Annotated in this window: 49 protein-coding genes and 1 pseudogene (1 of these 50 cut by a window edge); 21 read left to right on the forward strand and 29 right to left on the reverse strand. The window is 72.2% G+C overall.

What is annotated here, in order from left to right; translation table 11 throughout:
- On the reverse strand, window positions 1-180 hold a 180-nt coding region (locus tag ABZ953_RS24560), incomplete at its 3' end, for a hypothetical protein (protein ID WP_361727383.1).
- Between ABZ953_RS24560 and ABZ953_RS24565 the strand changes: the two genes are divergently transcribed.
- From ABZ953_RS24565 to ABZ953_RS24575, 3 genes are all read left to right on the forward strand, one after another.
- On the forward strand, window positions 179-2083 hold the full coding sequence (locus ABZ953_RS24565; protein ID WP_361727385.1) for a GAF domain-containing protein: 1905 nt from the start codon (window positions 179-181) through the stop codon (window positions 2081-2083). The genes ABZ953_RS24560 and ABZ953_RS24565 overlap by 2 nt on opposite strands.
- 88 nt (window positions 2084-2171) lie before the next feature.
- Window positions 2172-3818 carry a cytochrome bc complex cytochrome b subunit gene (locus ABZ953_RS24570; protein ID WP_361727387.1) on the forward strand — a complete coding sequence of 549 codons (1647 nt, stop codon included), beginning with the start codon at window positions 2172-2174 and terminating at the stop codon, window positions 3816-3818.
- 29 nt (window positions 3819-3847) lie between these two features.
- On the forward strand, window positions 3848-4699 hold the full coding sequence (locus tag ABZ953_RS24575; protein WP_361727733.1) for a metallophosphoesterase: 852 nt from the start codon (window positions 3848-3850) through the stop codon (window positions 4697-4699).
- Between the two features lie 10 nt (window positions 4700-4709).
- On the opposite strand, the gene ABZ953_RS24580 is transcribed toward ABZ953_RS24575, so the two are convergent.
- Window positions 4710-6608, reverse strand: a complete 1899-nt coding sequence (locus tag ABZ953_RS24580) for an NAD-binding protein (RefSeq protein ID WP_361727734.1) — start codon at window positions 6606-6608, stop codon at window positions 4710-4712.
- Window positions 6609-6915: 307 nt separating this feature from the next.
- Here ABZ953_RS24580 and ABZ953_RS24585 point away from each other — a divergent pair, with 307 nt between their 5' ends.
- The 4 genes from ABZ953_RS24585 (at window position 6916) to ABZ953_RS24600 (ending at window position 10319) form a co-directional block, all read left to right on the forward strand.
- Complete coding sequence (locus ABZ953_RS24585; RefSeq protein WP_361727389.1) at window positions 6916-7779, forward strand: TetR/AcrR family transcriptional regulator; 864 nt, start codon at window positions 6916-6918, stop codon at window positions 7777-7779.
- A gap of 92 nt (window positions 7780-7871) precedes the next feature.
- Window positions 7872-8765, forward strand: coding sequence for a 3-keto-5-aminohexanoate cleavage protein (locus tag ABZ953_RS24590; protein WP_361727391.1), 894 nt, complete (start codon window positions 7872-7874; stop codon window positions 8763-8765).
- 79 nt (window positions 8766-8844) lie between these two features.
- The gene (locus tag ABZ953_RS24595) at window positions 8845-9801 is read left to right on the forward strand and encodes a 3-hydroxyacyl-CoA dehydrogenase NAD-binding domain-containing protein (protein ID WP_361727393.1); all 957 of its coding nucleotides are present in this window, start codon (window positions 8845-8847) and stop codon (window positions 9799-9801) included.
- Window positions 9798-10319 (forward strand): thioesterase family protein, encoded by a 522-nt coding sequence (locus ABZ953_RS24600; protein ID WP_361727395.1) that lies wholly within the window; start codon window positions 9798-9800, stop codon window positions 10317-10319. Before ABZ953_RS24595 ends, ABZ953_RS24600 begins: the two co-directional genes overlap by 4 nt.
- Here ABZ953_RS24600 and ABZ953_RS24605 read toward each other — a convergent pair.
- Both ABZ953_RS24605 and ABZ953_RS24610 read right to left on the reverse strand, forming a co-directional pair.
- On the reverse strand, window positions 10308-11606 hold the full coding sequence (locus tag ABZ953_RS24605; protein ID WP_361727397.1) for an MFS transporter: 1299 nt from the start codon (window positions 11604-11606) through the stop codon (window positions 10308-10310). The two genes, ABZ953_RS24600 and ABZ953_RS24605, sit on opposite strands and share 12 nt — an antisense overlap.
- A gap of 67 nt (window positions 11607-11673) precedes the next feature.
- Window positions 11674-12480 carry a hypothetical protein gene (locus ABZ953_RS24610; protein WP_361727736.1) on the reverse strand — a complete coding sequence of 269 codons (807 nt, stop codon included), beginning with the start codon at window positions 12478-12480 and terminating at the stop codon, window positions 11674-11676.
- A gap of 195 nt (window positions 12481-12675) precedes the next feature.
- Here ABZ953_RS24610 and ABZ953_RS24615 point away from each other — a divergent pair, with 195 nt between their 5' ends.
- On the forward strand, window positions 12676-14016 hold the full coding sequence (locus tag ABZ953_RS24615; RefSeq protein ID WP_361727399.1) for a 6-phospho-beta-glucosidase: 1341 nt from the start codon (window positions 12676-12678) through the stop codon (window positions 14014-14016).
- A gap of 59 nt (window positions 14017-14075) precedes the next feature.
- A complete protein-coding gene (locus ABZ953_RS24620) occupies window positions 14076-14465 on the forward strand; it encodes a (2Fe-2S) ferredoxin domain-containing protein (RefSeq protein WP_361727401.1) in 390 nt (129 codons plus the stop codon).
- A 30-nt stretch (window positions 14466-14495) separates the two neighbouring features.
- Here the strand turns inward: ABZ953_RS24620 and ABZ953_RS24625 are convergent, their stop codons facing one another.
- Window positions 14496-14996: an FBP domain-containing protein gene (locus tag ABZ953_RS24625; RefSeq protein WP_361727402.1), complete on the reverse strand. Its 501-nt coding sequence runs from the start codon at window positions 14994-14996 to the stop codon at window positions 14496-14498.
- Window positions 14997-15090: 94 nt separating this feature from the next.
- Window positions 15091-16014 carry an NADP-dependent oxidoreductase gene (locus tag ABZ953_RS24630; RefSeq protein WP_361727404.1) on the reverse strand — a complete coding sequence of 308 codons (924 nt, stop codon included), beginning with the start codon at window positions 16012-16014 and terminating at the stop codon, window positions 15091-15093.
- 259 nt (window positions 16015-16273) lie between these two features.
- Between ABZ953_RS24630 and ppk2 the strand changes: the two genes are divergently transcribed.
- Window positions 16274-17203 carry a polyphosphate kinase 2 gene (gene ppk2, locus ABZ953_RS24635; RefSeq protein ID WP_361727738.1) on the forward strand — a complete coding sequence of 310 codons (930 nt, stop codon included), beginning with the start codon at window positions 16274-16276 and terminating at the stop codon, window positions 17201-17203.
- 29 nt (window positions 17204-17232) lie between these two features.
- On the opposite strand, the gene ABZ953_RS24640 is transcribed toward ppk2, so the two are convergent.
- From ABZ953_RS24640 to ABZ953_RS24650, 3 genes and pseudogenes are all read right to left on the reverse strand, one after another.
- Window positions 17233-18477, reverse strand: a complete 1245-nt coding sequence (locus ABZ953_RS24640) for a serine hydrolase domain-containing protein (RefSeq protein ID WP_361727406.1) — start codon at window positions 18475-18477, stop codon at window positions 17233-17235.
- Between the two features lie 121 nt (window positions 18478-18598).
- On the reverse strand, window positions 18599-20059 hold the full coding sequence (gene mgtA / locus ABZ953_RS24645) for a magnesium-translocating P-type ATPase (protein ID WP_361727407.1): 1461 nt from the start codon (window positions 20057-20059) through the stop codon (window positions 18599-18601).
- Window positions 20060-20216: 157 nt separating this feature from the next.
- Window positions 20217-21539: pseudogene (locus ABZ953_RS24650) on the reverse strand (HAD-IC family P-type ATPase); the annotation flags it as partial.
- A 391-nt stretch (window positions 21540-21930) separates the two neighbouring features.
- Here ABZ953_RS24650 and ABZ953_RS24655 point away from each other — a divergent pair.
- From ABZ953_RS24655 to ABZ953_RS24665, 3 genes are all read left to right on the forward strand, one after another.
- Window positions 21931-23988, forward strand: coding sequence for a phosphocholine-specific phospholipase C (locus tag ABZ953_RS24655; protein WP_361727409.1), 2058 nt, complete (start codon window positions 21931-21933; stop codon window positions 23986-23988).
- 69 nt (window positions 23989-24057) lie between these two features.
- The gene (gene valS, locus ABZ953_RS24660; protein WP_361727411.1) at window positions 24058-26613 is read left to right on the forward strand and encodes a valine--tRNA ligase; all 2556 of its coding nucleotides are present in this window, start codon (window positions 24058-24060) and stop codon (window positions 26611-26613) included.
- An 89-nt stretch (window positions 26614-26702) separates the two neighbouring features.
- Entirely contained in the window at window positions 26703-27743 is a 1041-nt protein-coding gene (locus ABZ953_RS24665; RefSeq protein ID WP_361727412.1) for a phospholipid scramblase-related protein, read from the forward strand.
- Window positions 27744-27874: 131 nt separating this feature from the next.
- Here ABZ953_RS24665 and ABZ953_RS24670 read toward each other — a convergent pair whose 3' ends face one another.
- Both ABZ953_RS24670 and ABZ953_RS24675 read right to left on the reverse strand, forming a co-directional pair.
- Window positions 27875-28813: a DMT family transporter gene (locus ABZ953_RS24670; protein ID WP_361727414.1), complete on the reverse strand. Its 939-nt coding sequence runs from the start codon at window positions 28811-28813 to the stop codon at window positions 27875-27877.
- On the reverse strand, window positions 28810-29706 hold the full coding sequence (locus tag ABZ953_RS24675) for a phosphatase PAP2 family protein (RefSeq protein WP_361727416.1): 897 nt from the start codon (window positions 29704-29706) through the stop codon (window positions 28810-28812). Before ABZ953_RS24675 ends, ABZ953_RS24670 begins: the two co-directional genes overlap by 4 nt.
- A gap of 159 nt (window positions 29707-29865) precedes the next feature.
- Here ABZ953_RS24675 and ABZ953_RS24680 point away from each other — a divergent pair, with 159 nt between their 5' ends.
- Window positions 29866-30450: a TetR/AcrR family transcriptional regulator gene (locus tag ABZ953_RS24680; protein WP_361727417.1), complete on the forward strand. Its 585-nt coding sequence runs from the start codon at window positions 29866-29868 to the stop codon at window positions 30448-30450.
- 162 nt (window positions 30451-30612) lie between these two features.
- Here the strand turns inward: ABZ953_RS24680 and ABZ953_RS24685 are convergent, their stop codons facing one another.
- From ABZ953_RS24685 to ABZ953_RS24700, 4 genes are all read right to left on the reverse strand, one after another.
- Entirely contained in the window at window positions 30613-31578 is a 966-nt protein-coding gene (locus tag ABZ953_RS24685) for a DUF2510 domain-containing protein (RefSeq protein ID WP_361727419.1), read from the reverse strand.
- A 65-nt stretch (window positions 31579-31643) separates the two neighbouring features.
- Window positions 31644-32828 (reverse strand): anhydro-N-acetylmuramic acid kinase, encoded by a 1185-nt coding sequence (locus ABZ953_RS24690; RefSeq protein WP_361727421.1) that lies wholly within the window; start codon window positions 32826-32828, stop codon window positions 31644-31646.
- A 139-nt stretch (window positions 32829-32967) separates the two neighbouring features.
- Complete coding sequence (locus ABZ953_RS24695; protein ID WP_361727423.1) at window positions 32968-33975, reverse strand: acyl-CoA dehydrogenase family protein; 1008 nt, start codon at window positions 33973-33975, stop codon at window positions 32968-32970.
- Window positions 33975-35156 carry an acyl-CoA dehydrogenase family protein gene (locus ABZ953_RS24700; protein WP_361727425.1) on the reverse strand — a complete coding sequence of 394 codons (1182 nt, stop codon included), beginning with the start codon at window positions 35154-35156 and terminating at the stop codon, window positions 33975-33977. The genes ABZ953_RS24695 and ABZ953_RS24700 overlap by 1 nt, the downstream gene beginning before the upstream one ends.
- Before the next feature lie 103 nt (window positions 35157-35259).
- Between ABZ953_RS24700 and ABZ953_RS24705 the strand changes: the two genes are divergently transcribed.
- The 4 genes from ABZ953_RS24705 to ABZ953_RS24720 all read left to right on the forward strand — a co-directional run bounded on the left by ABZ953_RS24705 (window position 35260) and on the right by ABZ953_RS24720 (window position 40729).
- Window positions 35260-36042, forward strand: coding sequence for an SDR family oxidoreductase (locus tag ABZ953_RS24705; RefSeq protein ID WP_361727427.1), 783 nt, complete (start codon window positions 35260-35262; stop codon window positions 36040-36042).
- Window positions 36043-36058: 16 nt separating this feature from the next.
- Window positions 36059-36703: a TetR/AcrR family transcriptional regulator gene (locus ABZ953_RS24710; RefSeq protein WP_361727428.1), complete on the forward strand. Its 645-nt coding sequence runs from the start codon at window positions 36059-36061 to the stop codon at window positions 36701-36703.
- Between the two features lie 46 nt (window positions 36704-36749).
- The gene (locus ABZ953_RS24715) at window positions 36750-37907 is read left to right on the forward strand and encodes an acetyl-CoA C-acetyltransferase (protein ID WP_361727430.1); all 1158 of its coding nucleotides are present in this window, start codon (window positions 36750-36752) and stop codon (window positions 37905-37907) included.
- Window positions 37908-38080: 173 nt separating this feature from the next.
- The gene (locus tag ABZ953_RS24720; RefSeq protein ID WP_361727432.1) at window positions 38081-40729 is read left to right on the forward strand and encodes an AAA family ATPase; all 2649 of its coding nucleotides are present in this window, start codon (window positions 38081-38083) and stop codon (window positions 40727-40729) included.
- Between the two features lie 29 nt (window positions 40730-40758).
- Here the strand turns inward: ABZ953_RS24720 and ABZ953_RS24725 are convergent, their stop codons facing one another.
- From ABZ953_RS24725 to ABZ953_RS24740, 4 genes are all read right to left on the reverse strand, one after another.
- Window positions 40759-41805 carry a nitronate monooxygenase gene (locus ABZ953_RS24725; protein WP_361727740.1) on the reverse strand — a complete coding sequence of 349 codons (1047 nt, stop codon included), beginning with the start codon at window positions 41803-41805 and terminating at the stop codon, window positions 40759-40761.
- A gap of 26 nt (window positions 41806-41831) precedes the next feature.
- Entirely contained in the window at window positions 41832-42614 is a 783-nt protein-coding gene (locus ABZ953_RS24730) for a CoA-transferase (protein WP_361727434.1), read from the reverse strand.
- Window positions 42611-43459 carry a CoA-transferase gene (locus ABZ953_RS24735; RefSeq protein ID WP_361727742.1) on the reverse strand — a complete coding sequence of 283 codons (849 nt, stop codon included), beginning with the start codon at window positions 43457-43459 and terminating at the stop codon, window positions 42611-42613. Before ABZ953_RS24735 ends, ABZ953_RS24730 begins: the two co-directional genes overlap by 4 nt.
- 80 nt (window positions 43460-43539) lie before the next feature.
- On the reverse strand, window positions 43540-44331 hold the full coding sequence (locus tag ABZ953_RS24740) for an enoyl-CoA hydratase family protein (protein ID WP_361727436.1): 792 nt from the start codon (window positions 44329-44331) through the stop codon (window positions 43540-43542).
- 68 nt (window positions 44332-44399) lie between these two features.
- On the opposite strand from ABZ953_RS24740, the gene ABZ953_RS24745 reads away from it, so the two are divergent.
- A complete protein-coding gene (locus tag ABZ953_RS24745; protein WP_361727438.1) occupies window positions 44400-45164 on the forward strand; it encodes an SDR family oxidoreductase in 765 nt (254 codons plus the stop codon).
- 21 nt (window positions 45165-45185) lie between these two features.
- Entirely contained in the window at window positions 45186-46112 is a 927-nt protein-coding gene (locus ABZ953_RS24750; RefSeq protein WP_361727440.1) for an SDR family oxidoreductase, read from the forward strand.
- Window positions 46113-46153: 41 nt separating this feature from the next.
- Here ABZ953_RS24750 and ABZ953_RS24755 read toward each other — a convergent pair whose 3' ends face one another.
- The 7 genes from ABZ953_RS24755 to ABZ953_RS24785 form a co-directional block, all read right to left on the reverse strand.
- Window positions 46154-47248, reverse strand: a complete 1095-nt coding sequence (locus ABZ953_RS24755; RefSeq protein ID WP_361727442.1) for a hypothetical protein — start codon at window positions 47246-47248, stop codon at window positions 46154-46156.
- Window positions 47249-47857: 609 nt separating this feature from the next.
- Complete coding sequence (gene pcaD / locus ABZ953_RS24760) at window positions 47858-48994, reverse strand: 3-oxoadipate enol-lactonase (protein WP_361727444.1); 1137 nt, start codon at window positions 48992-48994, stop codon at window positions 47858-47860.
- The gene (gene pcaB / locus ABZ953_RS24765; RefSeq protein WP_361727743.1) at window positions 48991-50349 is read right to left on the reverse strand and encodes a 3-carboxy-cis,cis-muconate cycloisomerase; all 1359 of its coding nucleotides are present in this window, start codon (window positions 50347-50349) and stop codon (window positions 48991-48993) included. Before pcaB ends, pcaD begins: the two co-directional genes overlap by 4 nt.
- Window positions 50328-50942, reverse strand: coding sequence for a protocatechuate 3,4-dioxygenase subunit alpha (gene pcaG / locus ABZ953_RS24770; RefSeq protein ID WP_361727446.1), 615 nt, complete (start codon window positions 50940-50942; stop codon window positions 50328-50330). Before pcaG ends, pcaB begins: the two co-directional genes overlap by 22 nt.
- Window positions 50939-51667: a protocatechuate 3,4-dioxygenase subunit beta gene (gene pcaH / locus ABZ953_RS24775; RefSeq protein WP_361727745.1), complete on the reverse strand. Its 729-nt coding sequence runs from the start codon at window positions 51665-51667 to the stop codon at window positions 50939-50941. Before pcaH ends, pcaG begins: the two co-directional genes overlap by 4 nt.
- A gap of 140 nt (window positions 51668-51807) precedes the next feature.
- Complete coding sequence (locus tag ABZ953_RS24780) at window positions 51808-52455, reverse strand: CoA transferase subunit B (protein WP_361727448.1); 648 nt, start codon at window positions 52453-52455, stop codon at window positions 51808-51810.
- Window positions 52455-53237 carry a CoA transferase subunit A gene (locus ABZ953_RS24785; protein ID WP_361727449.1) on the reverse strand — a complete coding sequence of 261 codons (783 nt, stop codon included), beginning with the start codon at window positions 53235-53237 and terminating at the stop codon, window positions 52455-52457. Before ABZ953_RS24785 ends, ABZ953_RS24780 begins: the two co-directional genes overlap by 1 nt.
- A gap of 187 nt (window positions 53238-53424) precedes the next feature.
- Between ABZ953_RS24785 and ABZ953_RS24790 the strand changes: the two genes are divergently transcribed.
- Window positions 53425-53907, forward strand: coding sequence for a MarR family transcriptional regulator (locus tag ABZ953_RS24790; protein ID WP_361727451.1), 483 nt, complete (start codon window positions 53425-53427; stop codon window positions 53905-53907).
- Between the two features lie 6 nt (window positions 53908-53913).
- Here ABZ953_RS24790 and ABZ953_RS24795 read toward each other — a convergent pair whose 3' ends face one another.
- The 3 genes from ABZ953_RS24795 to ABZ953_RS24805 all read right to left on the reverse strand — a co-directional run.
- Window positions 53914-54861, reverse strand: a complete 948-nt coding sequence (locus tag ABZ953_RS24795) for a DUF3048 domain-containing protein (RefSeq protein WP_361727453.1) — start codon at window positions 54859-54861, stop codon at window positions 53914-53916.
- Between the two features lie 42 nt (window positions 54862-54903).
- Window positions 54904-56694 carry an FAD-dependent oxidoreductase gene (locus ABZ953_RS24800; RefSeq protein ID WP_361727455.1) on the reverse strand — a complete coding sequence of 597 codons (1791 nt, stop codon included), beginning with the start codon at window positions 56692-56694 and terminating at the stop codon, window positions 54904-54906.
- A 145-nt stretch (window positions 56695-56839) separates the two neighbouring features.
- On the reverse strand, window positions 56840-56944 hold the end of the coding sequence (locus ABZ953_RS24805) for an ATP-dependent DNA ligase (RefSeq protein WP_361727457.1). It continues 966 nt past the right edge of the window; only the last 105 of its 1071 coding nucleotides appear in the window; its start codon lies beyond the right edge, outside the window; it ends in the stop codon at window positions 56840-56842.

A 56944-nucleotide genomic window follows, 5' to 3' on the forward strand; every position in this document is an offset into this window, starting at 1 on the left:
GATCTGCTGTCGCAGACCGGCCCCGACGCATACGAGGACGAGCACTTCGCCGCCCGCTTCGCCTTCTTCGGGCAGCGGAGGCGGGCACCGCCGTGTCCGTCCGCCGCCCGCGACGGCGACGCGGTGGATCCGCGACAGGCCATCGACCGCACCCACCCCGCCGGGGGACCATCGCCCCATGCTTCCCACCACCACGGGCGCGGACCCCGCCGAACCCCGGGCGGCCCTGCGCAGTCTGCTCGACCTGCTGGACCGGGGCGCGCCCGCCGAGGAGTTCGCGCGCCCCGCCGCCCGCGCCCGCGAGGCCGGTGCCACCGCCCAGGACCTCGCCGCCCTCGACGACGCCACCGACGTGGCGCTGCGCGTCCACCGCACCCTGGGCACGCACCGCCGCCGCGAGGCCGAACTCACCGCACTGTTCGACACCGCGAGCGACCTCGCGGCGCTGCGCGACGCGGACGCGGTGCTGCGCGCCATCGTGCGCCGCGCCAAACTCCTCCTCGGCACGGACGTCACCTACCTCTCCCTCAACGACGAGGCGGCGGGCGACACCTACATGCGAGTGACCGACGGCAGTGTCGCCGCCGCCTTCCAGCAGCTGCGGCTCGGCATGGGCGAGGGGCTCGGCGGGCTCGTCGCCCAGACAGCCCGCCCCTACGTCACCGGCGACTACCAGCAGGACCCCCGCTTCCACCACACCGACGCCATCGACAGCGCCGTCCTCCAGGAAGGGCTGCGGGCCATCCTCGGGGTGCCGCTGCGCCTCGGCTCGCGCGTCATCGGCGTGCTGTACGCGGCCGACCGCGCGGCCCGCGACTTCGCGACCGAGGAGATCGTGCTGCTCTCCTCCCTCGCCGACCACGCCGCCATCGCCATCGACGGGGCCCGCCTCCTGGAGGAGACCCGCGCCGCGCTCGTCGACCTGGGCGCCGCCACCGAGACCATCCGCGCGCACAGTCGGGCCATGCGCCGCGCCGAGCAGGCCCACGACCAGCTCACCGATCTCGTCCTGCGGGGCGGCGGCGCGGGCGACGTGGCCGACGGCATCGCCACCCTCCTCGACGGCGGGGCCCTCATCCACGACGCGGACGGTGTCGAACTGGCCCGCACCGGCACCGGACCGCTGCCACCGCCCGCGCCCGCCGTCGCCGCCTCGCGCGCCAGCGGCCGCGCCGTCCCGCAGGACGGCACTTGGGTGTGCGCGGTCCTCGCGGGGCCCGAACTGCTCGGCAGCATCGCCCTGACCGGCCGGGCCGAACTCGCCGACGCCGACCGGCGGTTGTTCGAGCGGGCGGGCGTCGTCACCGCGCTGCTCCTGCTCCTTCGCCGGTCGGTCGCCGAGACCGAGGACCGGGTACGCGGCGAGCTCCTCGGCGACCTGCTCGGAGCCAACGGCGACCCGGCAGGACTGGTGAGCCGCGCCCGCCGCCTCGGCGTCCGCCTCGACCGGCCGCACGCGGTGTTCGTCGCCCACGGCGAGAGCGCGCCCCGGCCGCGGCTGCTCGCCGCGGCGCACCGTGCCGCCCGCGCCCACAGCGGCCTTGCCGGACTCCACCACGACGACGTGGTGATCGTGACCCCCGCCATCACGCCAGGCACCGACGCCCAGGCACTCGCCGCCGCGCTGGGACAGGCCGTGGGCGCCCCGGTCACCGTGGGCGCGGCGGGCCCTGCGGCCGGTCCCACCGGACTGCCCGGCGCGCACGCCGAGGCCCTGCGCTGCCTCTCCGCGCTGCGAGCCCTTGGCCACACCGGCCACGGCGCGACCCTCGCGGACCTCGGCTTCGTCGGGCTGCTCATCGGCGAACAGGCCGATCTGGGCGGCTACATCAGGGCCACCCTCGGCCCCGTCCTGGACTACGACACCGACCGCGGTACTGAGTTGGTGCGCACCCTGGAGGCGTACTTCGGCCAGGACCGCAGCCTCACCAGGGCCAAGACGCTGCTGCATGTGCACGTGAACACCGTGGTGCAGCGGCTGGAACGCGTGGCGCGGCTCCTCGGCGACGACTGGAACACGCCTGCCCGCAGCCTGGAGATCCAACTCGCCCTGCGCCTCCACCGGTTGACGCCACTGGCCTGAGCCCCACCCCTCGGCGAGTCGACACATCCGCGGCTGTTGGATCCGGCACCCGGGCGACCTACCCTGGAACCGCCTGAAAGGGAGTCGCATGAGCGGACGCACTGAGCGCACCGGGACGAATGCACGACCTGTACGGCTCGGCAAAGGGGAGCGGATCGCCGACTGGGCGGACGGGCGGCTCGGCACCAACTCCCTGGCCAAGAGCCAGATGCGCAAGATCTTTCCCGACCACTGGTCGTTCATGTTCGGGGAGATCTGCCTCTACAGCTTCATCATCCTCATCCTGACCGGGACCTACCTCACCCTGTTCTTCGACCCGAGCATGGCCGAAGTCGCGTACGACGGACGGTACGTGCCGCTCAAGGGCGTCCTGGTCTCCCGGGCGTACGAATCCACCGTGGACATCAGCATGGAGGTGCGCGGCGGCCTGCTCATCCGGCAGATCCACCACTGGGCCGCGCTCGTCTTCGTCGCCGGGATGCTCGTGCACATGATGCGGGTGTTCTTCACCGGGGCGTTCCGCAAGCCGCGCGAGCTCAACTGGCTGTTCGGCTGGACCCTGTTGTTCCTCGCCATCCTCACCGGCCTCACCGGCTACTCGCTCCCCGACGACATGCTCTCCGGCACCGGCATCCGCTTCGCGCAGGGCGCCATCCTGGCCACCCCCGTCGTGGGGACGTACCTCTCCTTCTTCCTGTTCGGCGGGGAATTCCCGGGGGAGGACATCATCCCGCGGCTCTACCCGATCCATGTGCTGCTGCTCCCCGGCATCATGCTGGGGCTCGTGGTCGCCCATCTGATCCTGGTCTTCTACCACAAGCACACCCAGTTCGCGGGGCCCGGCAGAACCGAGAAGAACGTGGTCGGGGCGCCGCTCCTGCCCGTCTACATCGCCAAGGCCGGTGGCTTCTTCTTCCTCGTCTTCGGCGTGCTCGCGATCATGGGCGCGGTCGCCTCCATCAACCCGGTCTTCGCGATCGGCCCCTACCGGCCCGACATGGTCTCCACGGGCGCTCAACCCGACTGGTACCTGGGCTTCTCCGAGGGGCTGATCCGGGTGATGCCCAGCTGGGAGATCAACGCCTGGGGGCACACGCTCGAACTGGGCGTCTTCATCCCCTTCTCGCTCTTCCCGCTGATCCTGCTGGCCATCGGCGTCTATCCGTTCATCGAATCCTGGGTCAAGGGGGACAAGAGGGAGCACCACATCGCGGACCGGCCGCGCAACGCACCCGTGCGCACCGGGCTCGGCGTCGCCTGGCTCGCCCTGTTCGGCGTGCTGATGGTCGGCGGCGGCAACGACCTGTGGGCCACCCACTTCCACCTCTCCATCAACGCGATCACGTGGTTCGTGCGGATCAGCTTCTTCGTGATGCCGGTCCTCGCCTTCTTCGTCACCCACCGGATCTGCCTCGGTCTGCAGCGCAGGGACCAGGAGAAGGTGCTGCACGGACGGGAGACGGGCACCGTCAAACGCCTTCCGCACGGCGAGTACGTGGAGATCCACGAACGCCTTCCGCAGTCCGAGCTGTACCGCCTGACCGCGCACGAACAGCCCCGGCCCTACGAGGTCGGCCCCCTCGTCGACGCCAACGGCGTGACCCGCAAGGTCCCCGCGTCCCAACGTCTGCGCGCCCGCCTCGCCCGCGCCATGTACGGCCCCAAGGCGCAGGTGCCCAAGCCGACGAAGGAGGAGTACCTGGCGGTCCAGCGAGGTGAGGGCGACCACCACTGACCGTGCGGCTCGGTTAGCCTCGCAGCGTGATGGCATCCGAGAAGACCCCGAAACTGCTGGCGATCAGCGACCTGCACGTGGCGTACGCGGAGAACAGGAAGTACACCGAGACCATCCGGCCCCAGTCGGACGGGGACTGGCTGATAGTCGCCGGCGACGTCGCCGAGCGCATGGCCGACATCGAGTGGACGCTGCGCACGCTCGCCGGGCGCTTCGCCAAGGTGGTGTGGTCGCCGGGCAACCACGAGCTGTGGACGCCCAAGGACGACCCGGTCCAGCTGCGCGGTGAGGAGCGGTACCGGCACATCGTCGAACTCTGCCGCGAGTTGGGCGTGGCGACGCCCGAGGACCCCTACCCCGTGTGGCGCGGCGCGGGCGGCCCGGTCACGGTCGCCCCGCTCTTCCTCCTCTACGACTACACCTTCCGCCCCGAGGGCACGCACACGAAGGAGCAGGCCCTTGAGGTCGCCCACGAGGCGGGCGTGGTCTGCACGGACGAGTACTTCCTGCACCCCGACCCGTACGCGACCCGCGACGACTGGTCCCGCGCCCGGGTCAAGTACACCGAGGAGCGGCTCGCCGAGCGGCCCGCGGGGCTGCCGACCGTCCTGATCAACCACTGGCCGCTGCTGCGCGAACCCACCCGCATCCTGCGCTACCCCGAGTTCGCCCTGTGGTGCGGCACCGAGCGCTCCGCCGACTGGCACGTGAAGTACGAGGCGGCCGCCGTCGTCTACGGCCACCTGCACATCCCACGCACCACCGTGCACGACGGAGTGCCCCACATCGAGGCGTCCGTCGGCTATCCGCGCGAGTGGCGCAGGGACTTCCACCCCGATCCCCATCTGCGGCAGGTCCTGCCGGTGCCCGAGGAGGGCTGACCCGGGCCGGTCAGGGCCGCGCGGGAAGCGGCCTGCGGGCGAGGAGTTCGGCCAGACCTTGGCGGGTCGCGGCAAGGACGACGCGGTCCTCGGGGCGCAGTTCGTACTCCGGGTCGAGCTCCCACTGCAGGCCGGAGGGGAGATCGGGGCCTTGGTCGGACGAGCGCTCCAGCGCGACGACGCGCCACGCCCCCGGTCGGAAGACGTCGGCGATCCTGCGGCCCGTCAGCTGTGGCTGCAACGAGACGTCCAGCGCGGCGAAGAGCAGCACGGAACGCTCCACGGGAAGCGCGCCCAGGATCTGCCGGCCCATCATCGCCCCGGCGAACGCGGGCGCGGCCAGCGCGGAGACGCTGCGGCTGCGGGTGAGGGCGTTCGGGTGGGCGGCGCGCAGGGTGCGGTAGACGGCGGTCGCGAACTCGTCGTCGTAGAGCCGCAGCGCCACCCGCAGATCGGGCTTCACCGACCGTGCGTACAGGGCCGCTTCGAGATTTATGGTGTCCGCGCTGGTCAGCGCGAGCAGCGCGTGCGCGCGGTGCACCTTGGCCGCCTCCAGGACGCCCTCCTCCGTCACGTCACCGATCACGGTGGGTACGCGCAGCCGCCGCGCCAGGGAGATGCCGCGCGCCTCGGGGTCGGCCTCCACGCACACCACGGGGATGTCCAGCTCGCGCAGCCGGGCGAGCACGCGGGTGCCGATCTTGCCGAGGCCGAGCAGGACGACGTGGCCCGAGAGGCCGCGGGGCGGCCGGCGCAGGGAGGAGGCGGTGCGGAAGGTGCCGAGGGCCTCAAGGACGGCGGCGAAGAGGATCGGCAGGAGCAGCAGCCCGACAAGACCGGCGAGGAGCTGGAGGACCTGGCGGCTCATCGGCCCGTCCGTGGCCGGGTCGTTGATGGAGAACAGGTCGAGGAGCGTCAGATAGGTGGCGTGCAGCGGGGTGGTGTCCTCGGTCGTGACGATCGACGCGATGGCCATGCCGACGACGGCCGCCGCGAACCCGGCCACCGACCAGCGCAGCCGCCGCGAGAACAGCTGGCGCAGCGGCACGCCCCGCCCCGCGAGGAACCCGGGCGGCGGGATGCTCCCCGAGTACGAGACGGCCTCCAGGACGAGTGCGCCACGGCCCGGGGCGGCGGCCACGGCCTCGTCGTCGGGCAGCAGCCGGGGCCCCGCGCCGACGTCCGCGTCGTCGGAACCCTCCGCTCCCGCCGGGTCGTTGGCGGTGGACGAGAGCAGCGCGAGGGTGGCGAGGCCACGCGGCGCCACCTCACCCGGCGCCGGGGGCGTGCGCTCCACCGCGCGCAGGAGCAGCCCATAGGCGTGTACGACCTTGCTGGTCCCGGCGACCGCGGTGGCCGCGAGCGCCGGGGCGGCGGTGTCCGCGTCGGACAGCACGGTGACGGTGGCATCGGTGGTGGCGAGGCCCGCCACGGCGGCGGCCTGGTCGAGCAACTGCTCCAGGTGCTGGCCCAGCTTGCGGTTGTAGAGCCGGATCACGAGCCGCAGCCGGGGATTGAGCCGTCGCGCGGCAAGCGCGGTGCGGATGTTGGTCTCGTCGTCGTCGTGCATGAGGGCGAGGGCGGCGGCCTGCGGGACGCCCGCGTCGGCGAGGACGTCATCGCTGAGCTCGGCGGCCTCCAGGGTCCGCGGCAGGTCGGCCGCGCCGCCGCCCTCACCCTGCCCGGACCCGCTTCCGTTGCCGTTCGCGGACCCGCTCCCGTTGCCGGTGGTGCGTGACACCGCGGCCGTGATACGTCCGATCAGTGCGGTCGTCCGGGCTCTCCCCGTCAGCCGGCTCGGCTCACCGCCCCCGGGCGGCAGGACGAGGACGACCTGTTCGCCGTAGACACCGCGGAGTTCGGCGGCGAGCCGGTGGGCCAGGACGTTGTCACCGCCGCACACGACCATGTGGCCGGATGCGGGCAGCGGCGGGCGCTGTGGGGGGAGCGAAGATGCGTGCGACACAGAAGGAAGAGTGCCTCATGGGGCCGGACGGTTCCCCGAGTCGAGCCGCACGGCGAGTTCGGCGCACGGCCGCGCCCACTGCTTCGGGGAGCCCATGTCGACAGGGCATGATGCCTCTGACTGAGCCATCAGTCAGAATCGCAATGCCTGTCCAGTGCCCATGTAGTCGCTGGTATAGGTGGCGGTAAAGAGGGAGATGTGCTCGTCTCTGCGTTGCGTTTGTCGCAACGCGCGGGTAGGGTCGACGACCATGCAGTACGACCCCGAGGTAGCGGACCGCGTCCGCAAGGTGATCGCCGACGCCGGTGTGACCCAGCGCGAGTTCGCGCGCCGCATCGTCATGGACCCCTCCAAGCTCTCCCGCTCGCTGGGCGGCACCCGGCGCTTCACGGCGGCGGAGCTCGCCCGCATCGCGGACACGGGCGGGGTCGACGCGGGCTGGCTGCTCGGCGCCGCCGCCCGCGCCCAGGAACCGGCCGCGCGGCGCGAGCGCGCCGTGACCCCCGAGGGCGGCCGTCCCCTGCAGATCGTCCGCGAGACCGTGCGCCTCATCGCGGAGCGCGGCTTCCACGCCGTCCGCGTCCAGGACATCGCCGCGGCCTGCAGCACGAGCACCGCCGCCATCCACTACCACTTCCCGGGCCGCGACGACCTGCTCGAAGCCGCCGTGCGCTGGTGCATGGACGAGGACACGGCGCGCCGTGCGGCCCGGATCGCGGACGCCGCCGACACCGCCGACGAACTGCGGCAGCTCATCGAACTGCAGATCCCCCGCACCCCGCAGCAGCGCTGGCAGTGGAGCGTCTGGCTCGACCTGTGGGCGGAGGCCGCCCGCTCCACCGCCGTGGGAAGGCTGCACGCCGACTACTACCGGCAGTGGCGCACCACCGTCGCCGACGTCATCCGCCGCGGCATCGACGGGGGCGTCTTCCGCCCCGCGGAGCCCGAGTCCGCCGCGCTGCGCCTGACCGCGCTCATCGACGGGCTCGCCACCCAGGTGCTCGCCTCGGCCCCCGACGGCCCCGGCACAAGCCCCGACGACATGCACGAGGCCCTCACCGCTTACGTGGACGCGACGCTGACCGCACTGACTTCTCGTACGAACCTTTCGTAGGAACCTCGCGTACGAACCTCTCGTAGGAACTCCTCGTACGAAAGCAGCCCGCGCACCCAACACAACATCCCACCCCCGAGGGAGAGTTCCGCATGCCCGTGAACGACAACGTCATCATTACCTGCGCCCTGACCGGCGCGGGCGACACCGTGCGCAAGAGCCCGCACGTGCCCGTGACGCCCGAGCAGATAGCCGCCTCGGCGGTCGAGGCCGCCGAGGCGGGCGCCGCCGTCGTGCACATCCACGTCCGCGACCCCGAGACCGGCGACCCCTCCCGCGACCCGCGGCTCTACCGCGAGGTCGTCGAACGCATCAAGGAGACCGGCACCGACGTCGTCATCAACCTGACGGCGGGCATGGGCGGCGACCTCGTCATCGACCCGGACGAGCCGCTCAAGCACCTCCCCGGCACCGACCTCGTCAGCGGCCTCGACCGGCTCCCGCACGTCGAGGACCTGCTCCCCGACATCTGCACCCTGGACTGCGGCTCCCTCAACTTCGGCGACGGCAGCAACCTCTACATCTCCACCCCCGACATGCTCCGGCAGGGCGCGAAGCGCATCCAGGAGCTCGGTGTCCGCCCCGAGCTGGAGATCTTCGACACCGGCCAGCTCTGGTTCGCCAAGCAGCTCCTCGCCGAGGGGCTGCTCGACGACCCGACCGTCTTCCAGCTCTGCATGGGCGTGCCGTGGGGCGCCCCCGCCGACCCGGGCGTCCTGCAGTCCATGGTCAACATGCTTCCCGAGGGCGCCCAGTGGGCCAGCTTCGCGCTCGGCCGCATGCAGATGCCGTGGGTCGCGCAGTCCATCCTGCTCGGCGGCCAGGTCCGCGTCGGCCTCGAGGACAACCTCTACCTCGGCAAGGGCAACAAGGCGACGAACGGGCAGCTCGTCGAGCGTGCCGTCCAGATCACCGAGAACCTCGGCTCGCGCGTCGCCACGCCGGACGAGGCCCGCCAGAAGCTGGGCCTGAAGCCCCGGCCCTGAAGCCCCACGACTGCCCGCCCCACGACTGCCCGCCCTACAACTGCCCCCCCATGCCTGCCCCCCCACAGAGGACATCACCATGAGCAACACCACCCCTGAGGACGTCCGCCGCGTCGCCTGCATAGGCGCCGGTGTCATCGGCGGCGGCTGGGTCGCCCACTTCCTGGCGCGCGGCTACGACGTCACCGCGTGGGACCCGGCACCCGGCGCCGAGCAGAAGCTGCGGCGGCTCGTCGACGCCGCCTGGCCCGCCCTCACCCAGCTCGGCCTCGCCGACGGCGCGTCGCAGGACCGTCTCACCGTCACCGCGACCCTCGAAGAGGCCGTCGCCGACGCGCAGTTCGTGCAGGAGAGCGCCCCCGAGAAGCTGGAACTCAAGCGCGACCTGCTCGCGAAGCTGGACGCCGCCGCGCCCGCCGGTGTCGTCATCGCCTCCTCCACCTCCGGCTACCCGATGACCGACATGCAGACCGAGGCCGCCACCCCGGGCCGCCTCGTCGTCGGGCACCCCTTCAACCCGCCGTACCTGATCCCCCTCGTCGAGGTCGTCGGCGGCGAACTGACCGCCGCCGACGCGGTGACCTGGGCGTCCCGCTTCTACGAGGTCGCGGGCAAGTCCGTGATCACGATGAAGAGCGAAGTCCCCGGCTTCATCGCCAACCGCCTGCAGGAGGCCCTGTGGCGCGAGGCCCTGCACATGGTCGCCAACGGCGAGGCCACGGTCCAGGAGATCGACGACTCCATCACCGAGGGCCCCGGACTGCGCTGGGCGTTCATGGGCCCCATGCTCACCTTCGCGCTCGCGGGCGGCGAGGGCGGCATGGCCCACATGCTCGACCACTTCGGCCCGTCCCTGAAGTCGCCGTGGACGCGCCTCGAAGCGCCCGAACTCGACAAGAAGCTGTACGACGCCGTCGTCGCTGGGTGCGACGAGGAGGCGGACGGCCGCACCATCGCGGACCTCGTCGCCGAGCGCGACCAGGGCGTCATCGACGTCCTGCGCGCCACGGGCCGCCTGAACGGAGGCACGAAGTGAGCGAGCCCCTGCCCGTGTCCCTGCCCCTGCTGCACCGGACCGTCAGGCCCGAGTGGATCGACTACAACGGCCATATGAGCGAGGCCTTCTACGTCCTCGTCTTCGGCTACGCCACTGACGCCATGATGATCGAGACGGGCCTGCACGCCGGATACCGCGAGTCCACCGGCTGCTCCCTCTATACGGTCGAGGCGCATGTGCGGTACCTGAACGACGTCTCCGAAGGCGCCCGACTCGCCATCCGCACCCGCATGCTGGGCGCCGACGCCAAGAAGGCGCGCTTCACGCACGAGATGTACGTGGTCGAGTCCGAGGGCGACGAGTCGGCGCCGGACGCCGCCCCCGTGGCGACCACGGAGATCCTCGCCCTCCACGTCGACCAGAACGCGGGCCGCACGACCCCGTTCCCGGACGAGATCCGCGACCGCCTGACGGACTTGGTGGAGACGCCCCCGGAGTGGGCGGGGCGCTCGATCTCGGCGGTTGTGAAGGCTCCCTGGCGAGCCTCACCGCTCTAGTGGCCGATGCGCCGTCTCCGGCAGCCGCAGGTAGACGAGCGAGGACACGACACAGAGCACGGCCACGTACACGGGAAAGAGCCCAGGAGACCCGATCTCCTTGAACAGCGTTCCCATGTACGGGGCCGTGCCGCCGAACAGCGCCACGGTCAACGAGTACGGAAACCCGATCCCGGCCGCCCGGACCCTTGCCGGGAACACCTCCGCGTTCACCGCCGCCGAGATCGACGTGAACCCGGTGAGCAGCACCATCCCCGCACCCTGCACGAGCAGCAGCGAAGTGAACGACCCGGTGAGGGACTTGAGCAGCGGCACGCTCAGGACGGCGAAGCCGATGCCGAAGAAGAGCAGCAGCGGCCTGCGTCCCACGCGGTCCGAGAGCAGGCCGCCGACCGGCTGGAGCAGCGCGAAGAAGGCCAGCGAGAGGGTGCCCGCGAGGAGCGCCTGGCTCTTGCTGATGTCCGTGTTCAGCTCGGCGTACGTCGGCAGGTACGACGTCCAGGTGTAGTAGGCGAGGGTGCCGCCTGCCGTGATGCCGCAGATCAGCAGGGACTGGCGCGGGTGGTGGCGCAGCGCGTCGAACAGGCCGGGACGGTCGTCGTCGGTGGCGGGCGCCCGGTGGGTCTCGTGCGCGCCCTGCCTGATCCAGAACCCCACGAGGCTGAGCGCCGCACCGGCCAGGAAGGGCAGCCGCCAGCCCCAGCCGTCCATCTGCCCGTCGGAGAGCGTGGCGACGAGGAGCGCCGCGATGCCGGACGCCGCGAGCTGGCCCGCGCTCGTGGAGACGTACTGGAAACTGGAGAAGAGGCCGCGCCGCCCGGGACCCGCCGACTCGACGAGGAACGTCGTCGACGCGGCGAACTCACCGCCCACCGACAGACCCTGGAGCAGCCGGGCGAGCACCAGGAAGACCGGGGCGAACACGCCCGCGGCCGCGTATGTGGGGGTCAGTCCGACCAGCAGGCTGCTGCCGCCCATGAGCAGGATGGTGACGGTCAGCGCGGCGCGCCTGCCGCGCCGGTCGGCGACCGCGCCCATGAGCAGGCCGCCGACGGGACGCATGAAGAAGCCCACCGCGAAGACGGCGAAGGTGGCGAGCAGCGGGACGAGGGAGTTGCCGGAACTCTTGGGGAAGACCTGGCCTGCGATGTACGTGGCAAGGAAGGTGTACGCGTACCAGTCGTACCACTCCACGGCGTTGCCGACCGAAGCGGCGAGCAGTTGTCGTATCGGGCGCCGCTCAGGAGCGGGGACGGTGGCCATCACCTGCTGGTCGTGCTGTGTCATGATCACGACCTTCCCCTGTGCCGCGGCGCCCCACACGTCCTGTCCGGCAGGCGGACGGGGCGAGCGCTCAGCCGGTCGTCGGCGTGTACGCGTGCACCGCCGTCGTCAGCAGGCACGGCGCGGGCGGCACCACCTCGACGCGCAGGGTGCGGCGCGCGGAGTCGTAGTCGATGCCCTCCGTCTCGAACGTGCCGGAGCAGATGCTGCGCTGCGGCGCCGCGAAGAGGCTCGTGACGTGGCCGGTGACCGGCTTGCCGTCGAGCGGGCGCTCCAGATCGACCTGGAGGACCGGGCGGTCCTCGGGCCACAGCTCCTTGGAGGCGTCGTTCGAGGCGCACACCAGACGGGAGCCGGAGACGAAGTCGCAGCCCTGGACGTCGCGGACCGGCTTGTCGAGCGAGATCTGCCCGGCCTGGGGGAGCGCGCCACCGGTGGGCGGGGTCGAGGAGTTGAGGAGCGGGGCGGGGAAGACCTGGAGCCGGTTCTGGTCGCCCCATTCGCCGGACACCAGCCACTGGTTGTCGGGCGAGACGGCCGCGAACGAGTTGTTGAGCTTCTCGCCCGCGTCGAGCTTGTGCTCGTAGAGATAGCGCTGCCCGGCCGGCGTCGTGACCGCGTACATCTTCGACTGCGCGGTGTCGCCGCCCTGGTAGGCGTCGAAGGTGTGGCCGTTCGCCACGTCCGGGTCACCTATGTGTCCCCAGCCCTTGATGCGCAGGTCGAGGGGGATCGAACCCAGGCCCCGGTAGACGAGGCTGCCGTCCGCGCGGCTCGCAAGACCCTGGCTTCCCGTGAGCGAGTTGACGTGCGAGGTGCCGGACTCCTGCCAGCCGCCCGGCGCGGCGGGCGCGGCCGAGGCGCCGCCGCCCGTCATCACCGCCAGAGTGACGGCGCCGAACAGGGCGGTTGATGCCTTCCAGACGGTCATCTGGCGCTACCTCCGTGGGGGTCGGAACGCTGCGGCGTCATCGTACGTAACGTGCGCCCCGGCGACGTGCGTTACGCCCGGCCAAGTGCGGTACGTAACGTGAACACCGGTGGTACCGGTCCGACAGAAGGCGGTTCAGACGTGAAACTGGCAATTCTCGGCGGGGGCGGGTTCCGCGTGCCGCTCGTGTACGGGGCCCTCCTCGGCGACCGCGCCGAGGGCCGCGTCACCGACGTCGTCCTGCACGACCTGGACGGCGCCCGGCTCGACGCCGTCACCCGGGTCCTCGCCGAGCAGGCCGACGGGGCCCCTGACGCGCCCACCGTCACCGCCACGACCGACCTCGACGAGGCGCTGCGCGGCGCCGACTTCGTCTTCTCCGCGATCCGCGTCGGCGGCCTGGAGGGGCGCGCCGCCGACGAGCGCGTCGCCCTCGCCGAGGGCGTCCTCGGGCAGGAGACGGTCGGCGCGGGCGGCATCGCGTACGGGCTGCGCACCGTGCCCGTCGCCGTCGACATCGCGCGCCGCGTCGCCCGGCTCGCCCCCGACGCCTGGGTCATCAACTTCACCAACCCCGCGGGCCTGGTCACCGAAGCCATGGCCCGTTACCTGGGCGACCGCGTCATCGGCATCTGCGACTCGCCCGTGGGCCTCGGCCGCCGGGTCGCGCAGGTGCTCGGCGGCAACCCCGACGAGGCCTTCATCGACTACGTGGGCCTCAACCACCTCGGCTGGCTGCGCGGGCTGCACATCGCGGGCCGCGACGAACTGCCGCGCCTGCTCGCCGACCGCGGGCTCCTCGGCTCCTTCGAGCAGGGCAGGCTGTTCGGCGCCGACTGGCTGCAGACGCTCGGCATGATCCCCAACGAATACCTGCACTACTACTACTTCAACCGCGACACCGTCCGCGCCTACCAGCAGGCCGAACGGACCCGCGGCGCCTTCCTCCACTCCCAACAGGCCCGCTTCTACGACGAGATGCGCAGCCCCGGGACCCCCGCCCTCAAGACCTGGAACGACACCCTCGCCGAGCGCGAGGCGGCGTACATGGCGGAGAACAGGGAAGCGGCGGGCGTGGGGGAGCGGGCCGAGGAGGACCTGGAGTCCGGGGGGTACGAGAAGGTCGCCCTCGCCCTGATGCGGGCCATCGCGCGCGACGAGCGGGCCACCCTCATCCTCAACGTCCGCAACGGCACGACCCTCGCCGCCCTCGACGCGGACGCCGTGATCGAGGTGCCCTGCTCCGTCGACGCCAACGGCGCCCACCCCATGTCGGTGGCCCCGCTGCCCGGCCATGCCACCGGCCTGGTGTGCGCGGTCAAGGCAGTCGAGCGCGAGGTGCTCGCGGCGGTCGAGAGCGGTTCGTCGGCCACCGCCGTCAAGGCGTTCGCGCTGCACCCGCTCGTCGACTCCGTGACGGTCGCGCGGCGGCTCGTGGAGGGGTACCGGGGTGTGCATCCGGGGCTCGCGTACCTGAGATGATCAGGCCCTTCCGGCACCTGAGATGATCAGGCCCTTCCGGTACCTGAGATGATCACGACATGAGTCCCGTCGTCTCCATCGGTGCCGCCGCCCGCCGCCCCTGCACGCTCGTCGTGTGCCGGGGCTGCTGCTGCGGTGACGCGCGCAAGAACCCCGGCATCGACCACGCCTGGCAGCTGGAGCGGATGCGCTCCGCGGCGGCGGCCTCGCGGGGCCGGTTCGCGGTGCGCACGAGCGACTGCCTCGGGCCGTGCGGGCAGGCCAACATCGTCGTGGTCCAGCCCTCGTACGAGGGGCGAAGGCGGGGCGGCCGGGCGGCCTGGGTCGGCTTCGTCACGGACGACGAGTCGCTCGAAGGAATACTCACCTGGGCCGCCGCGGGCGGCCCAGGCCTGGCCGAGCCGTCGGCCGCGCTCGCGCTCCAGATGGTGGATCCGCGCGCGGTATAGGGCCTTGGGTGGCCTTGGGTGCTTCTCGCCCTAGCCGGCGAGGACCTGGTCCAGGAAGCCGTCCAGGTTCCGCAGGGTCCTGGCGTTCTGCTCCTCCAACGTGAGGCTCTCCTCCATGCGGCGGGCCAGCGCCGTGGTCTTCTTCCCGCGTACGTAGAGGGAGCAGGCCAGGTCCGCGCAGATGTACATGCCGACGGAGTTGCCCTGACGGCCCGCCGTGCCCGCCTTCGGGGCCACGAGCAGCGTGATACCGGAACCGGACTGCGGCGTCACGCACACCGAGCAGATGCTGGACTTGAGCAGGCTCTTGCGCGCCCCGGTCGAGGCGCGCAGGGCGATGCCCACGGGCTCGTCGTCCCGCCACGTCACCACATAGCCGCGGTCGGGCGCCTTGGGGTCGCGCCAGCCGAGAAAGTCCAGGTCGGACCAGGCGGTGTCGGCGAAACCGACAGGGAGGGTGAGCCTGCGGGCCTCGCCCTTGGAACAGTTGACGAAGGACGCGCGGATCTCGTTCTCACTGACGGACTTCATGATCCGGAAGGTATCAACGGCCTGGTCGGGCCGTCGCGCCATTTTCTCCCGCCGCCGCTCCCGCCGCCGCTCCCTCGGGCGCCCGCGCCCCGCGTCACGCGGACACCTCGATCACGACCTTGCCCCGCGCGTGACCGCCCTCCACCGCGCGCAGGGCCTCGTCCGCGCGGTCCAGGGGATACGTCGCCGTCACGTGCGGGCGCAGCACGCCCGCCGCGGCGAGGAGCGCGACCTCGTCCAGGACCGCCGACGTGCGGGCCCGCGCGACGGGGGCGCCGCCCAGCTCCGCCACGGCCTCCTTGGCCGCCGCAGTGATCAGCTTCGCGCGGTCGGTCAGGAGCTCCGCGAGTTCGGCGAGGTCCGCGCCGCCGACCAGGTCGAAGACCGCGTCGACGCGGTGTCCCGGCGCCGCCTCCCGGACGCGCTCGGCGAGCCGTGGCCCCGGCGGCACGTGCACCGCGCCGAGCGACTCGACGAACTCCTTCTTGGCGGCGCTCGCCGTGCCCACCACGCGCAGCCCGAAGTGCCGGGCGAGCTGGGCCGCGGCCACCCCGACGCCACCGCCGGCCCCGGTGATCAGCAGCGTCGCCCCCGCGGGCAGATCGAGCTGCCGCAGCCCGTCGTACGCGGTCGCCGCCGCGACGGGCAGCACCGCCGCATCCGTGAAGGAGAGGTTGTCCGGCTTGTGCGCGGCGATGTCGGCGGGGATCAGCGTGAACTCCGCGTACCCGCCGGTGACCGGATTGCCGAACACCGGGTCGCCGGGCCCGAACCCCTCGACCCCGGCCCCGACCCGCTCCACGGTGCCCGCGACCTCGCTGCCCAGGACCTCCGGGCCGCTCAGGGGCGCCTGGCCGGGCCGCTGTTTGCCCGCCCGCAGCTTCCAGTCGACCGGGTTCACCCCGGCCGCGCGGACCGCCACGAGCAGCTGCCCGGGGCCGGGCTCCGGCTTCGCGAGGTCGAGGAAGGCCTCCACCTCGGGACCGCCGTGTGCGGTGAATCCGTACGCCTTGGGCATCTGGCTCCCTCTCTCCGACTCTCTCCGCTCACCTGCCGACCGTCCGACGCTCGCGCGTCCGTCCGTCGGCTCATACCCATGACGACCACCAAGATCCTCCGGCTATTCCCGGTCCGCGGGTGCTGAGCCGCGGTCCTGGGGGCAAGCTGTCGAGTGAACGGGCGAGGGAGCGTGCGAGGGAGAGGCCGACGCGGTGGTGCCGACCGACGGGACTGATGGGACTGGTGGGACTGATGGGACTGATGGGAACGGAGACGATCTGCTCGACGGGCTGTCCGTGGACGACACCCGCCCCGAGCGCCCTGTGCTCCTCGACCAGCAGGGGCGCCCCCTGCAGAGCTGGCGGGAGAACTACCCGTACACGGAGAAGCTGAGCCGCAGGACGTACGAGCGGCACAAGCGGATACTCCAGATCGAGCTCCTGAAGCTGCAGAAGTCGGTGCGCGAGCAGGGGCGGCGCGTCGTCGTGCTGTGCGAGGGGCGTGACGCGGCCGGCAAGGGCGGCACGATCAAACGGTTCACCGAGCGCATGAACCCGCGCGGCGCGCGAACGGTGGCGCTGGACAAGCCGAACGGGCACGAGGCCGGTCAGTGGTACTTCCAGCGGTACGTCGCCCAGCTGCCGTCCGCGGGCGAGATCGTCTTCTTCGACCGGTCCTGGTACAACCGCGCTGGCGTCGAGCCGGTGATGGGGTTCTGCACACCCCGCGAGCACCTGCACTTCCTGGAACAGGCCCCGCTGTTCGAGAAGATGATCACCGATGACGGCGTCATCCTCATCAAGTTCTGGTTCTCCGTCTCCCGGGCCGAACAGCGCACGCGCTTCGCGATCCGGCAGGTCGACCCGGTGCGTCAGTGGAAACTCTCCTCCACCGATCTCGCCTCGCTCGACCTGTGGGACGCCTACACCTACGCGAAGGTGGAGATGTTCCGCGCGACGGACACGCCCCACGCCCCGTGGACCGTGGTGAAGACGAACGACAAGCGCCGAGGCCGCCTGGAGGCCATGCGCCACCTCCTGTTGCAGATCGACTACGAGGCGAAGGACCCCGAGGCGGTGGGCAAGGCCGACCCGCTGATCATCGGCCCCGCCAACACGCTCCTCGAACCGGGCGAGGACGCCACGGACCTCTCACCGAGCAAGCTCGCCCCCCAAGAACGGGGGCCGGGCCGCCACCCGCACGCGTGAGACCGCGGCCGACTCGCGCGAAGTCCCCGTCACCGCTCCCCGCCCGGACCTTGCTGGTGCAGCGCCCGGTACACCGCCCCGACCAGGTGGATGCTGCGCAGGTCCTCGCCCGAGGTTCCGGCGCCCAGGCGGTTCATCACGTACGCGTACGAGACGCCGTTCTCCGGGTCGGCGAAGGCGTACGACCCGCCCATGCCGCCGTGGCCGAAAGCGCGGGGGTTGGGGCCCGCCTGCCCGAACTGGTTGAGCATGTAGCCGAGAGCCCACGGCCAGCTCTCGGCGAGCGGGGTGCCTGCCCGCAGGACGAGGTCCGGCTCGTCGCCGTCGCTCTGCAGGGTGCGCAGCCGCTCCACCGTGCCGGAGGAGAGGAGTCGCCCGCAGGCCAACTCCGCGTACACGGCGGCGAGTCCGCGCGCGGTGGCGTGGCCGTTGGCCGCGGGGATCTCCGCGCTGCGGTAGGCCGCGCTGTGCACGTCGCCGAGCGGCAGATAGTGCAGCGCCAGTGTGACCGGCGCCATCGGATGGTCCGTCAGGCCGCCGACGGGTGGCTTCGGCGCCTCGCCGAAGGTGCTGCTCGCCGCGGACGCCGCGGATGCCGCAGACCCCGCAGACGCCGACGGCTCGGTGGCGCGTACGGGCGGCGCCAGCTCCGCGCACCGGCCGTGCTCGCTCACCGGCGTGCCGACGTGGACGTCGGCGCCCAGCGGACCGGTCACCTCGGTGCGCAGGAACGTCCCGAGCGAGACGCCGCTGACGCGCCGCACCAGCTCGCCGACCAGGAAGCCGAAGGTCACCGCGTGATAGCCCTGTGCCGTACCCGGCCGCCACCACGGCCGTGTCGCGGCCAGCGCCTCGGTGACCTTCTCCCAGTCATACGCCGCCCCCGGCGCCATGGGCTCGCTCGGCGCGATGAGCCCGGAGCGGTGGCTGAGGAGCCAGCGCACCGGGATGTCGGCCTTGCCGGCCTGCGCGAACTCGGGCCAGTACCGCGCGACCGGTGCGTCCAGGTCCAACTCGCCGCGTTCCATGAGCAGATGGGCGCAGAGCGCGGTCATGCCCTTGGTGGTGGAGTAGATGTTCACCAGCGTGTCCCGCTCCCAGGGGCGGGTCCCCGTACGGTCCGCGTCGCCGCCCCACAGGTCGATCACGACCTCGCCGCCGACCGTCGCCGCGACCGATGCCCCGAGCTCCCCGCGCTCGGCGAAACTCCGCTCGAACTCCTCGCGCACGCTCTCGAATCCGGGGGCGCAGGTGCCGTGGACGTGCACAGTCATGACTCTCCTCGGTAGGCGGAGCGGGCAGACGGAGCGGGCAGACGGACGTGCCGTGGGCGCCATCCTTCCGCATGGTTGCCCACGGCACCTACCCCCGCGGCGTGTCGACTGTGCCGATCCCCTACAGCCAGTCGTGGTATCGCCGGATGTACCAGCCCTTCACCGCCTGGGTGAGCGCGCAGTACGCGAGGAGCGTCCCGGCCAGCCACGGGAAGTAGCTCACCGGCAGCGGCTCCATCGACAGCGCCGGGGCCAGCGGCGAGAACGGCAGCCAGAGGCCGAAGGCCATGACCGCGCCCGTCATCACGAGGACCGGCAGGGAGGCGCGGGACTGCACGAACGGGATCTTCCGCGTGCGGATCATATGGACGATGAGCGTCTGCGAAAGCAGCCCCTCCACGAACCAGCCCGTCTGGAACAGGGTCTGCTCCGCCGCGCTGTCGGCCTGGAAGACGTACCACATGACCAGGAACATCGTGATGTCGAAGACCGAGCTGACCGGACCGACGCGGACCATGAACCGGCCGATGCCCTTGGCGTCCCAGCTCCGCGGCTTCTTCAGGTACTCCTTGTCCATGTGGTCCCAGGGGATCGCCATCTGGCTGATGTCGTAGCAGAGGTTCTGCACCAGGAGGTGGATGGCGAGCATCGGCTGGAAGGGGATGAAGGCCGAGGCCACCAGGACCGAGAAGACGTTGCCGAAGTTCGACGACGCCGTCATCTTGATGTACTTGATGGTGTTGCCGAAGGTCTGACGCCCCATCAACACGCCCTGCTCCAGGACCATCAGGTCCTTCTTCAGCAGGATGATGTCCGCGGACTCCTTGGCGATGTCCACGGCCGTGTCGACGGAGACGCCCACGTCCGCCTCGCGCAGCGCCGCCGCGTCGTTGATGCCGTCCCCGAGGAAACCGACCGTGTGCCCGTCGGCCTTCAGCGCGCGCACGATCCGCGCCTTCTGGACCGGGTTGACCTTCGCGAACACCGTGGTCGTACGGGCCAGTTCGACCAGCTCGACGTCGTCGACGAGGTCGACCGTCGCCCCGGTGATCAGCTCGCTCGTGTCCAGGCCGACGTCGGCGCAGACGCGCGCGGCGACCAGTTCGTTGTCACCGGTGACGACCTTGACGGCGACGCCGTTCTCGGCGAGTGCGCGCAGTGTGTCCGCCGCGTCCTTCTTCGGCGGGTCGAGAAAGGCGAGGAAGCCGATGAGCGTCAGCTCCGTCTCGTTCGCCACGGAGTAGGTGTCGCGCTCCACGGTGTCGCGCTCCACGGTGTCGCGCTCCACGGTGTCGCCCTCGACGGCGTCGGGGGCGACGGGGAACGTGCGGGTCGCGACCGCCAGGACCCGCAGGCCCTCCCGGTTGTGGCGCTCGCTGAGGTGCGTGGCGTGGGCGCGCAGCCGCTCGGTCAGCACCACGCGTTCGCCGCGGTCCATCATGTGGCCGCACCGGCCGAGGACCTCCTCGACCGCGCCCTTGGTGATGAGCGTGTGCTCGGGGGCGGGGCCGGAGAGTTCGTTGCGCCGCAGAACGACGGACATCCTGCGCCGGGCGAAGTCGAAGGGGATCTCGTCGACCATCGTGAAGAGGTGGTTCGACGACAACCTCCTCGGCCTCGTCCACGCGGTCGATGACCGCCTGGTCCATGAGGTTGCGCAGGCCCGTCTGGAAGTGGGCGTTGAGGTACGCGTACTCCAGGACCTCGCGGTCCTCCTGACCCCGCGCGTCGAGGTAGCGGTCGAGGACGATGCGGTCCTCGGTGAGCGTGCCCGTCTTGTCGGTGCACAGCACGTCCATCGCGCCGAGGTTCTGGATCGCGTTGAGCCGCTTGACGACGACCTGGTGCTTCGACATGGCGACGGCGCCGCGCGCCAGGTTCGCGGAGACCACCATCGGCAGCATCTCGGGGGTGAGGCCGACGGCCACGGAGATCGAGAACAGCAGTGCCTGGTCCCAGTCGCCCTTGGTGAAACCGTTGATCGCGAAGACGACCGGGACCATCACCAGCATGAAGCGGATCAGCAGGAAGCTGACCCGGCGCACGCCGAGGTCGAAGGCGGTCTGCGGGCGGTCGCCGGTGAGCGCGCTCGCCATCGAGCCGAAGTAGGTGTGGGATCCGGTCGCGACGACCACCCCGGTCGCCGTGCCGGAGGTCACCGACGTGCCCATCAGGCAGAGGTTGTCGGCCTCCACGGGGTCCGTGGTCTCCTGCTGTCCGAGGTCGTGGGCGCGGGTGTCGGCCTTGGCGACGGGCAGCGACTCGCCGGACAGCGCGGCCTGGCCGACCATCAGGTCCTTGGCGGCGAGCAGGCGCAGGTCGGCCGGGACCAGATCACCGGCCGCGAGCCTGACGAGGTCGCCGGGGACGACCTGCTCCATCGGGATCTCTTCGGTGTCCGCGGTCTCGCTCCATCGCCGCCGGACCGTGCACGAGGTGGTGACCAGGGCCTTGAGCGCCTCGGCCGACCGGGCCGAGCGGAACTCCTGCCAGAACCGGAGCACGGCGCTGACCAGCACCATTGAGGCGAGGATGGAGACGCCGGGGTCGGCGGGGTCCTGCCAGTACATGACCGCGGCGAGCACGACGAGCACGCCGATGAACGGGTTCCAGAAGGACTTGGCGAGCTGCGCGGCCCAGTGCGGCGCGCGCTCGTGGGCGACGGTGTTCGTGCCGTACCGCTCGATGCGCTCAAGGACCTGGTCCTGACGCAGGCCGCGGGTGGACGCACCGACGTCGCGCAGCACGTCGCGGGCGGGCCGCGCGCTGAACTCGGCGAGGCGGGCGCCGACTTCACGGGTACGGGTGTCCAGTTCGGCGGCCTTGCGGGGGGTGCGAGGGGTGTGGGGGTTATGAGAGTTACGGGGGGTACGGGGGTTCTCGCCTGGCGGGGCCAGGCGTACCTGGGGAATCAGCTTGTTCATGGCAGACCTCCCTTCGTGCGGGGGCGTGGCGAAGCACGCCCGTGCACGAGGACGTAGATGCGAGCACATGGATGTGCGCACGTAGATGTGGTGTGAATGTGTCGTGAAAAAGCCCCCGGACATGCCGACGGTGGGCATGTCAGCCGTGGGGCAGGGGGTGCCGCCGTGACATCAGATGACGGACAAACGTGACATCAGTACGGCGGAGCCAGGGGAAAGGCGGCGGAGAGCGGCCTTAGACAGGCGCACCGCTGGCGCAAGGACTTCCTTCGGGACTCATCCCGAACACCTCCTTGCGGTCGCGGGACACGAAGACGACGCCATGGACCGGCGCACCGCCAAGTCAGGCATGCGCGTTGCCATATGTCAAATATGGGACGTTGGTCCCGAAATGACGAGGACTTGTGTCCCGCCCATCAGAGGTTGGACTTCTCTTCACACTCCGGTCACCGGCTCTTCCGTATTGCTTGCTCCCCTTGGCACACTGCACCCGCTCGCGTCCCCCACATCACTCGAGGTCGGATTACACATGCCTGAACTCAATCGGCGTCGCTTCATGCAGCTGACCGGCGGTACCGCGGCGTTCGCGATGCTCAACCAGAGCATCGCGAAGGCCGCGTCCCTGCCGGCCAGGCGCGCCACCGGCACCATCAAGGACGTCGAGCACGTCGTCGTGCTGATGCAGGAGAACCGTTCCTTCGACCACTACTTCGGCACCATGAAGGGGGTCCGTGGCTTCGGCGACCCGCGCCCGGTGACGCTGCCGAACGGCAAGCCGGTCTGGAACCAGCCGAGCGGCGCCAAGGAGGTCCTGCCGTTCCACCCGGACGCCAAGGACCTGGGCATGCAGTTCATCGCGGGCCTTGACCACGACTGGGCCGGCGGCCACAAGGCGTTCAACAACGGCGCGTACGACCAGTGGATCCCCGCGAAGTCCGAGCGGACGATGGCGTACCTCGAACGGGACGACATCCCCTTCCACTACGCCCTCGCCGACGCCTTCACGGTCTGCGACGACTACCACTGTTCGTTCATGGGAGCCACGGACCCCAACCGCTACTACATGCTGTCGGGCCACGTCGGCAACGACGGCAAGGGCGGCGGCCCGGTCCTCGGCAACCAGGAGGCGGGCTACGACTGGACGACGTACGCCGAGCGCCTGGAGCGGGCGGGCGTGTCCTGGAAGGTGTACCAGGACATCGGTGACGGCCTGGACGCGGCCGGACACTGGGGCTGGATCGACGACGCCTACCGAGGCAACTACGGCGACAACTCGCTTCTCTACTTCAACAAGTACCGCAACGCCAAGGCGGGCGACCCGCTGTACGAGAAGGCCCGCAAGGGCACCAACGCCAAGGCGGGCGACGGCTACTTCGACATCCTCAAGGCCGACGTGAAGGCGGACCGGCTGCCGCAGGTCTCCTACGTCGCGTGCCCGGAGGCCTTCACCGAACACCCCAACTGGCCCGCGAACTACGGCGCCTGGTACATCTCGCAGATCCTGGACGCGCTCACCTCCAACCCCGAGGTGTGGGCGAAGACGGCGCTGTTCGTCACGTACGACGAGAACGACGGATACTTCGACCACATCGTGCCGCCGTACGTGCCCAAGGACGCCGGCCAGGGCAAGTCCACCGTGGACACCACGCTCGACTACTTCCCGGGCAACGCCTCCTACGCGGCCGGACACTACGGCCTCGGCCAGCGCGTCCCGATGATCGTCGTCTCGCCGTGGAGCACCGGCGGCTACGTGAACTCCGAGGTCTTCGACCACACGTCGATCATCCGGTTCATGGAGCGCCGCTTCGGCGTCAAGGAGCCCAACATCTCGCCGTGGCGCCGGGCGATCTGCGGTGACCTCACGTCCGCCTTCGACTTCGGCGGCAAGGACCCCGACCCGGCGGAGCTCCCCGACACCGCCTCCTTCGAGCCGCCGGACCGCGAGCGCCACCCCGACTACCGGCCCAAGGCGCCCGGTTCCCCGGCACTGCCCAAGCAGGAGCGCGGCTCCAGGCCCGCCCGCGCGCTGCCGTACGCGCCGCTGGTGGACGGCTCGGCGGACGTCGCCGCCGGAAAGTTCACGCTCACCTTCAGCGGCGGCGCCAAGGCGGGCGTCTGCTTCCACGTCCGCTCCCAGAACCGTACCGACGGTCCCTGGACGTACACGGTGGAGGCGGGCAAGACGGTCTCCGACACCTGGAACTCGGCGTACTCCGGCGGCGCGCACGATCTGTCGGTGTTCGGCCCCAACGGATTCCTGCGCACCTTCAAGGGTCCCGGCAAGAAGGCGGGCCCCGAGGTCGTCGCCCGCCACGACGCCAAGACCGGCAACATCAGGCTGACCCTCAAGAACGCGGGCAGCACGGATGTGAATCTCACGGTGACCAACGCCTACGGTGGCGCGGGCCAGACCTTCAAGGTCAAGGCGGGCGCGTCCGTGGACCACACCGTCGACCTGCGGGCCACCAAGCGCTGGTACGACCTGACGGTCAAGTCCGACGCGGACACCGGTTTCCTGCGGCGCTTCGCGGGCCACGTGGAGACCGGCGCGGCGGGCGTCAGCGACCCGGCGATCATCACGGGCTGATCCACCCCGTGCCCCCGGGCCGGAAAAGAGGAGGCCCCGGCCCGGGGGCGCTGGATAGCATCCACAGGCATGGCAGACACCCACCGCCGTGCCGGCGTCCCCGAGAAGCCCGTCCTCGACGGGCTCGAAGAGAAATGGTCCCGGCGATGGGACGCGTCGGGGGTGTACGCCTTCGACCGTTCACGGACGCGGGACGAGATCTTCTCCATCGACACTCCGCCGCCCACGGTCAGCGGCTCGCTGCACGTCGGTCACGTCTTCTCGTACACGCATACCGACGCCGTCGCCCGCTACCGGCGCATGCGCGGCAAGGAAGTCTTCTATCCCATGGGGTGGGACGACAACGGCCTGCCGACCGAGCGGCGCGTCCAGAACCACTTCGGCGTCCGGTGCGACCCCGCTCTCCCGTACGAGCCGGACCTCGTCCCGCCCGTGCGGCCCGGCAAGAAGCAACTGCCCATCTCCCGGCGGAACTTCATCGAGCTGTGCGAACTGCTCACCGCCGAGGACGAGAAGGCCTTCGAGGATCTGTGGCGGCGGCTCGGCCTCTCCGTCGACTGGTCCCGCACCTACCGGACCATCGGCACGGACGCCCGAGCGACCTCACAGCTCGCGTTCCTCAACAACCTCGCGCGCGGCGAGGCGTACGTCGCCGAGGCGCCCACGCTGTGGGACGTCACGTTCCGCACGGCGGTCGCCCAGGCCGAGTTGGAGGACCGGGAGCGGCCCGCCGCCTACCACCGGCTCACTTTCCACCGCGCGGACGGCGGCACCGTCGTCATCGACACGACCCGGCCCGAACTGCTCCCCGCCTGCGTCGCCCTCGTCGCGCACCCGGACGACGAGCGCTACCGGGACCTGTTCGGCACGACGGTCCGCACCCCGCTGTTCGGCGTCGAGGTCCCCGTCGTCGCGCACCGCCTCGCGACCCCCGAGAAGGGCACGGGCGCGGCGATGGTCTGCACGTTCGGCGACACCACCGATGTCACGTGGTGGCGCGAACTGCGGCTCGCCACCCGGCCGGTGATCGGCTGGGACGGCCGCTTCCTCGCCGAACCACCGCAGGGCGTGACGGCACCGGCCGCCGTCGCGGCGTACAAGGAGCTCGCCGGCGCCACCGCGCACACCGCCCGCGAACGCGTCGTCGAGATGCTGCGCGAGAGCGGCGACCTGACGGGCGAGCCGCGCGCCGTCACGCACGCGGTCAAGTTCTTCGAGAAGGGCGACAAGCCCCTGGAGATCGTCACGACCCGCCAGTGGTACATCCGCAACGGCGGCCGGGACGCCGCACTGCGCGAGCGGCTCCTCGCCCGTGGCGCGGAGCTGGTCTGGCACCCGCCGCACATGCGGATCCGCTACGAGAACTGGGTCGGCGGCCTCAACGGCGACTGGCTGATCAGCCGTCAGCGGTTCTTCGGCGTCCCGATCCCCGTCTGGTACCCGCTGGACGGCTCCGGACAGCCCGACCACGACCACCCGATCGTCCCCGACCGCGCCGCGCTGCCCGTCGACCCGAGCGCGGAGACCCCGCCCGGCTACCGTGCGGCCCAGCGCGGTGAGCCGCACGGCTTCATCGGCGACCCGGACGTCATGGACACCTGGGCGACGTCCTCGCTCACCCCGCAGATCGCCGGGAAGTGGCCGGCGGACCCCGACCTCTTCGCGCGGGTCTTCCCGATGGACCTGCGCCCCCAGGCCCACGAGATCATCCGCACCTGGCTGTTCTCCACCGTCGTTCGCGCGCACACCGAGCACGACGCGCTGCCCTGGCGGCACGCGGCGGTCTCGGGCTGGATCCTCGACCCCGACCGCAAGAAGATGGCGAAGAGCAAGGGCAACGCGGTCACCCCGGACCACCTGCTCGTCCAGCACGGCTCGGACGCGGTCCGGTACTGGGCGGCGAGCGGACGGCCCGGCACGGACACGGCGTTCGACGTCGGCCAGATGAAGATCGGCCGCAGGCTCGCCACGAAGCTGCTGAACGTCGGCAAGTTCGTCCTGAGCCTCGGCGCACCGGAGCCCGGCGCCGCCGTAACCGAGCCGCTCGACCGCGCCCTGCTTGCCGAGCTGGCGTCGACCGTCGACGACGCGACACGCGCCTTCGAGGCCTTCGACTACGCGCGCGCCCTGGCCCGCACGGAACAGCTCTTCTGGCGCTTCTGCGACGACTACGTCGAACTGGTCAAGGCCCGCGCGTACGGCGACCACGGCGACGCGGCAGGCACCGACTCAGGCCGAGCGGCGCTGCGCACCGCGCTCGACGTCCTGCTGCGGCTCTTCGCGCCGGTCCTGCCCTTCGTCACGGAGGAGGTCTGGTCGTGGTGGCGGGAAGGATCGGTCCATCGCGCGGCGTGGCCGGACGCCACCGGTCTGCGGACCGGCGCGGGCGACGCGGAGGTCCTGGCCGTGGCCTCGGAGGCCATCGCCGCGGTCCGCAAGGCCAAGACGGGGGCCCGGTTGTCGATGCGGACGGAGGTCGCGAGGGTGACGGTCACGGCGCCGCGCGCCGCCCTGAACCGCTTCGCGTCGGCCGCGGATGACGTCCGGGCGGCAGGCAGGATCGGGGCGGTGGAGCTACGGGAGGCAGCGGGGGCGGAGCCGTTGCGGGTGGAAGTGGCGCTCTGAGCGGCTGGGGTAAGCCCCCGGTTGAGTCGGACATCACACCTCGGCAAGGGGCTGGCGGGCGGCCCGTACCCGGGGGGTAGGGTCACCGGGTGACCACGCATTCGAACACTCCTGCAGGCTGGTACCCGGACCCGCATGGCGCAGCCCAGCTGCTGCGCTGGTGGGACGGCTCCCAATGGACGGAGCACACCACCCCGGCCCAGCAGCAGGGCCAGCAGGTCCCGCAGCAGGCGCAGCCCGCGCAGCAGCAGCCCGCGCATGCCCCGGCCGCCGCCCAGCAGCAGGGCCAGTTCGGCCAGGCCCAGGCCCCGGCTCAGCAGGGCCAGTTCGGCCAGCCGCAGGCGCAGCCCGTGCAGCAGCAGGCCCAGCCCGTGCAGCAGGGGCAGTTCGGCCAGGCCCAGGCCCCCGCCCAGCAGGGTCAGTTCGGCATGCCGCAGGCGCACCCGCAGGCCGCGCCGACGGCCGACCCGGCCAAGGTGCAGCGCCAGGTGCAGAAGCAGGCGGGTGTCGCCCCGGCCTCGCAGGGCGGCGGCACGCTGTTCACGGAGCCGGTCCTGGTCGTGAACCAGAAGGCCAAGCTCATCGAGCTGACGAACGAGTACAGCGTCATGGACCAGGCGGGCAACACGCTCGGCTCGGTCGTCCAGGTGGGCCAGAGCACGCTGAAGAAGGTCGCGCGCTTCGTCGCCAGCGTCGACCAGTTCATGACGCACAAGCTGGAGATCCGCGACGCGTACGGCCAGCCGCAGATGATGCTGACCCGCCCGCGGAAGTTCATGAAGTCGCGGGTGATCGTCGAGCGCCCGGACGGCGGGCAGATCGGCGAGATCGTCCAGCAGAACATGATCGGCAAGATCAACTTCGGGATGATGGTCGACGGTCAGCAGGTCGGCGCCATCAAGGCGGAGAACTGGCGCGCCTGGAACTTCTCGATCGTCGACCACGCCGACAACGAGGTCGCCCGGATCACGAAGACCTGGGAAGGCCTCGCCAAGACGATGTTCACCACCGCGGACAACTACGTCCTGCAGATCCACTACCAGCTGCCCGAGCCGCTCCTGAGCCTGGTCGTGGCGACCGCGCTCACCGTGGACACGGCGCTGAAGCAGGACGCCCGCGGGCTCGGGTGACCGCGTCTCTTCTCGTACGACAGCGGCTCTCTTGAGACAACGGTTTTCTTGAGACATCGGCTCTCTTACGTCAACGGCGCCGGTCGCTCCCTTCCGCAGGGGGGCGACCGGCGCCGTTTCGCTTCTCTGTGTCAGACGCTCTGCAGGCCGGATGTGGCTGGTCGCGCAGTTCCCCGCGCCCCTTCGGGTGGCCCGGGCTGGCCGGGAACGGAGAGCAGCGAAACCGGTTCCGGCTCGGCTTTCGGCCTCTGCGGTGACCGTGTGAGAACCACGACCCCGTACGCCGCCACCGCCGCCCCCGCCACCGCGAGGAGGATGCCGACGATTCCGCCCTGGAGCCGTTCGCCGAGCAGCGTCACGCCGATCACCGAGGCCGCGAGGGGGTTGGAGAGCGTGACCACGGCGAGCGGTGCGCCGAGGCCGCCGCGGTAGGCGGTCTGCGAGAGCAGAAGGCCACCGGCGGCGAACGCCGCCACCAGGAGTGCCACGACGATCACCTGCGGGCTGAGCAGCGGCCCCGAGCGGTCCGTCACGGCGACCGTCACGGTCTGCGTGAGCGCGGACGCGACGCCCGAGGCGAAGCCGGACGCGGTCGCGTGGCGCAGTCCCGGGCGGGTGCCGGGCCGGGAGAGGACCCCGATGACAGCCATGGTCGCGGCGGCGACGGTCAGCGCCTCCGGCACGGTCAGGCTGTCGTCGGGCGCGGGTCCCGACGCGGTCAGGAGCAGCGCGCCGAGGCCGATGAGGGTGAGGCCGGTGCCGCGCCACTCCAGGCGGGTCACCCGGCGTCCGGCGAGCCGGGCGCCGAGCGGCACGGCGGCGACCAGGGTGAGCGCGCCGAGCGGCTGGACCAGCGTGAGCGGCCCGTACTTCAGGGCCGCCACGTGCAGCAGCGCCGCGGACGCGTTGAGCCCGACCGACGACCACCACGGGCCGCTGCCGAGCATCCGCAGGACACCGCTCTCGCCCTCGGTGATACGCGAGGCGAGCCGCTCCTGCGCGACCGCGGCGGCCGCGTAGGCGGCAGCGGAGACGAGGGAGAGTGCGACGGCGAGAAGCGTGGCGCTCATCGGCGGGCTCCCGTGGTGATCAGTTCCGGTGCGGGTGCGGGTGCGGGTGCGGGTGCCGGTGCGGGCGCCGGTGTCGGCACCGGCTTCGGCGCCGGTGCGGAGCCGCGTACGACCGTCGAGCGGTTCGCGCGCGGCAGCCGGATCACCGCGAGCGCGATGCCGAGCAGTGCGGTCGCCACTACGGCGTCGAGCCAGTAGTGGTTGGCGGTGCCGACCACCACGAGCAGGGTGAGGAGCGGGTGCAGCAGCCACAGCCAGCGCCACCGCGTCGAGGTGGCGACGATCATGCCGATGGCGAGCATGAGGGCCCAGCCGAAGTGCAGCGACGGCATGGCCGCGAACTGGTTGGCCATGGTGTCGGTGGCGGGCTTGGCGGTGTACACCGAGGGCCCGTAGACCTGCGCGGTGTCCACGAGGTGCGCGGCGTCCAGCATCCGCGGCGGCGCGAGCGGGAAGCCGAGGTGCAGCACGAGCGCGGCCGCGGTCAGCGCGGCGAGCACCCGCCGGGTCCAGACGTACTGCCGGGGCCTGCGCAGATACAGCCACACCAGGAACAGCAGCGTCGCCGGGAAGTGCACCGTCGCGTAGTAGGTGTTCGCGACGTGGATCAGCGTGTCGCTGCTGAGCAGGGCGTCCTGCACGGCACCCTCGCCGGGCAGGCGGAGCGTGCGCTCGGCGTCCCATACGCGGTGCGCGTTGCGGAAGGCCTCGCCGGTGTGTCCATTGGCGAGCTGCCTGCCGAATTTGTAGACGAGGAAAAGTCCTACGACGAGGAGGAGCTCGCGGACGAGGGGCGGTCGGGCAGACGTGTCCGGCTTCCGGACGGCGGTCGCGCCCGGCTCCCGGACCTTTATGTCCGGCTCCCGTTCGGCAGGCTCGGTTCGGGATTCCATCCCCCGGCCCCTTTACGTGATGACTGGGTAGTGCGGTGCTGAGTGGAGGATCGCCCCACCCATCGATACGCCAGTGTACCGATACGGAAGCGTACCGGTACACTGGCGTATCGAAAGGTGTCGATCGAGCCGATCGGCTGCTGTACGAGGAGAAGAGTCATGACGTCGACGTCGAGCCGCTCGAAGATCACGCCCGAGCGTGAGCAGGAGTTCTACGACGCCGTCCTCGAACAGCTCCGCGACTGCGGGTACGACTCCCTGACCATGGAGGGCGTGGCCGCCCGCACCCGGTGCAGCAAGTCCACGCTCTACCGCCAGTGGAAGACCAAGCCCCAGTTCGTGGCCGCCGCGCTGCGCGCCAATCGCTGTGTGCGCTTCGCGGGCATCGACACCGGCAGCCTTGCCGGGGATCTGCGGGAGGCCGCCAGGGCCGCGGGCGAGCAGTCGGGGCGGGAGACGATGCTGGTCCAGGCGCTCAGCCACGCGGTCCTGCACGACGAGGAGCTGCAGCGGGCGCTGCGCGAGACGCTGGTCGAGCCGGAGCTCCAGGCCATGGCCGCGATCGTCCGGCGCGGTGTCGAGCGCGGCGAGATCGCCGAGGGGCACCCGGCTGTGGAATTTCTCTCGGTCCAGATGTTCGGCGTGCTGCGGGCCCGGCCGATTCTGGAGGGTACGTACGCCGACGGGGAGTATCTGACCCGCTTCGTCGAGGCCTGTGTGCTCCCCGCACTGGGCCTCACCTGAGCGTGGGCCCGGGTCTGTGGGATGGCGACCCGGGCCTGCTCGCGCCGCACCGTGGGGACGGGGGCGGCGCGCACCCCAGGGCCGGACGGGGTTCCTCCTGAGCGGCGAGGAACCCCGCCCGGCCCGCTGCGGTCTTTCCGGACCGCCGGACCGGACGTTTGACTAGACGTCCTTGCCGGCGCCGCCCCCGCTGCCGCCGACCGGACCGGCCTTGATGCCCTCGGCGATCTTGTCCATGGTGGACAGCGACGGGGCCTTGTCGTTGACGTCGATGCCCATGCGGACGATGACCAGCTTCGACTTGTCGGCGGGGGAGGGGAAGGCGAGCGATTCGACGTAGCCGTCGTCGCTCTTCTCCGTGACGGCCTTCCAGCGGACGAAGTAGCCCTTCTGGCCCGCCACCGTGACCGGCTCGGACGCGAGGACCTTGTGCGAGGTGATCTTGCCGTAGGTCTTGCCGCCGTACCCGTCCTTGGCGTTCTTCTTGATGTCCCCCTTGGCGGCCGCCTCGGGCGTATCGGCGTCGATCTTGAGCTGCTCGGCCGACTGGGAGAACGCGCTGCCGCGCGTGCACTGCTCGTCGGTGTTCCCGGGGCAGGGGATCGGATCCGTCTGCACCCCGCCGCCGTACTTCGTGCTCCCGCCCCGCCAGCCGTCCGGCACGGGGAGCTTGATGCCGTTCACCGGGTCGCTCGCGAAGCCCGGCTCCTGCTCCGGCGCTCCGGGGCCCTCCGGCGCTCCGGGATCCTCCGGCGCTCCGGGATCCTCCGGTGTCTGGGGCGACTCGGACTTCCCCGGGGCCCGCGGGCCGCCGGGCGACGGCTCCTTCACCGCCGTGCCGCCGCCGTCGTCCCCGTCGTCGGACGTCAGGGCGTACACGCCGCCGCCTATCCCGGCGAGGACGACGAGCACCACACCGGCGGCTATCGCTATGCGCAGCCGCCGCCGCGGGGCGGGCGGCTGCCCGGGGTAGGCCGGGAAGGCCTGCTGAGTCGGATACGCCGCGGTGCCGGCGGCGGCCCGCACCTGGTCCGTCCACACGTTCCCGTCCCACCAGCGCTCGGTGGGAGGACCGCCGGCGGTCTGGCCGGGATCGGGGTACCAGCCTGGGGGAGTCATATGGGTCATGTCCGCCAGCGTATGAGCCCCGCGTGAAAGGTGGATGAGAGGGGCCCTCCCACTCTCGGTCCGCCCTACCGGCCCCCGTCCCCATGGCCGTTGACGACGAGCCGCACCGGCCCCTCGCCCGCCGCCGCCACCGTCGGCCACGGTGTCCCCCGGCGCCCCGGCGTGATCGAACCCAGCACGCTCGCATGCCGCGCCCCCGTGCTCGCCGGGACGGTGCCCGGCAGGCCGTGCAGGGTCAGGAAGCCGAGGACCGCGAAGGCGTAGGCCTCCTTCGCCGCGGCGGGCAGGCCGAGCTCATCGGAGGTGCGCACCGGGATGCCGCTGCCCAACTCCGCCCGCAGGGCGGCCATCAGGGCGGGATTGCGCGTCCCGCCGCCGGAGGCGACGACCTCCGAGGCCCCCACGGTGCGGACCGCGTCGGCGACCGTGCGAGCGGTGAGGCGGGTCAGCGTGGCGACCACGTCCTCGGCGGGCAGCGACTCGTACCCCCGCAGAGCCGTACGCAGATACGGCAGATGGAAGAGCTCCTTGCCCGTCGTCTTCGGTGCCCCGAGCGCGTAGTACGGCTCGGTGAGGAGCCGGGCAAGGAGTCCCTCGTCGACCGTGCCGCTCCTGGCCAGCTCGCCGTCCAGGTCGTACGCGAGGCGGCCGCCCGTCGCCTCGTGCACCGCGGCGTCCACCAGGGCGTTGGCGGGGCCGGTGTCGAAGGCGGTGCCGTCGGCGGCGGTGATGTTGGCGATGCCGCCGAGGTTCAGCGCGGCGGGGGCGCCGGGCCGGCCGCGCAGCCACATCCGGTCCACCAGGCTGACCAGCGGCGCACCCTGGCCGCCCGCCGCGATGTCACGGGGGCGGAAGTCGGCGACCACCGGCAGCCCGGTCGCCTCGGCGATCCAGGCGGGCTGGCCGATCTGCAGGGTGCCGTGCACCTGCCCGTCCGCCACCCAGTGGTAGACGGTCTGGCCGTGCGAGGCGACCAGTTCGGCCCGCCCGTCGCACAGTTCGCGGTCGGCCTCGACCGCCGCGGCGGCGAAGGCTCGCCCGATACGGGTGTCCAGGCGGCAGACCTCGGCGAGGGTGGTGGCGGCGGGCGGCAGCGCGGCGGCGAGGTCGGCGCGCAGCCCGTCGTCGTAGCCACGGCTGATCAGTCCGAGGGGGGTGAGCGTCAGACGGTCGCCGTCAAGGGCCAGGTCGGCGGCTGCCGCGTCGATCGCGTCGTACGAGGTCCCTGACATGAGCCCGATCACGCGCACGTGGGGCCTCCTTCTCGGTCGGCTCACCAAATGTGCTTGATCATCGCATCCTGCGGGCCGCGCGCGACTCGTGTTCGGGAAAGCGGCACGCGGTGCGGACGCCGCCGGATGCGGGCGACGGGGGTTCAAGGACAGGCTCTCACCCGGTGCCTGCCGCTCCTTCCCCGTACGCGGCGAGCGCCCGGCCGCGCCACAGCCCCGGGTCCCCCCAGGCGCTCCGCAGCGCCCGCGCCTTGGTGAGCCACAGGGACAGGTCGAACTCCGCCGTGTACCCGACCGCGCCGTGCAGTTGCAGCGCCGTGCGCGCCGCCGCGTACGCCGCCTCGCCCGCCGTCACCTTGGCGGCCGCGACATCGCCCGGGTCCATGGTCGTCGCGGCGCCGAACACCAGCGGCCGGGCGAACTCCAGGCGCACCAGGACGTCCGCGAGCCGGTGCTTGACCGCCTGGAACGACCCGATCGGTGTCCCGAACTGGGTGCGCTGCTTCGCATACGACACGGTCCGATCGAGGAGCGCGAGGCCGACGCCGAGCGCCTGCGCGGCCGTGGCGAGCGCCGCCCACCGGGTCGCGTGCCGCGCCGCCGCGACCACTGCGGGGCCCGAGGCGAGCAACTCCCCGCCGGGCGACGGCGCGGCGAGGCGCCGCGCCGGGTCCAGGGACCGTCGCACGCGCGCGTGGCCGGGTGCCAGCCGCAGCGCGTCGTCCGACACGGCCAGGATCAGATCCGCCGCGTCCGCGTCCAGGGCGTGCGGGCCGCCGTCGGGCAGTGCCAGCGTCGCGCTCACCGCCCCCGAGGCCAGGAAGGGCAGCAGGCGCTTGGCCGGTTCCCGCTCGTCCTCCTCGGCGAGGTGTGCCAGGAGCGCTGCCGCGGCCACCGTCTCGACGACGGGCCCCGGCACGGCGTGCCGTCCCAGCTCCACGAACGCGACGGCCGTCTCGACGGGCAGCGGGCCCACGCCCTCGTACTCCTCGGGGACCGGCAGCGCGAAGAGCCCCGCGTCCGCGAGCCGCGCCCACACCGCACGCCCCGGCGCATGGTCGCCGACGCCCCACGCGCGCGTGGCCGCCACGGTGTCGGCCGCCGTCAGCATCGCGTCCAGGGAGCGCGCGAACTCCCGCTGCTCGGCGTCGAGGAGGAACCTCATCAGCGGCGTCCCTTCGGCAGGCCGAGCAGCCGCTCGGCGATGATGTCGCGCTGGATCTCGTTGGTGCCCGCGTAGATGGGCCCGGCGAGCGAGAAGACGTACCCCTCCGCCCAGTCGGAGCCCGCCCCGGGCGAGCCGTCGGTCAACTCGCCGTCCGGGCCGAGCAGATCGAGCGCCGTCTCGTGCAGCGCGATGTCGTACTCCGACCAGAAGACCTTGTTGAGGCTGGATTCGGCGCCGATCCGCTCCCCGGCCAGGAACCGCGAGGCGTTGGCCCAGGTGAACAGCGCGTAGGCGCGGGCGCCGATGACGGCGTCGGCTACCCGGTCGCGCAGCGCCGTGTCGGCCGGGTCCGCGTGGGCGCGCCACTGCCTGGCGAGGCGGTCCGCCGAGGCGAGGAAGCGGCCGGGGGAGCGCAGTGTCAGGCCGCGTTCGTCGCCCGTGGTCGACATGGCGATCCGCCAGCCCTGGCCCGGCTCGCCGATCACGTCCTCGTCCGGCACGAACACGTCGTCCAGGAAGAGTTCGGCGAAGGCGGGCTTGCCGTCGAGGCGCCCGACGGGACGGATCGTCACCCCGGGCGCGTCGAGCGGGAACATCAGATAGGTGAGGCCCCGGTGCGGCTTGCCCGCGTGCTCCCCGCCGGTCGCCTGCGGCTCGCTGCGGAACAGGCCGAACGCGCGGTCGGCGAACGCGGCCCGCGACGACCACGCCTTCTGCCCGCTGATGAGCCAACCGCCGTCCGTGCGCCGGGCGGTGGAGCGCAGGGACGCGAGGTCGGAGCCCGACTCGGGCTCCGACCAGGCCTGTGCCCAGATCACCTCGCCGGTCGCCATGGGGGGCAGCACCCGCGCCCGCTGCTCCTCCGTGCCGAAGTCGAACAGGGTGGGCGCGAGGAGGTTGATGCCGTTCTGCGAGACCCGGCCGGGCGCGCCCGCCGCGTAGTACTCCTCCTCGAACACCAGCCATTTGACGATGTCGGCGCCCTGTCCGCCGTACTCCTCGGGCCAGGACACCACCGACCAGCGGTCGGCCGCGAGCGTGCGCTCCCACTCCCGGTGGGCGGCGAATCCCGCGCCGGTCTCCAGGGAGGGGAGCGGCGCGGGCGGTACGTGCGCGGCGAGCCAGTCGCGCGCCCGCTGCCTGAACTCCCCTTCCTCGGCGGTGAAGTCGAGGTCCATCAGTGGCCCACCTCTTCAGCTCTTCCCTAACAAGTGTTTGGTAGATTACCCTGAAGGTGGCTGACGAGTCGATAGCCCGAATCGGGAATCAGGGGGGCAGTCCATGGACGCACCGGTCTACGTGCCCGCGCACGACCTGCTCGCGGGCCGCACCGCGGTGATCACGGCCGCCGCGGGGGCAGGCATCGGCGGCGCCACCGCGCGCCGCTTCCTGGAGGAAGGCGCACGGATCGTCATCGGCGACGCCCACCCGCGCAGGACCAAGGAGTCGGTGGCGGCCCTCGCGGAGGAGTTCGGCGCCGACCGGGTGGACGGCATCCCGTGCGACGTCACCGAAGCGGCGCAGATCGACGCCCTGTTCGACCTGGCGGAGCGGCGCCACGGGCACCTCGACACCGTGGTGAACAACGCCGGCCTCGGCGGGACGGCCGAGCTCACCGAGATGACCGACGCACAGTGGGACAAGGTCATCGACGTCACACTGAACGGCACATTCCGCTCCACCCGCGCCGCCCTGCGCCGCATGCGCGCCGCCGCCCGGGGCGGCGTGATCGTGAACAACGCCTCGGTGCTCGGCTGGCGCGCCCAGGCAGGCCAGGCGCACTACGCCGCGGCGAAGGCCGGTGTCATGGCCCTCACCCGCTGCGCCGCGCTCGAGGCCGCCCCCCATGCCGTCCGGGTCAACGCGGTCGCGCCGAGCCTCGCCATGCACCCCCATCTCGCGAAGGTCACCTCGCCCGAACTCCTCGAAGAGCTCACCGCACGCGAGGCGTTCGGGCGGCATGCCGAGCCCTGGGAGATAGCCAACGTCATCGTCTTCCTGGCCAGCGGCTACTCCTCGTACATGACCGGAGAGACGGTCTCCGTCAGCAGCCAGCACGCCTAGGGCCGAGAATGACCGTGTGTCGAAACCGAACCAGCGCACCGGCAAGCCGACCGGTGCCACGAAGAAGCCCCAGGTGAGCCCCTCGCCCGAGCGGCGCCGCGAACTCCTGGCCATCGCTGCCGACGTCTTCGCCGAGCAGGGGTACAACGCCACGACGGTCCGCAAGATCGCCGATGCCGCGGGCATGCTCGCCGGCAGCCTCTACTACCACTTCGACTCCAAGGAGTCGATGCTCGAAGAGATCCTCCGCACCTTCCTCACCGAGCTCTGGGACGGGTACGACACCGTGCTCCAGGCCCAGCTCGACCCCCGCGGAACGCTCGAAGCCCTCGTCACCGAGTCCTTCCGGGAGATCGACCGGCACCGCGCCGCCGTCGCGATCTACCAGAAGGAGTCCAAGCACCTCGTGGCCCAGCAGCGCTTCCAGTACCTGTCGGACTCACAGCAGCGTTTCGAGAAGGCCTGGCTGACCACGCTGGAGCGCGGCGTCGCGGAAGGCGTCTTCCGCGGCGACCTGGACATCCGGCTCGCCTACCGCTTCGTGCGCGACACCGTCTGGGTCGCCGCGTCCTGGTACCGCCCCGGCGGAGGCCACAGTCCCGAGGAGATCGCCCGCCAGTACCTGTCGATGGTCCTGGACGGCATCTCCGTCCGTACGTGAGCGGCGTGTCGTCGGACGGCGCCGCGCGACCGAGGAGTACGCAGTCATGGCCGAGGCCTACATCGTCGAAGCGGTCCGCACCCCCGTGGGCAGGCGCAAGGGCGGGCTCCGCGACGCCCACCCCGCCGATCTGGGAGCCCACGTCCTGAGGGCGCTCGTCGAGCGCACCGGCGTCGACCCCGCCGCCGTAGAGGACGTCGTCTTCGGCTGCCTGGACACGGTGGGACCGCAGGCCGGCGACATCGCCCGCACCAGCTGGCTGGCGGCCGGGCTCCCCGAAGAGGTGCCCGGCGTGACCATCGACCGGCAGTGCGGATCGTCGCAGCAGGCCGTGCACTTCGCGGCGCAGGGCGTACTGTCCGGCACCCAGGACCTCGTCGTCGCGGGCGGCACGCAGAACATGTCGATGATCCCCATCGCCTTCGCCTCCCGGCAGGCCGCCGAGCCCCTCGGCCTCATCCAGGGCCCCTACGCGGGCAGCGAAGGCTGGCGCGCGCGGTATGGCGCACAGCCCGTGAACCAGTTCCACGGCGCCCAGTTGATCGCCGAGAAGTGGGGGATATCCCGCCGCGACATGGAGGAGTTCGCGCTCCTCTCGCACCGCCGGGCGGTCCGCGCCATCGACGAGGCCCGGTTCGACCGCGAACTCGTCGCCTACGGAGACGTCACCACCGACGAGGGCCCGCGGCCCGACACGAGCCTGGAGAAGATGGCCGGGCTCAAGCCCGTCCTCGACGACGGCACGATCACCGCCGCCTGCTCCTCCCAGGTCTCCGACGGAGCGGCGGCGATGCTGATCGCGAGCGAACGGGCCGTACGGGACCACGGGTTGACGCCCCGCGCCCGCATCCACCACCTCTCCGTACGCGGCGAGGACCCCATCCGGATGCTCTCCGCGCCGATCCCCGCCACCGCGTACGCGCTGAAGAAGACCGGCATGAGCATCGGCGACATCGACCTCGTCGAGATCAACGAAGCGTTCGCGCCGGTCGTCCTCGCCTGGCTGCGGGAGACCGGCGCCGACCCGGCGAAGGCCAACGTCAACGGCGGTGCCATCGCACTCGGCCACCCCCTCGGCGCCACCGGCGTCAAACTGATGACCACCCTCCTGCACGAACTGGAGCGCACCGGCGGCAGGTTCGGGCTCCAGACGATGTGCGAAGGCGGCGGCCAGGCCAACGTGACGATCATCGAACGCCTCTGACCGGGACGCGGCCCACGCACCTGCCCGACGCACGGCCGCGCGCCGGCCGTCCGCGAAATGGAGTGTTCCTCACCCCTTGCGGCAGTACCTGCGCGGACCACGCTCCATCGCCGCTCCGACCCCGCTAGTCTCGACTTCTGTACGTCGATTGAGCGACCCCGGGAGGTAGCGCGATGACGCAGGGACGGCCCGGTGGAGCCGCCTGGGTTCCGCTGTACGAGCGCAAGGCCGAACTCGCCGCGGCGACCGAGGCCGTGGAGAAGCTCTGCGCCGACTCGACGACCTCGGGCGGCCTCATCGCCTTCTGCGGCGAAGCGGGCATCGGCAAGACCGCGCTCCTGGCCGAAGTCCGCCGCCTCGCGGAGGGCCGCGCCACGGTCTGGACCGCACGCGGCGGAGAGGCGGTCACCTCCGTCCCCTTCAACGTCGTGCGCCAGCTCCTGCAGCCCGCACTCGTCCACCTCGCCCCCGACCAGGCCCGCGAGTACTTCGGCGACTGCTACGACATCGCGGGCCCCGCCCTCGGCATAGCCGAGCCCGGCGGCCGCAGGCCCGACCCGCAAGGCGTCTGCGACGGCCTCGTCGAGGCCGTTTCCCGGCTCGCCCGGCTGCACTGGCCGCTCGTCCTCCTCATCGACGACGCGCACTGGGCCGACCAGGAAACTCTGCACTGGCTCGCCACCTTCGCCCAGCGCCTCGAAGAGCTCCCCGTGCTCGTCGTGATCGCCCGCAGGCCCGGCGAGGCCACCGGCGACAGCGCACGCCATCTGGCGACCGTCGCCGCCCAGGCACGTTCCTTCACCACCCTGCGCGCCCTCACGCCGGACGCCGCCGCGGGCCTGACCCGCGCGACACTCGGCGAGCACGCCGACGCCCCCTTCTGCCGCGAGGTCTGGGCGGTCACCGGCGGCAACCCGTACGAATCCGTCGAGCTCCTCGCCAAGGTGGAGGACAGCGACCTCGAACCGGTGGAGAGCTCCGCCGACGAACTGCGCGCCCTCAACCGCACGGCCCGCGGCCGCGGCCTCGTCGCCCGCCTCGAAGGACTCGGCACCGACGCCACCCGCTTCGCCTGGGCCGCCGCCATCCTCGGCAGCTCCATCTCCGCGGAGCTCGCCGCCTCGCTCGCCGGGATGACCCCCGAAGCCGCCGAACGGTGCGCGGAGCGTCTGTGCACGGCGCGCATCCTCGTCAACGGCGACGAAGGCCTCGAGTTCGTCCACCCGCTGATCGCCACCACGGTCTACCGCTCCATCCCGGCCGCCACCCGCACCGCGATGCACGGCCAGGCGGCCTCCGTCGTCACCCACTCCGGCCGGGGCGCCGCGGCCGCCTCCCGGCACCTCCTCGAAGTCCACCCGGACGACGACGCCGAACTCGTGGAGCAGCTGCGCCAGGCCGCCGCCGAACACCTCGCCGTCGGCGCGCCCGACGCGGCCCGCCGCTGCCTGGAACGCGCCCTGCGCGAGCCGCCGCGGCCCGAGATCCACGCCCGCGTGCGCTACGAACTGGGCTGCGCCACGCTCCTCACCTCACCCGTCACCACCATCGGCCACCTGCGCGAGGCGCTCTCCACCCCCGGACTCGACCAGGACCTGCGCGTCGACGCGGTCTGCCGCCTCTCCCAGGCCCTCGTCCACAACGACCAACTGGAAGAAGGCCTGCGGGTCATCGCCGAGGAGGCCGGACGCCTCGCGCCGGGCCCCGCGCGACTGCGCCTGCAAGCCGTGCACTACATGTGGGAGGGCATCCACGCGGGCGAGGAGGACTCGCCGGGCCGCTCGCGGCGCCTCGCCAAGCTCGCCGGCCCCCTCACCGGCCGCGACAACGCCGAGCGCGCCCTGCTGATCCTGCGCGCCTTCGACGCCATGACGCGTGGTGAGAGCGCGGAACTGGTCGTCGAGCTCTGCGACCGCGCCCTCGTCAACGGTCGCCTCGCACCCGGACTCGGCTGGACCGACACGGAATGGAGCTTCGAGCTCCGTCTGATGCTCGGCGGCTCGTACGCCTTCTCGGACCGGCTCGACCGCGCGGAGAGCCTGTTCACCGAGGCCGTGCGTGCCTACGAGACCGCAGGCTGGAGCGGTGGGCACCTCGCCCTCTCGCACGCCTTCCTCGGCTATGTGTACCGCAGGCGCGGCCGGTTGACGGACGCCGAGCGGTCGCTGCGCGAGAGCCTGCGCCTGGCCGACCGCGTCGGCGAGGGCCTGCCGATGCACTGGGAGGCGGCCAGCATGCTCATCGACACCCTCCTGGCCCGCGGCCACGTCGAGGAAGCGGGCACCGTCGCCGAGCGGTACGGCTTCGCGCCGCCCTCCGCCTCCACGATCTACGTACCCGACGCGCCGTCCGTCCGCGGCCGCCTCCTGCTCGCCCTCGGACGCACGAAAGACGGCCTCAACGAACTGGAGGCCACCGCGAAGGCGTTGACCGCGCGCGGCCAGTACAACACCGTCCTCGCCCCGTGGGCGTACGACCTCGCCCGCGCCCTGGCCTCCGAGGACCCGAAGCGGGCGGCGCACCTGGCCGGGGACGCCCGTATGCAGGCCGAACGGTTCGGCACGGACACCGCCATCGGCGAGGCCCTGCGCTGCGCGGCGGCTCTGGAGTCCGGCCCGCGCTCCGTCGCGCTGTACCGCCAGGCCGCCACCTACCTGGAAGCGTCCCCCTGCGCGTACGAACACGCGGTCGCCCGCGTCGAGTACGGCATCGCCGCGGAATCGGCGGCCGAGCTGGAGCGCGGGCTGACCTTGGCGCGGACCTGCGGCGCGGACGGTCTCGCCGACCGGGCGCTCGACCACTTGCCACTGGTACGCCGCTGACGACGAGGGGCGCGCTCAGGTCCGGTGTGTCAGGTCGGCCTCAGCCGTTCCGCCACCTCGCCCGCCTCGGCCATCACCCGCGCCACCAGCTCCGCGCACGACGGCAGGTCCTCGATCAGACCGGCGATCTGTCCCGAGGCCATCACCCCCAGCTCCGGGCGGCCGTCCACCATCGCCGACTTGAGCATCATCGGCGTGTTCGCCGCGAGCAGGACCTGGCTCCAGGTCAGGTCCTTGCCGTGCCGCATCGCGAGCCCGTCGCGGGCCATCTGGCGCCACCCCATGCCGGAGATCCCGCGGAACGCCGCCGCGTGCCGGACCGCGCGCGCCAGTGACGCGATACGGCCCGACCGCTCCAGGTCCGCCACCAGCTCGGTCCGCAGCATCCGGTGCGGGAGGCCGTCCACGCGCGTGGTGACCGTGACGTCCTTGACGGAGGCGGCCAGATAGCGGGCCTTGACCGCGTCCGGCACCGTCGAGTCCGAGGTGAGCAGGAAGCGGGTGCCCATGGCCACGCCCGCCGCTCCATAGGCGAGGGCGGCGACCAGGCCGCGCCCGTCGTAGAAGCCGCCCGCCGCGACCACCGGTATGTCCACCGCGTCGACGACCTGCGGGAGCAGCACGGTCGTGGCGACGTCGCCGGTGTGGCCGCCGCCCTCGCCGCCCTGCACGATCACCGCGTCCGCGCCCCACGCGGCCACCTTCTCGGCGTGCCGCCGCGCCCCGATCGAGGGGATGACCACCACGCCCGCGTCCTTGAGCTCGGCGATCAGCTCCTTGGACGGCGCCAGCGCGAACGAGGCGACGCGCACCCCCTCCTCGACGATGACCCGGACCCGCTCCCGCGCGTCGCCCGCGTCCGCCCGCAGGTTGACCCCGAAGGGCGCGGCGGTGCGGGTCTTGACCTCGCGGACGGCCGAGCGCAGCTGCCCGACCGTCATCGTGGCGGAGGCGAGGATGCCGAGCGCCCCGGCCTCGGCGGTCGCGGTGACAAGGCGGGGCCCTGCCACCCAGCCCATGCCGGTCTGCACGATCGGGTGCCGGACGCCGACCAGGCGGGTCAGCGGCGTTTCCAGGACAAGGGGCCCGGGCGGCTCCGGCGTCACGGGCGCACCTCGCGGTCGCGCAGGCCGCGCGGGTCCACCACGTCCCGGATCAGGCGCAGCTCCTGGGCGCTCGGCTCACGGGTGCGGGGCACGTCGTCCGGCACGGCCAGGGCGAACCCGGTGGCCTCGCGCACCTGGTCGAGGGTGACGCCCGGGTGCAGGGAGACCAGGCGCATGGCGTGGTCGGGCGTCCCGAAGTCGAAGACGCCGAGGTCGGAGACGACCCGGCGCAGATCGTGGAAGCGGGTCGCGGAGGGCCCGGCCGCGGCCGCGCTGTCGTACCCGACCCCGCTGATCATGTCGACCTTCTCGACGAAGACCCGCGCCGAATGCCTCGGCACCCAGTAGCTGACGGGGTTGTTGAGCGTGTTGACCGGGGCCCCGCGCACGCCCAGGAGCTGCCGCTTCGGGCGTGCCCAGTCGCCGATGCAGGAGATGTTCTGGTTGCCGAAGCGGTCGATCTGGCTCGCGCCCATCATCACGTGCCGTCGGCCGCCCATGACCATCGTCAGGTGCCTGCGGTACGGCAGCCATCCCTCCGTCACCGTCGACGCGGAGCCGACCGCCGGGACGTCGCCGATGAGCAGGGCTTCGCCGTCCGTGAGCAGCAGGTCGGGGGAGAAGGTCAGCTTGGCGAGGCGGGCCGCGACCGAGGGGACCGTGCCCATGGGGGAGGCCAGTATCTCGCCGTCGCCCCGCCAGGCCTCCGCGCAGGCGATCACGCAGTACTCGGCACGGGTGGCGGTCGTCCTGGCCGTGGCGGGGTCGGTCGGCGTCATCGCTGCTCCTTGTGCCAGGTCTGGACGGCCAGTTGATACTCCCGTTCGGTGCCCGTGAGGAAACGGTCACGGAAGGCGGCCCAGGCCTCCGGGTCGGCGGCCGCGGTGACGTACTCCTTCTGGAAGGGCTCGTCGCGGCCGTAGTCAGGCACGCAGGACGTGAAGTGCGCCCCCTTGGGCGTCTCGGCCACGCCGGTCACCGAGTGCCGGGAGACCAGCATCGTCTGGGGCGCGGCGTGCGCCGTGAGCTCGCCGGGGTCGACGACGCGCTCACACGAGACGTACGCGGTGTCGGCGGCCTCGCAGAACAGGTCGTCGAAGTAGGGGTCGGGGCCCAGGTACTGGCCGTTGCCGAAGGGGTCGGCGCGGTTCAGGTGGACCAGGGCCGCGTCCATCCGCAGGGCGGGCACGGCGACGAGCTCCTCCCCGTCCTCGTAGGGCGAAGTGACTGTGCGCAGGTGCGGATTGACCCGCAGGACGTCGGAGCCGAGTCCCGCGCGGATCGGCAGGAACGGCAGCCGCTGGGCACCTGCGGTGAGGCCCTGCATGAACATCGCCTCGTCCAGCTCGACGAGTTCGAAGGCGCCGCGCTCGCGTGCCGCCTGGAAGTGCGGCTCAAGGGGGATCGAGTCGAGGGTCGTGAACGCGGTGACGAGCTTGCGGATCCGGCCGGCCGCGGCGAGCAGGCCGATGTCCGGGCCGCCGTACGAGACGACGGTCAGGTCCGTGACGTCGGACCGCAGCAGTGCGCGCACCAGCGCCATCGGTTTGCGGCGCGAGCCCCAGCCGCCGATGCCGAGCGTCATCCCGCTCGCCAGTCGCCCCACGATCTCGTCCGGCGACATCCTCTTGTCGGTCCGGTCGTCGGTCCGGTCGTCGGTCCGGGTTTCGGCCCTGCCGCCGGTCCCGCTGTCAGCACTGTCGCTCATGAGCTGCCCTCCCCTTGTGACCCGGCGTCCGCTTGTGACCCGGCATCCGTCCGCGCCCCGAACCCGTCCCGGATGCGGTCGGCCAGGCCGCTGAGGTTCGCCTCGAAGGTGAAGCCCTGCTCGAAGCGGTAGCTGCGGTGCACGTCCACGGGGTCGATTCCGTTGATCGCGGCCTTCGCGAGCCGCAGCAGCGCGCCATCCTTGCGGGCGATCTCCCGCGCCAGCTCCAGGGCCGCGTCGGCCAGTTCCTCGCGCGGGACGACGCGCCACACGGAGCCGTGCGCGTGCAGTTCGGCGGCGGTGGCGGTGCGCGAGGTGTAGTACAGGGCGCGCATCAGGTGCTGGGGCACGAGGCGGGCCAGGTGGGTGGCCGCGCCGAGCGCGCCCCGGTCCAGCTCGGGCAGGCCGAAGGCGGCGTCCTCGCTCGCCACGATCGCGTCCGCGTTCCCCACGAGGCCGATGCCGCCGCCCAGGCAGAAGCCGTGCACGGCCGCCACGACGGGGACCTCGCACTCGTACACCGCCGAAAACGCTTCGTAGCACCCGCGGTTGGCGCCGATCAGTGCGGTGTGGCCGGTGTCGCGCTGCATCTCCTTGATGTCCACGCCCGCGTTGAACCCGCGGCCCCCCGCGGTCAGGACGACGCAGCGGTTCCCGGGGTCGCGCCCGGCCGCGCGCACCGCGTCCGCCAGGTCGTACCAGCCCTGTACGGGAAGGGCGTTGACGGGTGGGTAGTCGACGGTGACGACGGCGACGCCCTTGTCCGGGGCGGAGGTGGAGACAGACATCAGAGGATCCGCTACCTTTCGACCACACGCCTTCAACCAAACATTTGTTAGTTGGAAAGGTAGCAGCGATGACTGACACTCGACAGGTGGTCGTCGTGACCGGCGGCACCCGCGGCGTCGGCGCCGGGATCGCCCGTAGCTTCCTCGCCACCGGGGCGCGGGTCGTCATCTGTGCCCGCAGGCCGCCGGACCGGCCCGTCGAAGCGGCGGGCGACGCCGCCGAGTTCAGGCCCCTCGACCTGCGCGACGCGGCAGCGGCCCGTGCCTTCTTCGCCGATGTGGCCGCGGACCACGGCGCGGTGGACGCCCTCGTGAACAACGCGGGCGGGACGCCGTTCGGGCTGCTCGCCGAAGCCGGACCGGACCGCCAGGCGAAGATCGTCGAACTCAACCTCCTGGCGCCGCTGTACGCCTCGCTCGCCGCCCGTGACGTGATGTGCGCTCAGGAGACCGGTGGCAGCATCACGATGATCGGCAGCGTCAGCGGCACCCGGCCCTCGCCCGGCAGCGGTGCGTACGGCGCCGCGAAGGCGGGCCTGGAGAACCTCGCCGGAACCATGGCCGTCGAATGGGCCCCGGCCGTGCGCGTCAACACGGTCGTCCTCGGCCTCGCCCGCACCGAGAGCGCCGCTCTCCACTACGGCGACGAGGAAGGCATCGCCCAGGTGGCCCGCACCGTCCCGCTGGGCAGACTCGCCGACCCCTCCGACGTCGGCGACGCCTGCGTATTCCTGGCCTCCGACCGCGCCCGGTACATCAGCGGCGCCGCGCTCCGGCTGCACGGCGGCGGTGAGCGCCCCGCGTTCCTGGCTGCGGCGTCCGTCAACCACTGAACACACCCGAGGAGTTCCGCCATGACGTCAGCTGCCAAGCCCGGGCTCTGCGAGGGCCGCGTCGTGATCGTGACCGGCGCGGGCCGCGGCCTCGGCCGTGCCCACGCGCGCGCGTACGCCGCCGAAGGCGCCCGGGTCGTCGTCAACGACCTCGGGGTCGGCCCCGACGGCTCGGGGGAGTCCGGCGGACCCGCCCACGACGTCGTCGCGGAGATCCGCGCGGCGGGCGGCGAAGCCGTCGCCCACGGCGGCGACATCGCCACGTCCGAGGGGGCCGCCTCGCTGGTGCGGACCGCGCTCGACACGTACGGCCGCCTCGACACCCTCGTCAACAACGCGGGCTTCCTGCGCGACCGGATGCTCGTCAACCTCGATGAGGACGACTGGGACGCCGTCCTGCGCGTCCACCTCAAGGGGCACTTCCTCCCCCTGAAGCACGCGGGCGCACACTGGCGCGCCGAAGCCAAGGCAGGCCGCGTGCCGCACGCGTGCGTGGTCAACACCAGCTCCGGAGCGGGCCTCGCGGGCAGCGTCGGGCAGGGCAACTACAGCGCGGCCAAGGCCGGCATCCTCGGCCTCACTCTGGTCGCCGCCGCCGAACTGGGCGGCTACGGAGTGCGGGTGAACGCCATCGCCCCCGCCGCCCGCACCCGTATGACCGAACAGACCTTCGCCGACACGATGGCCGCCCCCGGCGACGGCGCATTCGACGCGATGGCTCCGGAGAACGTGTCCCCGCTCGTGGTCTGGCTGGGCTCCGCCGCCTCCGCCGAGGTCACGGGCCGGGTCTTCGAGACGGAGGCGGGCCGCATCACGGTCATGGAGGGCTGGCGCCCCGGCCCGACGGCGGACAAGGGGGCCCGCCGCACCCCGGCGGAGGCGGGAGCCACCGCACTCGAACTGCTCGCCAGGGCGGGGGTGCCGCAGCCGGTGTACGGGGCGCGGTGAAGGCGGAGCCGCGTCGAGCCGCGTCGAGCCGAGTCGAGCTACTACCGGGGGGCGGCCCCGCCCTCTCTCCGCACCCACACCATGACCTTCCGCCCCCGGTCGTCCCTCTCGGAGTCCAGCACGAAGTGCCGCTTGAGGACACGTCGTTTGACCCGGTCGCGGGCAGTGCCTGCCGGAGGTCCACTCGCGTCGGTGACGACGACGATGCGGCGCGCGCCCAGCATGGCCCGCGCGATCCGCGGCGGTTCGGCCTCCACGCCGCTCAACGTGCCGGACTCCACCGGGCTTCTTTCCAGTGCCACGTCCGTGAGGCCGTCGAAGTCGCCGGGCGTGACGAGCGCCGTGTCACGCCGCGCCGAGGGGATGTAGAGGACCGCGTCACCGGTCTCGCGGACCGCGGCGACGTCGGCGGCCGCGGACAGCACGTCGTCGATCCGGCCGTGCGCGTCGCGCAGTGACATCTGGACGGGCAGCAGGGCCGCGAAGGCGCACGCCATGATCGTGGCAACCGTACGCCTGGGGGGAGTTGACGTACGGGCGGCGAGCGCGGAGCACGCCGCCCCGATGAGGAGCGCGAGGCCGAGGTGGCCGAACAGGACGTAGCGCGCCAGGTATACGGGGCGGAACGCGGAGGCGGCCAGCAACAAGAGCGGCGGAAGCGCGAGGAGCGGCAGAGCCAGCGTCAGGAGCGACATCCGGGAGTCACGCGAGGCCCGCACCGCGTGGCTGCCGCGCGCGAACCACGCGCATCCCCCGCCCACGGCCAGCGTCACCAGCAACCCGGTCACCGTGCTCGCACCGGCCGTCGGTATCCAGTCGATCTGTGCCGACTGGGCCCTGCTCGCCAGGATGAGGGGCAGCGCGCCGAGGAGGGCCGCGCCCGCGGCGGCGATCCAGGCCCCCACGGTCCGGCGGTGCGGTCGCACGAGCGCGATCGTCACACCGTGCGCGCACAACGCGAGCAGCGAGAACCAGTTGAGGAGCGCGCCCACCAGCACGACCACCCCGTACGCGGTCCAGCGCCCGACCCCCGGCCGGTCCAGCGCCGCGACGAGCAAGCGGCACGACAGGGCGACACAGAACGTGACCAGGGCGTAGGGGCGCCCCTCCTGCGCGAACTCCTGCACGGCGGGCACCAGCACGAACGCAAGGCCGGCCGCCAGACCCGTGCCCGCCCCGCCAGCCGTGCTCCGAGGTCCGCGACGAGCGCGGCGGCACCGCTCATGGCCAGCACCGAAGGAAACCGCAGAGAGCCGAGGCTGTCCCCGAAGACCGCGAACACGCCGTGCATGAAGAGGTAGTAGACCCCGTGGACCACATCGATGTGTCCCAGCAGGTGCCAGAGCTCGGGGAGGCTCCGGTGCGCCGCCTCCCACGTGGCCGCCTCGTCCCGCCACATGCTGTCGCCCCGCGCGATGCCCCACAGCCCCATCAGCAACATGAGGACGGCCGGCGCCCCTACATGGCATCTCGCCCTGAATCCGGGCATGCTGAAGAAACTTGGCACGAGGAACCTCCGCGTCGGCATGGGGACGCGACCGGAGTCGCAGACCGCCGCGGGAACTCCCGATCACCCAAGGAACGCTAGGCGTCGGGGTGATCAAGGTCGTCACCTGCGAAGCCGACCTCGTAGGTCCGTCTCGGGGCCGATAGCACACCCGGAGTCGACCTTGGACGTACGACTCAAGTGCCATGCCCGGCGGGCTGCTGACCTGCCAGGTTGGGTGGGGCTTCCGACACGGGCCCTAGGGCCCCTCTTCCTCCGCGAGCACACCCTGGGCCACCGCGAACGCCGCGTTGGCCGCGGGAACGCCGCAGTAGACCGCCGTCTGCAGCAGGACCGCGCCGATCTCCTCGGGCGTAAGGCCGATCCTGCGGGCGGCGCGGATGTGCGGGGCCAGCTCGACGAGGTGGCCGCGGGCGACCAGCGCGGTCATCGTGATCATGCTGCGTTCGCGGCGCGCCAGCGTGGGGTCGGTCCAGATCTCGCCCCACGCGTAGCGGGAGATGAAGTCCTGGAACCGGGCCGTGAACGCCGTCGTGTTCGCCTGCGCGCGATCGACGTGCGCGTCCCCGAGGACGGCGCGCCGCACGGCCGTGCCGCTCTCCGGGGCGCCGCAGGCGAAGTGGGAACGCAGGGCCGCCGCGACCGCGTCGGGCCGTTCGGCGGGCGCCAGGTGGGAGGCGCCCGCGAGCTCCAGGAGGGCGGCGCCCGGTACGGCGTCGGCGATCTCCCGCGCGTGGGCGGGCGGTGTCGCCGGGTCCTCGCGTCCGGCGACGACCAGGGTGGGCGCCTCGATCGACGCCAGCGCGTCCCGCATGTCGTACGAGGCCAGGGCGTCGCAGCAGGCCGCGTACGCCCCCGGGTCGGCCGCCCGGTGCGCGGCCACCAGGGCGGGCACCGTGAACCCGGGCGTGAACCACCGCCGCGGCGCCGACTCCGCGAGCCCCGCCAGACCCTCGCGCCGCACCACAGCGGCCCGCTCCCGCCACGGTTCGGCGCCGCCGAAGTGGGCCGACGAGCAGATCACGGCGAGGCCCGCCACCCGCTCGGGATGCCGGGCCGCGAGATGCAGCCCGACGGCGCCGCCGAGCGAGACACCGGCGTACGCGAAGCGGTCGATGCCGAGGGAGTCGGCGAGCGAGAGGACGAGGGCCGCGAGTTCGGCGACGGTCGCGCCGGGGCCGATCAGGTCCGCGGGGGAGCCGCCGTGGCCGGGCAGATCCCAGCGCACGATCCGGTGGGAGGTTCGCAGAGTTGGCGCGACGCCGTCCCACAGAGCCGTGGAGGTGCCCAGGGACGGGCCGAGGAGGAGCGGGGGAGCGGTGGCGGCCCCCTCGACGGTGTGGTGCGGCAGCCTGCCGCTCGCTGCGATGGTCAACGTCGCTCCAGGGCACGGTCGGTGAGCACACCGGCGAGACCGGTGTAGCGGGTGGGATCGGTGAGCTCGGTGAGGTCGATGTCCCCCAGCGCGGGCTCGTCGGCGAGTACCTCCGCGAGGGTCCGCCCCTCGGCCTCGGTGCGCCGGGCCGTCCGGGTCAGCAGCTCCTTCGCGCGGGCCCGGCCGAGCAGCGGCGCGAGCTCGGCGGCCAGCCGTTCGGAGACGATCAACCCGCCGGTGAGGTCCAGGTGTTCGCGCATCGCCGCCGGGTGCACGCGCAGGTTCTCGGCGAGCTCGGCCGCGTCCCGGGCCGCGCCGCCGGTCAGCCGCAGCAGGTCGCGCAGCGGCTCCCACTCGGCGTGCCAGGCCCCTGCGGGCCGCTCGTCCTCGGCGGCCAGCGAGCCGTAGAGGGTCGCCGCGAGGGCGGGTGCGCGGCGGGCGGCGGCGGCGATGAGCGTCGCGCGTACGGGGTTGGCCTTGTGCGGCATGGCGGACGAGCCGCCGCCCGAGCCCTCGGAGACCTCCGCGATCTCGGTGCGGGAGAGCGTGAGGACGTCGGCGGCGGTCTTGCCGAGGGCGCCGGTGGTCACGGCGAGGGCGGAGGCGAGGTCGGCGACGGGGGTGCGGAGCGTGTGCCAGGGCAGCGGGGGAGCCTCCAGCGAGAGCTCCCGGGCAAAGGCGGCAACCAGAGCCTCCGCCCCCACCTCGGAACCCCCGTCCGCCCCACAACCCCCGTACGCCCCGTACGAAGCCAACGTCCCCGCCGCCCCGCCCAGCTGCACCGGCAGACCGCCCCGAACGACCACGACCCGGTCCCGCGCGTCGAGCACCAGCGCCCGCCAGCCCGCGGCCTTCAGCCCGAACGTCGTCGGCACCGCGTGCTGCGTGAGCGTGCGGCCCGGCATCACGGTGTCCCGGTGCGCGCGGGCGAGCCCTGCCAACGCCTGCTCCGTGCGCGCGAGATCGGCGAGGATCAGGTCGAGCGTCCGCGCGGAAAGCAGCATGAGTGCCGTGTCCAGGATGTCCTGGCTCGTCGCGCCCCGGTGGACGTAGGGCGCCGCATCGGCGGGCACGGCCGCCGTCAACTCCGCCACCAGCGGGATCACCGGGTTTCCGCCCTCCCGCGCGCGCAGAGCGATGTCCTGTACGTCGTACCGGCCGAGATCCGCGGCGGCCTCCGTCACCGCCGCCGCGGCGGCCGCGGGCGCCATCCCCACCGAGGCCTGGGCGCGCGTCAGCGCGGCCTCGACGGCGAGCAGGGCTTCGAGGAAGGCGGTGTCGGAGGTCGCGTCGGCCGCGGGCGAGCCCGTCCACCCCGGCGAGAACAGGCCGCTCACGGGGACCCCGGCGGAAATTCCAGGAAGACCGTCTCGCCGTCCCCTTGGAGGCGGATGTCGAACCGGTAGGTGCGCGGGGCCTCCCCCCGGGCGACCAGCGTGGCGCGCCGCTCCTCGGGCAGGGCGGCGAGCAGCGCGTCGCCGGGTTCGTCCACCAAGTACGCGCGTGTGTACAGGTGATGCAGCAGTCCGCGCGCGAAGACGGCGACCGATACGTACGAGACGCCGCCGGGCGGCAGCGTCCGCACGGCCCAGTGGCCGTCCGCGTCGGTCGGGACCCGGCCGAACCCGGTGAACACGACACCGTCGCGCCCCACGGCGTGCCCGGTGACGGGATCGTGCCGCAGCGACCCGGGCGCTCCCGCGCGCGAGCAGTCGGGTGCGGGCTGCCAGGTCTCGATCAGGGCGTCGGGTACGGGCTGTCCGGCGCCGTCGAACACGTACCCGTGGAGGGTGATCGTGTCGGGGTGGCCGACGGGCGCGACCTCGCCGCCGCGTGAGAAGGGCAGCGCGTACCCGTAGAAGGGGCCGATGGTCTGGGAGGGCGTGGGGGCGTATGCGTCCGTGGCGGGTGCGGTCCTCGGGCGCGGAGGGGTCGGTGGGTGCGTCATCGGCGCGGGCCGTCCTCCTCGAAGAGCGTCGCGGACGGGCCGTCCAGGACGATGTCCCAGCGGTGGCCGAGAGACCACTCGGGAACGGACAGGGCGTGGTCGTAGGCGCAGACGAGACGTTGGCGGGCCGACGCGTCGGTCACCGAGCGAAGGACCGGGTCGTAGGGGAGGAGCGGATCGCCGGGGAAGTACATCTGGGTCACGAGGCGCTGGGTGAACGCCGTGCCGAACAGCGAGAAGTGCAGGTGCGCGGGGCGCCAGGCGTTGACGTGGTTGCGCCAGGGGTAGGCGCCCGGCTTGACGGTGGTGAACGCGTATCCGCCGTCGTCGTCGGTGAGGCAGCGGCCGAAGCCCGTGAAGTGGGGGTCGAGGGGCGCCGGGTGCCGGTCCCTCTGGTGGGCGTACCGGCCCGACGCGTTCGCCTGCCACAGCTCGACGAGCTGCCCGCGCACGGGCCGCCCCCTGCGGTCCAGGACCCGGCCGCTCACGGTGATGCGCTCCCCGAGTGGCTCGCCCGCGTGCTGCCGTGTCAGATCGCTGTCGAGGGCGGCGACATCGGTGACGCCGAACGCGGGCCCGCTCAGCTCCACCGCCTCCGGGTCGCGCAGCGGGACCAGCGGCCGCTTCGGGTGGCGCAGATGGCTGCTCCGATAGGGCGGGTAGTCGCGTGGCGGGTGGTGCGCGCCGGGCGACGCGGCCCTGGCCTTCGCGACCTCGGCGTCCATCGCGTCCTGGCTGAGTCCGTCGGGCAGGGGATCGGTGGTCAGGGACATCGCTTGGGGCTCCGTTCTTCGGGCTCCGTACGGAGAAGTGGCGGGCGGCACGGCCGCGGTGGAGCTGCTCGCGAGGGATATGGCACCGGCTCCTACGTCGAGAACCCGGCGGGGACGTGGACCCGGGCCGCTGTCTTCGAGGCGATCTCCGCGGCGGTGACGCCCGGCGCCGGTTCGATCAGTTCCAGGCCGTGCGCGGTCACTTCGAGGACACCGAGGTCGGTGATGATCCGGTCGACGCAGCCCCTGCCGGTCAGCGGCAGCGTGCACTCCTCAAGGATCTTCGGTGTGCCGTCCTTGGCGGTGTGCGTCATGACGACGACGACCGTCCGCGCGCCGTGCACGAGGTCCATCGCGCCGCCGATACCGGTGATCATCTTCCCGGGGACCGCCCAGTTGGCGAGGTCCCCGCGCGCGGAGACCTGCATGGCGCCCAGGACGGCGACGTCGATGTGACCGCCGCGGATCATCCCGAAGGAGAGTGCGGAGTCGAAGAAGGAGGCGCCGGGCAGCACGGTCACGGTCTCCTTGCCCGCGTTGATCAGGTCGGGGTCGACCTCCGACTCCGTGGGGTAGGGGCCGACTCCGAGGATGCCGTTCTCCGACTCCAGGACTACTTCGACGTCCGGTGGCAGGTGGTTGGGGATCAGGGTGGGCAGGCCGATGCCCAGGTTCACGTACTGGCCGTCGCGGAGTTCGCGTGCGGCGCGGGCGGCCATCTCCTCCCGGGTCCACGCCATCAGCCGTCCACCGCCCCCGACGCCGCGGGAACGGAGACGGTGCGCCGCTCGATGCCCTTGTCGGCTGCCTGCTCACGCGTGAGCACCACTACGCGCTGCACGAAGATGCCCGGCAGGTGCACCGCGTCCGGGTCGATCGCGCCGGGCTCCACCAGCTCCTCCACCTCGGCGACGGTCACGTGCCCGGCCATGGCGGCGAGCGGGTTGAAGTTGCGGGCGGACCTGCCGAACACGAGGTTGCCGTGCCGGTCGCCACGGGCCGCGCGCACCAGTGCGTAGTCGGTGCGGATGCCGTGCTCCAGGACGTACGGGACGCCGTCGAACTCCCGTACCTCCTTGGCCGGGGACGCGAGCGCGACGCCGCCCTCGCCGTCGTAGCGCCACGGCAGCCCGCCCTCGGCGACCTGCGTGCCCACCCCGGCAGGGGTGTAGAACGCCGGGATGCCCGTGCCGCCCGCCCGCAGCCGTTCGGCGAGCGTGCCCTGCGGGATCATCTCGACCTCCAGTTCACCGCCCAGGTACTGCCGCGCGAACTCCTTGTTGGCGCCGATGTACGAGCCGGTCACGCGGGCGATGCGGCCCGCCGCGAGCAGCACCGCGAGGCCCGAGTCCATGGCCCCGCAGTTGTTGGACACGACCTTCAGGTCCGAGACCCCGGACCGGTGCAGCGCGCGTATCAGCTCGTTCGGCACGCCGCTCAGGCCGAAACCGCCGACCGCAAGCGACGCCCCGTCCCGGACGTCGGCCACCGCGTCGGCAGCCGTGGCCACCACCTTGTCCATCCGCGCAACCCCCTCTCGTTCCGGCCAGTTGGTCAGCGCACGAGCAATTAGTCAGCGCACTGACTATTTCGGCGAGGATAGGAGCACGCCAACTCGCTGGCAAGACCCGTTCATTTGCAGGACGACGGCGAGTATTCTTTCGAGCACTGACAAAAATTTCTCTCGCCGCCAAGCAACGGAGGACCCCATGGCCGCGGTGGACCTGGCCACCCACCCCGGGCACCTGGCCCGGCGCCTGCAGCAGGCGCACCACCTGCTGTGGAACACGATGGTGTCCGAGGAGATCACTTCGCCCCAGTACGCCGTCCTCAACGCCCTGGTCGCCGAACCCGGCCTCGACCAGCGCACCGTGGGCGAGCGGGTGGGACTCGACCGGTCCACCATCGCCGAGGTCGTCGCCCGCCTTATCCGCCGCGGGCTGCTCGACAAGGTCCGCGATCCGGCGGACGGCCGCCGCTTCCTGCTGCGCCTCACCGACGAGGGCGGGCGCACCCATCGCAGGCTGACCGTGCGCACCGCCCGGATGAACCAGGTCCTCCTCGCGCCGCTCTCCGCCGAGGAGCGGTCCGTCTTCCTCGACCTGATCCAGCGGGTCGCGGACGCGGCGGAAGACCTCCGCAACCCCCGTCAGGCGGAGGTCCCGGCAGCCGCTGCCGGGGCCTCCGCCTGACGGGGCTCACGCCTTCGCGTACACGACCCACACCTGACCCTTCGCGAACGCCAGCGGATTGCCGTCGGCGGTCGTGAAGTCGGTGCCGTCCCCGGCCGACGGGCGCTTCCACCGCGCCTTGTACGCGCGCCCGTCCCGCAGCACGCTCGCGGAGCCCTCGCCGACCGTCTCGGTGAACGGCGATACGCTGCCCGCGCGGTCGTGGAAGCGGGACGGGCGCACCTTCACGTACTGCACGACGACCGTCGACGGGCCCAGCTCCTTGCCGGCGGACGTACGCGCCCGCCGCCCGTCCATCGTGACGCGCCAACGCCCCTCGTACTCCACCCAGTCGAAGGTGAAGCGCGCGGCGGGGAAGCGGACGGTCCGCCGGGTCTGCGGCGTGCCGCCCGCCGGGCGCGGCCCGAACCGGAAGCCGGTGCTCGCCAGGGCGCCCGCGCGCGGGTCCGCCTTGAGGGCGGCCGGGCGTACGAAGAGATTGTGCGGGGCGACCCGCCCGCCGCCCCGGTAGTAGGCGCCGCCGGGCGCCCTGCCGGGCGGCAGCGCCCGCACCGGCGCGCCCGCGATCAGCGGCAGGAGCTTGGACTGTGCCCCGGAGAACGCGAGCGCGGGCCGGTCGAACTGCCGCAGGAGTTCGAGATCCGTCTCGCGCGCGCTGCGCACGGGCCCGACGGCGGGCGGCAGCCGTGAGGCAAACACCGCCATCAGGCGGCTGAGGCCCGCCTCGACCTGCTCCACGTAGACGACATCCGCCGCGTCGAGGCCGGTCTGCGGGCGCGCCGCGCCCACGTTGTCGATCTTGACGGCGAGCACGCCGCCCCGCCCCGCTCCCGCCGGGGGATTCCCGTCCGCCCCGGAGGGCCCGATGGTGCAGCCGGACGCCAGGGCGGCGACCGCGATCGCCACCGCCGCCCCGGTCCGTGTACGCGTCCGCTGTCCCGTGCGCCGTTTCATGCGGGAGTCCTACCCCGAACGCGCCCGCTCGCAGTCCCGCTCTCAGCCCAGATCAAGGGCGTTGCGCAGACCGAGCCGGTAGCGGGTGCGGTCGTGGCGCTTGAGGATCTCGATCTCCGGGACGCGGTACAGCGGCGTCACCGTGCACCGCTTCTGGTCCGAACCCACCCGGTCGAGCAGGGCGTTGACCGCCTGTCGGGCCGCGGCGTTGGCGCCCTCCATCGTCGCGAGGTCGATGTCCACGGAGACGTAGTCGCCCGCGAGGAAGAGGTTCGGGACCTTCGTGGCGGCCGAGGGGCGGTTGTGGAACGTGCCCACGGGGTGGATCAGGAGCTGGTCCTCGTTGACCGGGTTCGGCGTGCCGAGGCCGGACACCCCCGGGTCGAGGAACCACGAGTGCAGCTTGCTGTCGCTCAGGACCGTCCTGCCGGTGTCGTTGAGGGCCGCCTTGAGCTGCGCCCACACCTCCTTGGCGACCTCCTCCCGGGTGCACTGCTTGGCCGTCTTGCCGTACAGGATTCCCGGCTTGTCCCATTCGGAGATGTCCACCGACAGACAGTCGACGGCCACGCCGTCGCCGTAGTCGGCGGGGAAGTCCCGCTCCGGCCAGTGCCCCGCCTGGGCGATGCCCGTCAGCGACCAGGGCGAGTCGATGAGGTTGAAGTGGCCCCGCACGACCGCCGGACGCTCCGTCAGATAGAACTGGATGCCCGTCATCCAGTCCGTCTCCAGCTTGTCGCAGCGCGCCAACTGCGGATCGGCCGCCTTCAATCGCGCGCTCCACGTCCGGCGCGCGTGCTCCACCGGCATGGCCTGGACGTAGTGGTCGGCGGTGACGTCACGCCGTACGCCGTCGGGATCCTCGACGACGGTCTTGGTGATGCGGCTGCCGTCGAACCCCAGCTCGCGCACGGTCCAGCCGATGCGGAACTCCACGCCGAGGGCCTTGAGGCGAGCCACCCACGGGTCGATCCACGCCTCGTTCGTCGGGGCGTTCAGGATCCGGTCGGGCGGGCCGTCCGCGCCCTGGCCGAGCGCGTTGAGGACGAAGGCCTCCCCGAGCGTGCCGACGGTACGGGTGCTGGCCTCCTCGGCCTTCGTCGCCACGATGTTGCGGGTGACGCCGATGACGAGGATGCGCTGGTAGTCCTTCGACATCCGCTCGGCCCGCGTGAACTCCCACCAGGGCATCGACTCCCAGTCGTCCTCGCGGCGCTCGTCGCAGCTGGTGAGGAAGACCAGGGCGCGGTTCACGAAGTACGCGGCCTCGTGCGCCGGAAGGTTGAACGCGGTGTCGAGCAGCGCGCCGAGCGCCCGCCGGATGTCGTCGAGGGTGAGCTTCTCCGGTGTGCCGCCCGGCCAGGGGATCGGCATCCGGATGTCCTCGCGGCCGGTGCGGGCGAACGACATCTCGCGCGGCGCGACCAGGTTGTCCCACACGCCGTTCGCGTTCCCGGGGAAGGGGATGCGGCGCATGGTGTCCGGGAGGTTGTGGTAGATGCCGGGGATGAAGCGGAAGCCGTGCTCGCCGGGCAGCGGTTTGCGGTTGCCCTTCGCGCTGTCCGGCACGTCCATGCTGCGCGCCTTGCCGCCGAGCGCCCGGCGTTCGTAGACGGTGACGGCGAAGCCCCGCTCGGCCAGCTCGTGGGCGGCGGTCAGCCCCGCGACACCGCCGCCGAGGACGGCCACGGACTGCCGCGCCCCGGGAGCTCCCGGTGCGGCCGCCGCGGGCAGCGCCCCCACGCCCACCCCAAGGGCGGCGGCCCCGCCGACCGCCGCGGCCCCCGCGACGAACCCCCGCCGCGTATGTCCCTCGGCACCGCTGTGCCCCATGCCCCGCCCCCATTACCGTCGGTAACTGACGTGTCAGGCGAGGGAGCTTACGGTCACGGCCGGTGGGGTGGAAGGTGCGCGGGAGCCTGATCGCACATTGGCGTGATTGCGGTGCTCGCTGCGGCCTCAGGGGTGCGTGCGCCGGTCAGCCGGCGGAGCCGAGCACATCCGCCAGGTCGTACCGCACCGGCTGCTCAAGTTGCGCGTACGTACAGCTCTCCGGGTCGCGGTCCGCGCGCCACCTGCGGAA

The organism is Streptomyces sp. NPDC046465, assembly GCF_040646035.1.
GTDB lineage: Bacteria > Actinomycetota > Actinomycetes > Streptomycetales > Streptomycetaceae > Streptomyces.

Coding starts and splice junctions, on each gene's coding strand:
- ABZ953_RS24565 (WP_361727385.1), top strand. CDS start 179: ATGCTTCCCACCACCACGGGCGCGGACCCCGCCGAACCCCGGGCGGCC.
- ABZ953_RS24570 (WP_361727387.1), top strand. CDS start 2,172: ATGAGCGGACGCACTGAGCGCACCGGGACGAATGCACGACCTGTACGG.
- ABZ953_RS24575 (WP_361727733.1), top strand. CDS start 3,848: ATGGCATCCGAGAAGACCCCGAAACTGCTGGCGATCAGCGACCTGCAC.
- ABZ953_RS24580 (WP_361727734.1), bottom strand. CDS start 6,608: ATGGTCGTGTGCGGCGGTGACAACGTCCTGGCCCACCGGCTCGCCGCC.
- ABZ953_RS24585 (WP_361727389.1), top strand. CDS start 6,916: ATGCAGTACGACCCCGAGGTAGCGGACCGCGTCCGCAAGGTGATCGCC.
- ABZ953_RS24590 (WP_361727391.1), top strand. CDS start 7,872: ATGCCCGTGAACGACAACGTCATCATTACCTGCGCCCTGACCGGCGCG.
- ABZ953_RS24595 (WP_361727393.1), top strand. CDS start 8,845: ATGAGCAACACCACCCCTGAGGACGTCCGCCGCGTCGCCTGCATAGGC.
- ABZ953_RS24605 (WP_361727397.1), bottom strand. CDS start 11,606: ATGACACAGCACGACCAGCAGGTGATGGCCACCGTCCCCGCTCCTGAG.
- ABZ953_RS24610 (WP_361727736.1), bottom strand. CDS start 12,480: ATGACGGGCGGCGGCGCCTCGGCCGCGCCCGCCGCGCCGGGCGGCTGG.
- ABZ953_RS24620 (WP_361727401.1), top strand. CDS start 14,076: ATGAGTCCCGTCGTCTCCATCGGTGCCGCCGCCCGCCGCCCCTGCACG.
- ABZ953_RS24625 (WP_361727402.1), bottom strand. CDS start 14,996: ATGAAGTCCGTCAGTGAGAACGAGATCCGCGCGTCCTTCGTCAACTGT.
- ABZ953_RS24630 (WP_361727404.1), bottom strand. CDS start 16,014: ATGCCCAAGGCGTACGGATTCACCGCACACGGCGGTCCCGAGGTGGAG.
- ABZ953_RS24640 (WP_361727406.1), bottom strand. CDS start 18,477: ATGACTGTGCACGTCCACGGCACCTGCGCCCCCGGATTCGAGAGCGTG.
- mgtA (WP_361727407.1), bottom strand. CDS start 20,059: ATGGTCGACGAGATCCCCTTCGACTTCGCCCGGCGCAGGATGTCCGTC.
- ABZ953_RS24655 (WP_361727409.1), top strand. CDS start 21,931: ATGCCTGAACTCAATCGGCGTCGCTTCATGCAGCTGACCGGCGGTACC.
- valS (WP_361727411.1), top strand. CDS start 24,058: ATGGCAGACACCCACCGCCGTGCCGGCGTCCCCGAGAAGCCCGTCCTC.
- ABZ953_RS24670 (WP_361727414.1), bottom strand. CDS start 28,813: ATGAGCGCCACGCTTCTCGCCGTCGCACTCTCCCTCGTCTCCGCTGCC.
- ABZ953_RS24675 (WP_361727416.1), bottom strand. CDS start 29,706: ATGGAATCCCGAACCGAGCCTGCCGAACGGGAGCCGGACATAAAGGTC.
- ABZ953_RS24680 (WP_361727417.1), top strand. CDS start 29,866: ATGACGTCGACGTCGAGCCGCTCGAAGATCACGCCCGAGCGTGAGCAG.
- ABZ953_RS24685 (WP_361727419.1), bottom strand. CDS start 31,578: ATGACCCATATGACTCCCCCAGGCTGGTACCCCGATCCCGGCCAGACC.
- ABZ953_RS24695 (WP_361727423.1), bottom strand. CDS start 33,975: ATGAGGTTCCTCCTCGACGCCGAGCAGCGGGAGTTCGCGCGCTCCCTG.
- ABZ953_RS24700 (WP_361727425.1), bottom strand. CDS start 35,156: ATGGACCTCGACTTCACCGCCGAGGAAGGGGAGTTCAGGCAGCGGGCG.
- ABZ953_RS24705 (WP_361727427.1), top strand. CDS start 35,260: ATGGACGCACCGGTCTACGTGCCCGCGCACGACCTGCTCGCGGGCCGC.
- ABZ953_RS24715 (WP_361727430.1), top strand. CDS start 36,750: ATGGCCGAGGCCTACATCGTCGAAGCGGTCCGCACCCCCGTGGGCAGG.
- ABZ953_RS24720 (WP_361727432.1), top strand. CDS start 38,081: ATGACGCAGGGACGGCCCGGTGGAGCCGCCTGGGTTCCGCTGTACGAG.
- ABZ953_RS24730 (WP_361727434.1), bottom strand. CDS start 42,614: ATGACGCCGACCGACCCCGCCACGGCCAGGACGACCGCCACCCGTGCC.
- ABZ953_RS24735 (WP_361727742.1), bottom strand. CDS start 43,459: ATGTCGCCGGACGAGATCGTGGGGCGACTGGCGAGCGGGATGACGCTC.
- ABZ953_RS24740 (WP_361727436.1), bottom strand. CDS start 44,331: ATGTCTGTCTCCACCTCCGCCCCGGACAAGGGCGTCGCCGTCGTCACC.
- ABZ953_RS24745 (WP_361727438.1), top strand. CDS start 44,400: ATGACTGACACTCGACAGGTGGTCGTCGTGACCGGCGGCACCCGCGGC.
- ABZ953_RS24750 (WP_361727440.1), top strand. CDS start 45,186: ATGACGTCAGCTGCCAAGCCCGGGCTCTGCGAGGGCCGCGTCGTGATC.
- pcaG (WP_361727446.1), bottom strand. CDS start 50,942: ATGACGCACCCACCGACCCCTCCGCGCCCGAGGACCGCACCCGCCACG.
- pcaH (WP_361727745.1), bottom strand. CDS start 51,667: ATGGACGCCGAGGTCGCGAAGGCCAGGGCCGCGTCGCCCGGCGCGCAC.
- ABZ953_RS24780 (WP_361727448.1), bottom strand. CDS start 52,455: ATGGCGTGGACCCGGGAGGAGATGGCCGCCCGCGCCGCACGCGAACTC.
- ABZ953_RS24785 (WP_361727449.1), bottom strand. CDS start 53,237: ATGGACAAGGTGGTGGCCACGGCTGCCGACGCGGTGGCCGACGTCCGG.
- ABZ953_RS24790 (WP_361727451.1), top strand. CDS start 53,425: ATGGCCGCGGTGGACCTGGCCACCCACCCCGGGCACCTGGCCCGGCGC.
- ABZ953_RS24795 (WP_361727453.1), bottom strand. CDS start 54,861: ATGAAACGGCGCACGGGACAGCGGACGCGTACACGGACCGGGGCGGCG.
- ABZ953_RS24800 (WP_361727455.1), bottom strand. CDS start 56,694: ATGGGGCACAGCGGTGCCGAGGGACATACGCGGCGGGGGTTCGTCGCG.